46 protein-coding genes and 1 tRNA gene (1 of these 47 running past the window's edge) are annotated in these 57671 nt (G+C 62.3%); 21 read left to right on the top strand and 26 right to left on the bottom strand.

Annotation, left to right across the window (positions count from 1 at the left end):
• The 7 genes in view from ACTCHC_RS00330 to treY are tightly spaced (at most 2 nt apart) and all read left to right on the top strand, a layout consistent with a single transcriptional unit that may run on beyond the window.
• A protein-coding gene (locus tag ACTCHC_RS00330) for an alpha-1,4-glucan--maltose-1-phosphate maltosyltransferase (RefSeq protein WP_463020451.1) crosses the window boundary here: on the top strand, positions 1-445 show its 3' end. Its footprint begins 1565 nt before the window's first position; 445 of the gene's 2010 nt are visible here — the last part of the coding sequence; its start codon lies beyond the left edge, outside the window; its stop codon occupies positions 443-445.
• The gene (gene treS, locus ACTCHC_RS00325; RefSeq protein WP_463020450.1) at positions 442-3732 is read left to right on the top strand and encodes a maltose alpha-D-glucosyltransferase; all 3291 of its coding nucleotides are present in this window, start codon (positions 442-444) and stop codon (positions 3730-3732) included. Before ACTCHC_RS00330 ends, treS begins: the two co-directional genes overlap by 4 nt.
• On the top strand, positions 3729-5957 hold the full coding sequence (gene glgB / locus ACTCHC_RS00320; RefSeq protein WP_463020449.1) for a 1,4-alpha-glucan branching protein GlgB: 2229 nt from the start codon (positions 3729-3731) through the stop codon (positions 5955-5957). The genes treS and glgB overlap by 4 nt, the downstream gene beginning before the upstream one ends.
• Before the next feature lie 2 nt (positions 5958-5959).
• Positions 5960-8041 (top strand): glycogen debranching protein GlgX, encoded by a 2082-nt coding sequence (gene glgX / locus ACTCHC_RS00315; RefSeq protein ID WP_463020448.1) that lies wholly within the window; start codon positions 5960-5962, stop codon positions 8039-8041.
• Positions 8041-9807, top strand: coding sequence for a malto-oligosyltrehalose trehalohydrolase (treZ, locus tag ACTCHC_RS00310; protein ID WP_463020447.1), 1767 nt, complete (start codon positions 8041-8043; stop codon positions 9805-9807). Before glgX ends, treZ begins: the two co-directional genes overlap by 1 nt.
• Complete coding sequence (malQ, locus tag ACTCHC_RS00305; protein ID WP_463020446.1) at positions 9804-11603, top strand: 4-alpha-glucanotransferase; 1800 nt, start codon at positions 9804-9806, stop codon at positions 11601-11603. The genes treZ and malQ overlap by 4 nt, the downstream gene beginning before the upstream one ends.
• Positions 11600-14104 carry a malto-oligosyltrehalose synthase gene (gene treY / locus ACTCHC_RS00300; RefSeq protein WP_463020445.1) on the top strand — a complete coding sequence of 835 codons (2505 nt, stop codon included), beginning with the start codon at positions 11600-11602 and terminating at the stop codon, positions 14102-14104. Before malQ ends, treY begins: the two co-directional genes overlap by 4 nt.
• Before the next feature lie 88 nt (positions 14105-14192).
• On the opposite strand, the gene ACTCHC_RS00295 is transcribed toward treY, so the two are convergent.
• The 12 genes from ACTCHC_RS00295 to iscR all read right to left on the bottom strand — a co-directional run bounded on the left by ACTCHC_RS00295 (position 14193) and on the right by iscR (position 24005).
• Positions 14193-14269: transfer RNA gene (locus ACTCHC_RS00295), tRNA-Arg, on the bottom strand.
• A gap of 63 nt (positions 14270-14332) precedes the next feature.
• Complete coding sequence (locus tag ACTCHC_RS00290; RefSeq protein WP_463020444.1) at positions 14333-15829, bottom strand: CoA-acylating methylmalonate-semialdehyde dehydrogenase; 1497 nt, start codon at positions 15827-15829, stop codon at positions 14333-14335.
• A gap of 73 nt (positions 15830-15902) precedes the next feature.
• Positions 15903-17123: a cysteine desulfurase gene (locus ACTCHC_RS00285; protein ID WP_463020443.1), complete on the bottom strand. Its 1221-nt coding sequence runs from the start codon at positions 17121-17123 to the stop codon at positions 15903-15905.
• On the bottom strand, positions 17116-17718 hold the full coding sequence (locus tag ACTCHC_RS00280; protein WP_463020442.1) for a Yip1 family protein: 603 nt from the start codon (positions 17716-17718) through the stop codon (positions 17116-17118). Before ACTCHC_RS00280 ends, ACTCHC_RS00285 begins: the two co-directional genes overlap by 8 nt.
• On the bottom strand, positions 17715-18224 hold the full coding sequence (locus ACTCHC_RS00275; RefSeq protein WP_463020441.1) for a YIP1 family protein: 510 nt from the start codon (positions 18222-18224) through the stop codon (positions 17715-17717). Before ACTCHC_RS00275 ends, ACTCHC_RS00280 begins: the two co-directional genes overlap by 4 nt.
• Complete coding sequence (gene sufD / locus ACTCHC_RS00270; protein WP_463020440.1) at positions 18225-19511, bottom strand: Fe-S cluster assembly protein SufD; 1287 nt, start codon at positions 19509-19511, stop codon at positions 18225-18227.
• The gene (gene sufC, locus ACTCHC_RS00265; RefSeq protein WP_463020439.1) at positions 19511-20266 is read right to left on the bottom strand and encodes a Fe-S cluster assembly ATPase SufC; all 756 of its coding nucleotides are present in this window, start codon (positions 20264-20266) and stop codon (positions 19511-19513) included. Before sufC ends, sufD begins: the two co-directional genes overlap by 1 nt.
• A gap of 10 nt (positions 20267-20276) precedes the next feature.
• The gene (locus ACTCHC_RS00260) at positions 20277-20588 is read right to left on the bottom strand and encodes a heavy metal-binding domain-containing protein (protein WP_463020438.1); all 312 of its coding nucleotides are present in this window, start codon (positions 20586-20588) and stop codon (positions 20277-20279) included.
• A gap of 9 nt (positions 20589-20597) precedes the next feature.
• On the bottom strand, positions 20598-20750 hold the full coding sequence (locus ACTCHC_RS00255) for a hypothetical protein (protein ID WP_463020437.1): 153 nt from the start codon (positions 20748-20750) through the stop codon (positions 20598-20600).
• A 110-nt stretch (positions 20751-20860) separates the two neighbouring features.
• On the bottom strand, positions 20861-22378 hold the full coding sequence (gene sufB / locus ACTCHC_RS00250; RefSeq protein ID WP_463020436.1) for a Fe-S cluster assembly protein SufB: 1518 nt from the start codon (positions 22376-22378) through the stop codon (positions 20861-20863).
• A 16-nt stretch (positions 22379-22394) separates the two neighbouring features.
• Positions 22395-23438, bottom strand: a complete 1044-nt coding sequence (locus ACTCHC_RS00245) for a cysteine desulfurase family protein (RefSeq protein WP_463020435.1) — start codon at positions 23436-23438, stop codon at positions 22395-22397.
• Positions 23439-23537: 99 nt separating this feature from the next.
• Positions 23538-24005, bottom strand: a complete 468-nt coding sequence (gene iscR, locus ACTCHC_RS00240; protein WP_463020434.1) for a Fe-S cluster assembly transcriptional regulator IscR — start codon at positions 24003-24005, stop codon at positions 23538-23540.
• Positions 24006-24159: 154 nt separating this feature from the next.
• Here iscR and ACTCHC_RS00235 point away from each other — a divergent pair, with 154 nt between their 5' ends.
• From ACTCHC_RS00235 to typA, 7 genes are all read left to right on the top strand, one after another.
• Entirely contained in the window at positions 24160-24813 is a 654-nt protein-coding gene (locus ACTCHC_RS00235) for an alpha/beta hydrolase (RefSeq protein WP_463020433.1), read from the top strand.
• A gap of 10 nt (positions 24814-24823) precedes the next feature.
• The gene (locus ACTCHC_RS00230) at positions 24824-25057 is read left to right on the top strand and encodes a hypothetical protein (protein ID WP_463020432.1); all 234 of its coding nucleotides are present in this window, start codon (positions 24824-24826) and stop codon (positions 25055-25057) included.
• A 125-nt stretch (positions 25058-25182) separates the two neighbouring features.
• The gene (locus tag ACTCHC_RS00225; protein WP_463020431.1) at positions 25183-26397 is read left to right on the top strand and encodes an NADP-dependent isocitrate dehydrogenase; all 1215 of its coding nucleotides are present in this window, start codon (positions 25183-25185) and stop codon (positions 26395-26397) included.
• A 114-nt stretch (positions 26398-26511) separates the two neighbouring features.
• Positions 26512-26991 carry a VOC family protein gene (locus ACTCHC_RS00220; protein ID WP_463020430.1) on the top strand — a complete coding sequence of 160 codons (480 nt, stop codon included), beginning with the start codon at positions 26512-26514 and terminating at the stop codon, positions 26989-26991.
• Between the two features lie 156 nt (positions 26992-27147).
• On the top strand, positions 27148-27765 hold the full coding sequence (locus ACTCHC_RS00215; protein WP_463020429.1) for a YitT family protein: 618 nt from the start codon (positions 27148-27150) through the stop codon (positions 27763-27765).
• 9 nt (positions 27766-27774) lie between these two features.
• Complete coding sequence (locus ACTCHC_RS00210) at positions 27775-28110, top strand: DMT family transporter (RefSeq protein WP_463020428.1); 336 nt, start codon at positions 27775-27777, stop codon at positions 28108-28110.
• An 85-nt stretch (positions 28111-28195) separates the two neighbouring features.
• The gene (gene typA, locus ACTCHC_RS00205) at positions 28196-30013 is read left to right on the top strand and encodes a translational GTPase TypA (RefSeq protein ID WP_463020427.1); all 1818 of its coding nucleotides are present in this window, start codon (positions 28196-28198) and stop codon (positions 30011-30013) included.
• 74 nt (positions 30014-30087) lie between these two features.
• Here typA and alaS read toward each other — a convergent pair whose 3' ends face one another.
• The gene (gene alaS / locus ACTCHC_RS00200) at positions 30088-32748 is read right to left on the bottom strand and encodes an alanine--tRNA ligase (protein ID WP_463020426.1); all 2661 of its coding nucleotides are present in this window, start codon (positions 32746-32748) and stop codon (positions 30088-30090) included.
• Between the two features lie 79 nt (positions 32749-32827).
• A complete protein-coding gene (gene recA / locus ACTCHC_RS00195; RefSeq protein WP_463020425.1) occupies positions 32828-33904 on the bottom strand; it encodes a recombinase RecA in 1077 nt (358 codons plus the stop codon).
• 179 nt (positions 33905-34083) lie between these two features.
• On the opposite strand from recA, the gene ACTCHC_RS00190 reads away from it, so the two are divergent.
• Positions 34084-34701: a gamma-glutamyl kinase gene (locus ACTCHC_RS00190; protein WP_463020424.1), complete on the top strand. Its 618-nt coding sequence runs from the start codon at positions 34084-34086 to the stop codon at positions 34699-34701.
• Positions 34702-34703: 2 nt separating this feature from the next.
• On the opposite strand, the gene ACTCHC_RS00185 is transcribed toward ACTCHC_RS00190, so the two are convergent.
• From ACTCHC_RS00185 to ACTCHC_RS00140, 10 genes are all read right to left on the bottom strand, one after another.
• Positions 34704-37244 carry a hybrid sensor histidine kinase/response regulator gene (locus ACTCHC_RS00185; protein ID WP_463020423.1) on the bottom strand — a complete coding sequence of 847 codons (2541 nt, stop codon included), beginning with the start codon at positions 37242-37244 and terminating at the stop codon, positions 34704-34706.
• 87 nt (positions 37245-37331) lie between these two features.
• Positions 37332-38498, bottom strand: coding sequence for an RsmB/NOP family class I SAM-dependent RNA methyltransferase (locus tag ACTCHC_RS00180; RefSeq protein ID WP_463020422.1), 1167 nt, complete (start codon positions 38496-38498; stop codon positions 37332-37334).
• Between the two features lie 54 nt (positions 38499-38552).
• Positions 38553-40007 (bottom strand): IMP dehydrogenase, encoded by a 1455-nt coding sequence (gene guaB / locus ACTCHC_RS00175; protein WP_463020421.1) that lies wholly within the window; start codon positions 40005-40007, stop codon positions 38553-38555.
• A gap of 115 nt (positions 40008-40122) precedes the next feature.
• A complete protein-coding gene (locus tag ACTCHC_RS00170) occupies positions 40123-41091 on the bottom strand; it encodes an SLAC1 family transporter (protein ID WP_463020420.1) in 969 nt (322 codons plus the stop codon).
• Positions 41092-41228: 137 nt separating this feature from the next.
• Complete coding sequence (locus tag ACTCHC_RS00165; protein WP_463020419.1) at positions 41229-41924, bottom strand: ABC transporter ATP-binding protein; 696 nt, start codon at positions 41922-41924, stop codon at positions 41229-41231.
• Entirely contained in the window at positions 41911-42624 is a 714-nt protein-coding gene (locus ACTCHC_RS00160) for an ABC transporter ATP-binding protein (protein WP_463020418.1), read from the bottom strand. The genes ACTCHC_RS00165 and ACTCHC_RS00160 overlap by 14 nt, the downstream gene beginning before the upstream one ends.
• The gene (locus ACTCHC_RS00155; RefSeq protein ID WP_463020417.1) at positions 42621-43562 is read right to left on the bottom strand and encodes a branched-chain amino acid ABC transporter permease; all 942 of its coding nucleotides are present in this window, start codon (positions 43560-43562) and stop codon (positions 42621-42623) included. Before ACTCHC_RS00155 ends, ACTCHC_RS00160 begins: the two co-directional genes overlap by 4 nt.
• The gene (locus ACTCHC_RS00150; RefSeq protein WP_463020416.1) at positions 43559-44485 is read right to left on the bottom strand and encodes a branched-chain amino acid ABC transporter permease; all 927 of its coding nucleotides are present in this window, start codon (positions 44483-44485) and stop codon (positions 43559-43561) included. The genes ACTCHC_RS00155 and ACTCHC_RS00150 overlap by 4 nt, the downstream gene beginning before the upstream one ends.
• A 15-nt stretch (positions 44486-44500) precedes the next feature.
• Positions 44501-45796: an ABC transporter substrate-binding protein gene (locus tag ACTCHC_RS00145; protein WP_463020415.1), complete on the bottom strand. Its 1296-nt coding sequence runs from the start codon at positions 45794-45796 to the stop codon at positions 44501-44503.
• Between the two features lie 193 nt (positions 45797-45989).
• Positions 45990-47468 (bottom strand): NAD(P)/FAD-dependent oxidoreductase, encoded by a 1479-nt coding sequence (locus ACTCHC_RS00140; protein ID WP_463020414.1) that lies wholly within the window; start codon positions 47466-47468, stop codon positions 45990-45992.
• Positions 47469-47803: 335 nt separating this feature from the next.
• On the opposite strand from ACTCHC_RS00140, the gene ACTCHC_RS00135 reads away from it, so the two are divergent.
• Positions 47804-48718, top strand: coding sequence for a sulfotransferase family protein (locus ACTCHC_RS00135; RefSeq protein WP_463020413.1), 915 nt, complete (start codon positions 47804-47806; stop codon positions 48716-48718).
• A 32-nt stretch (positions 48719-48750) separates the two neighbouring features.
• Here the strand turns inward: ACTCHC_RS00135 and ACTCHC_RS00130 are convergent, their stop codons facing one another.
• Together ACTCHC_RS00130 and ACTCHC_RS00125 are read right to left on the bottom strand one after the other, a co-directional pair.
• The gene (locus tag ACTCHC_RS00130; RefSeq protein ID WP_463020412.1) at positions 48751-50097 is read right to left on the bottom strand and encodes a nucleotide sugar dehydrogenase; all 1347 of its coding nucleotides are present in this window, start codon (positions 50095-50097) and stop codon (positions 48751-48753) included.
• A 123-nt stretch (positions 50098-50220) separates the two neighbouring features.
• Positions 50221-51288 carry an NAD-dependent epimerase/dehydratase family protein gene (locus ACTCHC_RS00125; RefSeq protein WP_463020411.1) on the bottom strand — a complete coding sequence of 356 codons (1068 nt, stop codon included), beginning with the start codon at positions 51286-51288 and terminating at the stop codon, positions 50221-50223.
• 152 nt (positions 51289-51440) lie between these two features.
• On the opposite strand from ACTCHC_RS00125, the gene ACTCHC_RS00120 reads away from it, so the two are divergent.
• The 5 genes from ACTCHC_RS00120 (at position 51441) to ACTCHC_RS00100 (ending at position 57564) form a co-directional block, all read left to right on the top strand.
• Positions 51441-52412 (top strand): NAD-dependent epimerase/dehydratase family protein, encoded by a 972-nt coding sequence (locus ACTCHC_RS00120; protein WP_463020410.1) that lies wholly within the window; start codon positions 51441-51443, stop codon positions 52410-52412.
• 9 nt (positions 52413-52421) lie between these two features.
• Positions 52422-53201, top strand: a complete 780-nt coding sequence (locus tag ACTCHC_RS00115; protein WP_463020409.1) for a class I SAM-dependent methyltransferase — start codon at positions 52422-52424, stop codon at positions 53199-53201.
• Between the two features lies 1 nt (position 53202).
• On the top strand, positions 53203-54642 hold the full coding sequence (locus tag ACTCHC_RS00110) for a glycosyltransferase family 39 protein (RefSeq protein WP_463020408.1): 1440 nt from the start codon (positions 53203-53205) through the stop codon (positions 54640-54642).
• Positions 54635-56164, top strand: coding sequence for a GMC oxidoreductase (locus ACTCHC_RS00105; protein ID WP_463020407.1), 1530 nt, complete (start codon positions 54635-54637; stop codon positions 56162-56164). Before ACTCHC_RS00110 ends, ACTCHC_RS00105 begins: the two co-directional genes overlap by 8 nt.
• A gap of 185 nt (positions 56165-56349) precedes the next feature.
• Positions 56350-57564: a HupE/UreJ family protein gene (locus tag ACTCHC_RS00100; RefSeq protein WP_463020406.1), complete on the top strand. Its 1215-nt coding sequence runs from the start codon at positions 56350-56352 to the stop codon at positions 57562-57564.
• The last annotated feature ends 107 nt before the right edge of the window (positions 57565-57671 follow it).

The raw sequence follows: 57671 nt of genomic DNA, 5'->3' as shown, positions 1-57671 counted from the left end.
CGCCCCCGTGCCCGGCAAGGAAGAATATCTGGACAGCGAGAAATACGAGATCCGCGATTGGGATTTCGACCGCGCCGGACATATCAAGGATGATATCCGGCTGATCAACCGCCTGCGCGCCGACCATCCCGCGCTGCAACGTTTTGCCGCGCTGAAATTCTTCAACGCCTTCGATGATGCCATTCTTTATTATGGCAAGTTCGACCCCGGCACCGGCAGCTATCTGCTGTTCCACGTCTTGCTGGATCCGCATGGGCCGCATGATTTTGCCTTCGAGGTGCCGCTTTGGGAATTCGGCCTGCCGGACGATGCCGGTATCGCGGTCGAGGATCTGCTGAACGGCAACCGCTTTGTCTGGCAGGGCAAGACCCACCAACTGACGCTGGACCCGGACGACCGGCCCTATGCGATCTGGCGCCTGCATCCTGCCGGAGATCAGCCATGATACGACCCGACGCGCTTTCCCATCCTCAGCCCGTCCTTGCCGAGACCAGCCGCCAGAGCGCCGACTGGTATAAGGATGCCGTCATCTATCAGGCGCATGTGAAGGCGTTTCAGGACAGCGACGGCGATGGTGTGGGCGATTTCACAGGCCTGATGCAACGGCTGGACCATGTTCAAAGCCTGGGGGCAACCGCGATCTGGCTGCTGCCCTTCTATCCCTCGCCACTGCGCGACGACGGCTATGATATCGCCGAATACAAGGCCATCCACCGCCAATATGGCACAATGGCCGATTTTCAGGCCTTCGTGGACGAGGCGCATCGGCGCGGCCTGCGCGTTATCACCGAGCTTGTCATCAATCACACCTCTGACCAGCATCCCTGGTTTCAGCGCGCGCGCAACGCCCCGCCGGGCAGCCCCGAGCGGGATTTTTACGTCTGGTCCGACGATCCGCACAAGTTTCCCGAAACGCGGATCATCTTTACCGATACCGAGACCTCGAACTGGGCCTGGGACGAGGCGGCGCAGCAATATTACTGGCACCGGTTCTACAGCCACCAGCCCGACCTCAATTTCGACAATCCGCAAGTGCTGGCCGAGGTTCTGGATGTCATGCATTTCTGGCTGGACATGGGGGTGGACGGCTTGCGGCTGGACGCCATCCCCTATCTGGTCGAGCGCGACGGCACCAATAACGAAAACCTGCCCGAGACCCATCAGGTGCTCAAGGCCATCCGCGCCGAACTGGATATGCATTATCCCGACCGGATGCTGCTGGCCGAGGCCAATCAGTGGCCCGAAGATACCCGCCCCTATTTCGGCGAGGGCGACGAATGCCATATGGGGTTCCACTTTCCGCTGATGCCGCGGATGTACATGGCCGTCGCCCAGGAAGACCGGCACCCGATCACTGACATCATCCGCCAGACCCCCGACATTCCCGACACCTGCCAATGGGCGATCTTTTTGCGCAACCATGACGAGTTGACGCTGGAAATGGTCACGGACCGCGAGCGTGACTATCTGTGGCAGACCTATGCCGCGGACCGGCAGGCGCGCATCAATCTGGGCATCCGGCGGCGGCTGGCGCCCTTGATGCAGAACGATCGTCGCAAGATCGAATTGCTCAACAGTCTGCTGCTGACGATGCCGGGAACGCCGATCCTGTATTACGGCGACGAGATCGGCATGGGCGACAATATCTATCTGGGCGACCGCGACGGGGTGCGCACCCCGATGCAGTGGTCGCCCGACCGCAATGGCGGGTTTTCGCGCGCCGATCCGCAGCGGCTCTATCTGCCGCCCATCCAGGATTCCGTCTATGGCCATCAGGCGCTGAATGTCGAGGCCGAGGCCAGCGATCCCTCATCCTTGCTGAACTGGATGCGGCGCATGGTTGGCGTGCGCCAGAACACCGGCCTTTTCGGGCGCGGCGCGATGAAACTGCTTTATCCGGCCAATCGCAAGGTGCTGGCCTATATCCGCGAACATGACGGACAGGCGGCGCTTTGCGTGGCCAATCTCAGCCGCAGCGCGCAGGCGGTCGAGATCGACCTGAGCGACTATGCCGGGCGGGTTCCGGTCGAGATGATGGGGAATTCGGCCTTTCCGCCGGTGGGTGCGCTGCCCTATCTGATCACCCTGCCCGCCTATGGCTTTTTCTGGTTCAGGCTGGCGGACAAGGCCGAGGCCCCCGACTGGTATAGCCCGCCGCCGCAGGTGCTGCCGGAATTCCTGACGCTGACCACCCGAGACGGGCGCATCGCCACCGCCCTGGCCGGCCGCGAGGGTCGGCAGCTGGAACAAGAGGTCTTGCCGCGTTTTCTGGAGTTGCAGCGCTGGTTCACCGCCAAGGACCGCGAGATCACCGCCGTGACGCTGACCCCGATCGCCGAGTTTGAACAGGGGCGCGGGGCGCTGGCCATCCTGGGGGTCGACCTGCAGGACGAAACCCAGTCCTATCTTCTGCCGCTGGCCGCGCGCTGGGGCGAGGATAACATATCATTCGGCGCGCCCACGCTGGGCTATACCATCGCCAAGCTGCGGCAAGGCGCCAATGTTGGCGGCCTGATCGACGGTGTGGTGGACGAGGATCTGGCCACCGCGCTTTTGTCGGGTCTGGCGGACAAGACCCGCCTTTCGACCGGGCATGGCACGTTGGTGTTCGACAGCATCGCCCCGGCGGACATCCTGGAACAGGCCGGCCCGCCCCGCCCGCTGGGGGTCGATCAAACCAATGCCTCGATCCTGTTTGGCGATACGCTGATCCTGAAGCTTTATCGCCGCCTGCGCGAAGGCGTACAGCCCGATATCGAAGTGTCACGCTTTCTGACCGAAACGGCGGGCTTTGATGGCACGCCGGCCTTTCTGGGCGAAATTGCTTTGGAAACCGAAACAGGCGCGCGAACCTCGCTGGGGGTTGCGTTTCGGTTCCTGCCCAATCAGGGCGATGCCTGGACCGTTCTGACCGACGCGCTGGAGCGCCATCTGCAGGATGTGGCGCTGACCCCGACCGGTGAAAATCGGCCCTATTCCCAGACGCTTGAAATGGGGGGGGTGATCGGCAGGCGGACCGCGCAGATGCATGCCGCCCTTGCCACCCCGACCGACGATCCCGCCTTTTGTGCCGCGCCCTTGCAAGATGCGGATATACGCGGCCTCGTGCGGGATGTGCATGCGGAACTGGCCGCGATGTTTGACGAATTGGCCAGGGCCCGCACGCTGTCAGACGATGCGCGCGCCCGGATCGCGGCCCTTGATCGCTGCCGTCAGGTTCTGGAAACCCGTATTGATACGGTCGCCGACATGATGCCTTCGGGACTGCAGACGCGCATTCACGGCGATTACCATCTGGGTCAGGTTCTGGTGGTGCAGGATGACGTCGCCATCATCGACTTCGAGGGCGAACCGCGCCGCCCGATGGACGAGCGCCGACACAAGGCATCGCCCCTGCGCGATGTGGCCGGAATGCTGCGTTCCTTCGACTATGCGGCGCATTCGGCATTGCGGCGTATGGCGGCAACCGGGGCGGATGCCGGTCTGGTCACAATGGCGGCGCAAGAATGGCTGGCCAAGGTGCGCGCCGATTTCCTGGCGGCCTATCGCAGCGCCCTGACTGAAAGCGCCCAAAGCCCGTCGGACCCTGCATTCGCCGAGGCGCTGCTGGATCTCTTCCTGATCCAGAAGGCGGTCTATGAGGTCGGCTATGAACTGGCCAGCCGGCCCGACTGGATCGACATTCCGCTGGACGGGCTTCTGGCGCTTGCCGGTGCAAAGGCTACGTCATGACCCGCATTCCCGATCCCGACCAGACCCTGCCCGAAGGCGCGCCCGCCCAGGCGCTGATTGACGCGATCGTGACCGGGCGGCTTGGCGACCCGTTCGCGGTGCTGGGTCGGCAGACCGGCCCGGATGGTGCGCAGACCCTGACCGTCTTTGCCCCCGATGCCGATACAGTATCCGCGATCCGCAACAAGAGCGGGCGCAGCATCGTCGATCTTGATCGCATCCATCCCGCTGGCCTGTTCTGGGCGCGTCTGCCCGCCAAGCTGAAATCCGATGCGCCTTACCGGCTGCGCCTGTCGCGCGACGGGCACGGCTGGGAACGCGAAGACCCTTACCGCTTCGGGCCGGTTCTGGGCGATCTGGACGAATACCTGATCGCCGAGGGTCGGCATGACGATCTGTACCGGCGGCTGGGGGCCCATCCGATGACGCATGACGGCGTGGCGGGCGTGGCCTTTGCCGTCTGGGCGCCCAATGCGCGGCGGGTCAGCGTGGTGGGCCATTTCAACGCCTGGGACGGGCGGCGCCACCCCATGCGCCGCCGTCTGGGTGCCGGATTGTGGGAGATCTTCATTCCCGGCCTAGTGCCGGGGGATCTTTATAAATACGAGATCATCGGCGCCTATGGCGAGGTTCTGCCGCTGAAGGCCGACCCGGTTTCCTTCCGCCAGGAACCGCCGCCCGCCACCGGATCGGTCGTGTCCGGCCTGCCGGATCACGACTGGCAGGATGCCGGATGGATGGCCGAACGCGCAGCCACGCCCCTGCTGAACCGGCCCGTGTCGATCTATGAGGTTCATCTGGGCAGTTGGCGGCGCGGCGCGAATGGCGAGGTTCTGGATTACGCCACGCTGGCCGATCTGCTGGTCGATTATGTCCGCGAGATGGGGTTCACCCATGTCGAATTGATGCCGGTGTCCGAACATCCCTTTACCGGCTCCTGGGGCTATCAGCCGATCGGCTTGTTCGCCCCCACCGCGCGCCATGGCAGCCCGGCCGATTTCGCCGGTTTCGTCGACCGCCTGCACGGCGCCGGAATTGGCGTGATCGTCGATTGGGTGCCCGCGCATTTTCCGGCGGATGAGCATGGGCTGGCCCGTTTCGACGGCACCGCCCTTTATGAACATGAAGATCCCCGGCTGGGCTTTCACCGCGACTGGAACACGCTGATCTATAATTTCGGGCGCAACGAGGTGGCGAACTTCCTGCGCGCCTCCGGCCTGTTCTGGCTGGAAGTCTATCACGTCGACGGGCTGCGCGTGGATGCGGTGGCCTCGATGCTGTATCTCGACTATTCACGCCAGCCCGGCGAATGGATCCCGAACCGCCATGGCGGGCGGGAAAATCTGGATGCCATCGACTTTCTGCGCGCCACCAATGCGTTGATCGGCGCGCGGGCACCCGGCGCCGCCACCCTGGCCGAAGAAAGCACCGCCTGGCCCGGCGTCAGCCGCCCGGTGGATCAGGGTGGGCTGGGCTTCGATTTCAAGTGGAACATGGGCTGGATGCACGATTCCCTGCATTATATCGCCCATGACCCGATCCATCGCCGCCATCACCACAGCGAGATGACCTTTTCAATGCACTATGCCTTTACCGAGAATTTCGTGCTGCCGATCAGCCATGACGAGGTGGTGCATGGCAAGGGATCGCTTCTGAACAAGATGCCGGGCGACCGCTGGCAAAAATTCGCGAACCTGCGCGCCTATCTTGGGTTCATGTGGACCCATCCGGGCAAGAAGCTGTTGTTCATGGGCTGCGAATTCGCGCAGGAACGCGAATGGAACCACGATACATCGCTGGACTGGCATCTGCTGGACGATGCGTCCCATGCGGGCGTGCAGACCCTGGTGCGCGATCTGAACCGCGCCTATCGCGACCTGCCGGCGCTACATCAACTTGACTGCGATCCGACCGGGTTCGAATGGGTCATCCCCGATGACGCGGAAAACAGCGTCTTCGCCTTTCTGCGCAAGGGGGCCGAGGGCGCGCCGGTTCTGATCCTGTGCAACCTGACCCCGGTGGTGCGCGACGCCTATCGGGTGGGCGTGCCGCTGGGCGGGAAATGGACGCAATACCTGAATACCGACGCGGCGGCCTATGGCGGATCGAATGTCGGGAACGGCGACGCGGTTCATGCGTTGGACGATGAAAGTCACGGGCTGCCCTTCACGCTGTCCCTGACCCTGCCACCGCTTGCCACCCTCATTTTCATACCGGAAAGCTGACCATGCCCAACAGCGATAACCTTCCCCTTGCCGGTTCCGATGTTCCCCTGGGCGCGCATTGGGACGGATCGGGGGTAAACTTTGCCCTGTTTTCGGCGAATGCGACCAAGGTGGAACTCTGTCTGTTCGACGAGCGCGGCCGGCGCGAAATCGACCGGATCGAATTGCCCGAATATCGCCACGAAGTCTGGCACGGCTATTTTCCCCGCATTCGACCCGGCCAGCTTTATGGCTATCGCGTTCACGGCCCCTATGCACCAGAGGCGGGCCACCGCTTCAACCCCAACAAGCTGCTGCTGGATCCCTATGCGCTGGCCCTGAATGGCGATCTGCGCTGGCACGACGCGCTGTTTGGCTATCGCGTCGGTCATGGCAAGGAAGACCTTTCCTTCGACAAGCGCGATTCAGCCTTTGTGATGCCCAAATGCGTGGTGATCGACACGGCCCATACCTGGGGCGATGATATCCGGCCGCAGACCCCCTGGGGGCGCAGCATCATCTATGAGGCGCATGTAAAGGGCATGACGGCGCGCCATTCCGGCCTGCGCGAACCGATCCGCGGCACGTTCGAGGGGCTGGCCAACCCGCGCACCATCGACCATCTGGTGAAGCTGGGCGTGACGGCGATCGAGCTGATGCCGTTGCAGGCCTTCTACGACGATCACTATCTGGTCGAGCGCGGGCTGACGAATTTCTGGGGCTATAACACGCTGGGCTTCTTTGCGCCGGCCCCGCGCTATCTGTCACCGAACGGTGGCATAAACGAGTTCAAGCTGATGGTCCGCCGTCTGCATCAGGCGGGGATCGAGGTCATCATGGATGTGGTCTATAACCACACCGCCGAAGGCAGTCACCTTGGCCCCACGCTCAGCTTTCGGGGTATCGACAATGCCAGCTATTATATCCTTGGCGATGATCCGCGATATTACTATGACACCACCGGCTGCGGCAATTCGCTGAACCTGCGTCATACCCGCGTTTTGCAGATGGTGATGGACAGCCTGCGGTATTGGGTCGAGGAATGCCATGTCGACGGGTTCCGCTTCGATCTGGCCACCACGCTGGGCCGCGAACGCGATGCCTTCGACATGCATGCCGTGTTTCTGGAAACCATGCGCCAGGACCCGGTTCTGTCCGGGGTCAAGCTGATCGCCGAACCCTGGGATACCGGAAACGACGGCTATCAACTGGGCAATTTCCCGCCCGGCTGGGCCGAATGGAATGACCGCTATCGCGACACCGCGCGCGCCTATTGGAAGGGCGATCCCGGGCAGTTGCCGGTGCTGGCCGACGGGCTGCTGGGATCATCGCAGCTTTTCGACAAGCGCGGGCGGCGGCCCTGGGCATCGGTCAATTTCATCACCGCCCATGACGGGTTCACGCTGATGGATCTGGTCAGCTATAACGACAAGCATAACGAGGCCAATGGCGAGGACAATCGCGACGGCCATTCGCATAACCTGTCCTGGAATTGCGGGGTCGAAGGCCCGACCGATGATCCCGCCATCATCGAGTTGCGCGAACGCCAGCGGCGCAACCTGATGGCCACGCTGCTGCTCAGCCAGGGCACGCCGATGATCCTGATGGGCGATGAACGCGGGCGCAGCCTGCTGGGCAACAACAACGCCTATTGCCAGGACACTGACATAAACTGGCTGGACTGGGAAAACGAAAACCCGCCCGATGTGGCGTTCGAGGACTTCGTGCACGCCCTGATCGCCTTTCGCAAAAAGCGGGCGGCGCTGTGGGACATGCCGTTCCTGCATGCGGACCCCGCGCCCCGCAATCCCGGATTTGCCTATTGGATCCGGCCGGACGGTGAAAAGATGACCCCCGAAGACTGGCAAAACGCCGAGGCGCGCGCGATCGGCCTGATGCTGTGCAGCCCGGATCAATGCGTGCTGATCCTGCTGAATGCCGCGCATGAACCCATCCATATGGCCCTGCCGCAAACCGAACAGGGAACGTTCCGCTGTGTCATCGACACCGCCGAAGGAACGCTCAGCGACAAGGGCCTGGATATCATCAAGGACGGCGCGGTCGAGCTGCGTGACCGCGCGATGCTGGTGTTGGAGACGGAATAGTGAGCTGCCAGACGACTGAATGGGGCGCCGTGCTGCGCGCCGACGGAGTTGCCCGCTTTCGCATCTGGGCGCCGGGCGAGGATCGGCTGGACCTGCGCCTGGGCGGAACCGATCATCCCATGCGCCGCAACGGGGCGGGATGGTTCGAGCTTGAGTTGCCCGCCGCCGCCGGAAGCGCCTATGCCTTTGTGCTGCCAGAGGGCGCGGTCGTGCCCGACCCCGCCGCGCGCGCGCAGATGGGGGATGTCCACGGGCCCTCGCGGCTGACCGATCCGAATGGTTATCGCTGGAGGCATCGTGGCTGGCGTGGACGGCCCTGGGAAGAAACGGTTCTGTATGAATTGCATATCGGCACCTTCACCAGCGAAGGCACCTTCGCCGCCGCCGCCGCGCGCCTGCCTGATTTGGCCGAATTGGGAATAACCGCGATAGAGCTGATGCCCGTCGCGCAATTCGCGGGCGATCGCGGCTGGGGCTATGACGGCGTGCTGCTTTACGCGCCCCACCCCGCCTATGGCACCCCCGATGACATGAAGGCCCTTGTCGATGCCGCGCATGGGCACGGGATGTCGGTTTTGCTGGACGTGGTCTATAACCATTTCGGGCCCGAGGGGAATTATCTGCCGCGCTATGCGCCGGATTTCTTTCACCCCGAGATCCACACCCCCTGGGGCGGCGCAATCGCCTATGAAAAAACGCCGGTGCGGCAGTTCTTCATCGACAACGCGCTTTACTGGCTGCGTGAATTTCATCTGGACGGGCTGCGTCTGGATGCGATCGACCATATCCATGATCCTGCCGATCCCGATATCCTGACCGATATCGCCACCCGTATCCGGGCCGAGATCACCGACCGGCCGATCCATCTGACAACCGAGGATGCGCGCAACATCACCACCCTGCATGAACGCGGCGAAGATGGCGCCGTGCCGCTTTACACCGCCGAATGGAATGATGACCTGCACAACGTCGCCCATGTCATCGCCACCGCCGAGGATGACGGCTATTACATCGATTATACCACCGATCACTGGGCGCTGATGGCGCGCGCGCTGGCCGAAGGTTTTGCCTTTCAGGGGCAGCATTCACAGCGTTTGGGCAAAGACCGCGGCCAGCCCTGTGCGCATCTGCCGCCCGCTGCCTTCGTCGATTTTCTGCAGAACCATGACCAGATCGGCAACCGCGCCTTTGGCGAGCGTCTGACTACGCTGGCTAATCACGATCTGCTGCGCAGCCTGATGGCGGTGCTGCTGCTGTCGCCGCATATCCCGCTGCTGTTCATGGGCGAGGAATATGGTGAAACCCGGCCGTTCTGCTTTTTCTGCGACTTTCATGACGAACTGGCCGATCTTGTCCGCGACGGACGGCGGCAAGAGTTTTCGCATTTCGCCGCTTTCGCCAGCCTGACAGACCTCAGCATGATCCCCGATCCCAACGCGCTTTCCACGTTCGAGGCGTCGCGGCTCGACTGGTCCAGGCGGCAGATGCCCGAAGGCGCCGAGGCAATTGCCTTCATGCGGGATATTCTGGCGCTGCGCCAAAAGCATGTCGTGCCCCATCTTGCCGGGACCGGCGCAAATGCCGGATCCATCCTGACCTGTGCCGATGGCGGTATCGCGGTCGACTGGACGCTCAACGGCGCGCGCCTGTCCTTGCGGGCCGCATTGTCCGACCATGCGCCCGCCCTGCCGCAGGCAGGCGGTCAAGCCATCTATACGCTTGGCGGGCCGTTTCCTGTCACCTTTCATCTGGAAAAGACGACATGACCGATCTTCGCGCCCTGGCCCGGCACCATGGCCTGACGACCGACTATCCCGATCTGGCCGACGATTTCCGTCAGGTGCCCGACTATACGCTATGTCAGATTCTGGAACGTCTGGGCGTGGACCCCGAGGGGCCGATCACCGGCGAACCCGCCCGTCAGGACATGGCCGTTCCGGGCGACGCCTTGTGTTTTGTGCCGGACTGGCTGGAAAACGCGCCCGCCTGGGGGATTTTCTGTCAGCTTTACGAACTGCGCTCGGCGCGCAATCACGGGATCGGCGATTTCCGCGATCTGGCTGATCTTGCGCGGGTTGCGGGTGCCGCCGGTGCGGATTTTCTGGGCGTCAGCCCGCTGCACGCGCTGTTTTCCGCCAACCCGGCGCAGTGCAGCCCCTATTCGCCGTCAAGCCGGCTGTTCCTGAACCCGGTCTATATCGCGCTGGACGATGTGCCCGGCTTCGATCCCGCCGATATCGCGCCGCCCGATGACGGCGACCTTGTCGATTATGAAACGGTCGTGCCGGCCAAACTGGCGGCCCTGCGCAAAACCTTTGCGCGCCTGTCGGACCTTCCCGCGGAATTTGACCATTTCTGTGCAAAGGGTGGCGTTGCCCTTGATCGCCACGCCCTGTTTGAATCCCTGTCCGCGCATATGGTGGCCGAGGGCCACGCAGCCGGTTGGATGACCTGGCCGGAAGCATTTCGCGACCCCGAAGGCGCCGAAGTCGCGGCCTTTGCCAAAGTCCACGGCGACGATCTGCGCTTTCACAAATGGCTGCAATGGATCGCGGCGGCGCAACTGAAAGCCGCAATGCAGGCCTGCCGGTCTTCGGGAATGCGCATCGGTCTTTATCTTGATGTTGCCGTCGGCGAGGCCCCCGATGGGTCAACCGCATGGTCCAGCCGCGATGTTCAGATGCCGGGGCTGTCGATCGGCGCACCGCCCGACATGTTTGCGGTCGACGGGCAGAACTGGGGGCTGTCCGCGCCCTCGCCCGCTGCGCTCAGGGCGCTGGACTTTGCCCCCTATCGCCAACTGATCGCCGCGCAGATGCGCCATGTCGGCGCCTTGCGCATTGATCACGCGATGGCGCTTTGGCAGCTTTTTCTGATCCCTCATGGCGAGTTGGCGTCGGCCGGGGCGCATCTGCGCTATCCGATGGCCGATCTGATCCGCGTTTGGGCCGACGAAAGCCGCAGGCATCGCGTGTTGATCGTGGGCGAAGATCTGGGGTTTGTCCCGGACGGATTTCGCGAGGCGATGCAGGCGGCAAATATCCTTTCCTATCGGATCCTCTATTTCGAACAGCATGATGGCGCGTTTCTGCCGCCGGATGACTATCCCAAAGAAGCCCTGGCATGCCTGTCCACCCATGATCTGCCGGTCCTCGAACGTTGGTGGACAGGCGATGATATCGCGCTTCGGCGCAGCCATGCGCTGGTCGGGGCCGAAGCGTCCGACGCCCAGCTTGCCGCCAGGGATCACGAAAAGCTGGCGCTGGCCCAGGCGATGATCGCAGCACGAGTGCTGGATCACCTGCCGCAACTGGACGAACCGCTGTCAGATGCGCTGCTGGTGGCAGCCTATCGGTTTCTGGCGCGCAGCCCTGCATTTCTGGTGGGTGTCCGCTTGGCCGATCTGGTCGGCCCGAAGGATCCGACCAACCTGCCGGGCACGGTTAATACCTATCCGAACTGGCGTCACCGCAGCCCCGTGCGCATCGAAGACATCGCCGCCGATCCGTGTTTCGCCGCCGTGGCGCAGGCCATGCGGCACGAGCGTCCGCGCCAGCCATGATCCCCCGCATCGCCACCTATCGGCTGCAATTCCGCAATGGCATGACCTTTGATCGCGCCGCCGGCATCGTGCCCTATCTGGCCGACCTGGGCGTCAGCCATCTTTACGCCTCGCCGATATTCGCGGCCACGGAGGGGTCCACCCACGGCTATGACATCACCGATTACAACCGGATCGACCCGGCGCTGGGCGGTCAGGCGGGCTTTCTGCGCCTGTCGGCGGCGTTGAAACAGGCCGGGCTTGGCCTGATGCTGGATATCGTGCCCAACCACATGTCGGCCTCGATGCAGAATCCGTGGTGGCGCGAGGTTGTGGAATGGGGCGCTGCGGCCCCTCATGCCCGGCATTTCGATATCGACTGGTCCGAGCGGCTGACGCTGCCCATGCTGGATTCCGATTTCGCAACCGTGCAGGAGACGGGAACCCTTGCCCTTGCCATCGACACCGAACACCGCGGTCTGGTGCTTTGCTGCGGCGACGTGCCTATCCCGCTGGCCCCCCCCAGCTATGACATGCTGGACGATCCCGCATTTGCGGCCCTGCGCGCGGCGGCGGCGGATGCCGATCCCGCAAGGCCGGATCGTTTCCACAAGGATATCGCGCCGCTTCTGACCGATGAAATCACTCCGGCACTGACAAGACTGTCGCAGGACCGCGATCATGTCGCCCGGTTGCACGATGCGCAGCCCTGGGTGCTGACGGACTGGCGCACCGCCAAACACCATCTCAGCTATCGCCGCTTTTTCGAGGTCACCGGCCTTGTGGGGACAAGGGTCGAAGACCCGCAGGTTTTTGACGATATCCATCGGCTGACGCTTGATCTGGTGCGCCAGGGCCATGTCGATGCCTTGCGGGTGGATCATGTCGACGGGTTGGCCGACCCCACCGCCTATCTGCACCGGCTGCGCGGTGCCGTCGGCGCGGATGTCTGGATCATCGTCGAAAAGATCACCGAAGGCGCGGAAACATTGCCTTCCGGCTGGCCGGTCGAAGGCACGACGGGATATGAATTCATCGCCGCGATGACCGACCTGTTCACCGACAATGCCGGTGCCGCGCGTCTGCAGACGGCCTATGCCAACCGCACCGGATCGGACCCGGCAGACCGACAGCGCGCCCGGATCAAGCGCGTCATAGTCACCCGCAATTTCGAAGGAGAACTGAACCGGCTTACCGATCTGCTGTGCCGGCATTCCGATGGTCATCCGGGCACGCTGCGCGATGCGTTGACCGCGCTGATCGTGGGGTTGCCGGTCTATCGGACCTATGGCGATGCGGCGGGATTCTGCGCCTCCGATGCCGCCCTGCTGCGCCAGACCGCCGAAACTGTCAGCGCCGATCCGCGCGCAATGGCCGAGGTGCTGCGCGTACTGTCCGATCCCGAAGCGGCGGAACTGCGCAGCCGGTTTCAGCAGTTGACCGGCCCGGCGATGGCCAAGGCCGTGGAAGACACCCTGTTCTATCGCCACAACGCGATGATGGCCCGAAACGAGGTCGGGGCCGATCCGGCCAGCCCGCCCGCCCATACCGATCAGGTGCATGCCGCCCTTGCCCGCCGCGGCCGGCAGGAGCCTTTCGGCCTGCTGGCCTCGGCCACGCATGACACCAAACGGGGCGAGGATGCCCGCGCCCGCCTTTGCGCCCTGTCGCATCTGCCCGAGAACTGGCTTGGCGGCATTGATGCGCTGGCCGCGATGGCCGCCAGCCCCGCGCCCGACGCCGATGTCGAATGGTTGATCCTGCAATCGCTCTGCGCGATCTGGCCCCTTGATGATGCGCTTGACGACGGCGCGCTTGGCGCCCTCAAGCAGCGGTTCAGCGCCTATCTGACCAAGGCCCTGCGCGAGGCGAACCGGCAGACGGACTGGGCCGAACAGGACGAATTATATGAACAGGCCGCAATGAACCACGCCATGTCGCTGTTGGACAATCCAGCATTTCGCAGCGGGTTCAGCGTGCTATTGTCGCCCATTGCCGCGTTGGGCAATCACATCAGCCTGGCGCAGACGCTGATAAAACTGACCGCGCCGGGTATCCCGGATATCTATCAGGGCAGTGAATTCGCCGATTTCAGCCTTGTCGACCCTGACAACCGCCGCCCGGTGGATTTCGAGAACCTGGCCAGACAGTCAAGGATTGCCCATCCCGACCGACGCGCCATGCCCGAGAGAAAGATTGAATTGATTCAAAAGGTTCTTGCTGACAGGCGCAGCAATCCGGCCCTTTATGCCCTTGGCAACTACACCGCCGTTCCCATCTCGGGCGGGGACAGCAACCTGTTCGCCTTTCTGCGCAGCTATCATGACATATACCTGCTGGTCGTCCTGCGTCTTGCCCCAACGCCGACATATGGCGCACAAAACGCGATATTGCACCCTCCCGCCCATTTGCCGCTGCTCGTCGAGATGATGACGGGCAAACCGCTGACAGGAACCGCCGTGCCGGTTGACCGCCTTCTGGGCGCCGATGAAATGGCAATTTTCCACAGCCCGCGCCACTGAACATGTGCCTCGCGCGACAGCCGTCACTTTGGGCTTGCCGCGTATCCATGACGCCAGGCGAAACATACACCAAGATCGACCGTTGAAATGGCGCACCCGAGAGGATTCGAACCTCTGGCCTCTGCCTTCGGAGGGCAGCGCTCTATCCAGCTGAGCTACGGGTGCGTGCGCCGCTGCTATAGGGCATATGCCGCTGTCCCGCAACGCCATATTCTTCGTCCGCGCACGCTAGCCCATCGTGGGGATAACAAAAGCCTGATCGCCGATATCGCCATCGGGCCAGCGTTCGGTCACGGTCTTGATTCTGGTCCAGAACCGCACACCGTCGGGACCGTGCTGATTGGTATCGCCAAAGGCAGAGCGTTTCCAGCCGCCAAAACTGTGATAGGACACCGGCACAGGGATCGGCACATTGATCCCCACCATGCCGACATCGACACGGGCGGCGAATTCACGCGCCGCGCGCCCCGAGCGGGTAAAGATTGCAACGCCGTTGCCATATTGATGCGCAGTGGCCAGATGGGTCGCCTGTGCCAGGGTTTCGGCCCGCACGACCTGCAGGACAGGGCCGAAAATTTCATCGCGGTATGATTGCATGTCGGGGGTGACATGATCGAACAGGCTGGGCCCGATGAAGAACCCGTTCTCGTGGCCCTGCAATTCCAGGCCACGCCCGTCCACCACCAGTTCAGCACCCTCGTCAACGCCCATCTGGACATAGCGTGCGATCCGGTCGCGATGCGCGGCCGACACGACCGGGCCGAACTGGGCCTGCGCATCGGTCGATATCCCGACCTTGAGCCCGGCGATTGCATCCTGCATCCGCGCGACGAATTCATCGGCGGTGTTCTTGCCGACCGGCACCGCCACCGGCAGCGCCATGCAGCGTTCGCCCGCCGATCCGAAGGCCGCGCCGACGATATCGCGCACCACCTGATCCATATCCGCATCGGGCAGGATGATGCCGTGGTTCTTGGCCCCGCCCATCGCCTGCACGCGCTTTCCATGCGCGGCCCCGGTGGCATAGACATATTGCGCGATATCGGATGAACCCACGAAAGACACCGCCTTGATATCGGGGTGATGCAGGATCGCATCCACCGCCACCTTGTCGCCGTTCACCACATTGAACACCCCCGCCGGTGCGCCGGCCTGCAGCATCAGTTCGGCCAGCCGCAATGGCACCGAGGGCGTCTTTTCGGAAGGTTTCAGAATGAACGTATTGCCACAGGCAATGGCCACAGCCGCCATCCAGCACGGGATCATCGCCGGAAAGTTGAACGGCGTGATCCCGGCGCATACCCCCAGCGGCTGGCGCATCGAATAGACATCTATGCCGGGGCCGGCGTTTTCGGTGAATTCACCTTTTTGCAGATGCGGGATTCCGGCGGCAAATTCCACGACATCAAGGCCGCGCTGGATGTCACCACGTGAATCGGCGATCACCTTGCCATGTTCAGATGATAAGAGCGCGGCCAGATCGTCCATGTTCGCCTCGACCAGGCGCTTGAATTCGAACATCACCCGCGCCCGCCGCTGGGGGTTCTGGGCGGCCCAGGCGGGAAAGGCGGCACGCGCCGCAGCTACGGCGGTGGCAATCTCGGATATATCGGCCAGCGGCACCTGCCCCTGAACGGCGCCGGTATTAGGGTCGAACAGATCGCCAAAACGGCCCGATGTGCCGGAAACATTCTGCCCGTCAATGAAATGGTTCAGCCTGCGCATGACGCCCCCCTATGCCGATCTGATTTCCTTATCGGGCGAAAGACCATTGCGCGCAACGCTGATGGCCGGGCCGTCAGGCGAACAGATCGTGGCACAGCTCCAGCGCGTCGATCAAGGCATCCACCTCGGCCTGCGTATTATACAGGCCGAATGATGCGCGACAGGTGGCGTTCACCCCCAGAAAATCCATCAACGGCCCCGTGCAATGCTGGCCGGCCCGCACCGCAATGCCGCGCTTGTCCAGCACGGTGGACAGATCATGCGGATGCGCTCCGCCCTGCATGGTGAACGAGAATATCCCGCCCCGCCCCGGCGCGTTTCCCTGCACATTCAACCAGTTCAGCCCGGCCAGGCGGTCGCTGGCATAGCTGGTCAGAGCGGCCTCATGTGCCGCGATATTGTCCATTCCCAGCGCAGTGATGAACTCCAGCGCCACGCCCAACCCGATCTGCTGCACGATGCCTGGCGTGCCAGCCTCGAACTTCATCGGCGGATCGTTATAGAGGATATGATCGCGATGAACCTCGCGGATCATGTCGCCGCCGCCGTGGAAGGGGCGCATCTGGGCCATTCGGTCCTTGCGGATATGAATCGCGCCCGATCCCGAGGGGCCATACAGCTTGTGCCCGGTCACCACATAGAAATCGGCGCCGATCGCATCGACATTGACCGGCATATGCACTGCCGCCTGACTGCCATCCAGCAACACGGCAATACCACGCGCCCGCGCGGCATCCACAATCGGTTGCACATCCACGATCGTGCCCATCACGTTCGACATATGCGTCAGAGCCACCAGTTTTGTGTGCGGCCCCATCGCATCAATCACCGCCTGCGGGTCAAGACTGCCATCCGCGGCCAGATCGACCCATTTGAGAACGGCCCCCTGCCGTTCGCGCAGGAAATGCCATGGAACGATGTTCGCGTGATGCTCCATCACGCTCAGAACCACCTCGTCGCCGGGGGCAAACAGCGGCATGGCCCAGCCATAGGCGACAAGGTTGATGCCTTCGGTGGCACCGCTGGTAAACACGATCTCATCCTCATCGGCCGCCCCCAGAAAGCGGGCAATGGTGCCGCGCACGGCTTCGTATTTTTCGGTGGCCAGGTTGGAAAGGTAGTGCAGGCCTCTGTGAACATTCGCGTATTCCTGCGAATAGGCCCGCGTGATCGCATCAATCACCACCTGCGGCTTTTGCGGCGATGACGCATTGTCCAGATAGACCAGCGGGCGGTCGTTCACCTGCCGCGACAGGATCGGAAAGGCTGATCGAACGGCGTTCACATCATACATCGGACACCCCCGCGGGCAGGCCAACTCCGATCAGCGCCAACACGACGAACATCGCGAAGGCCAGCACAAAGGCCATGACAATGATCACCAGAAATACCGGCAACAGCGATTTGAACCCGTGCAGCGCCGCCACGAAATTGGTCAGCAACCAGGTTGACGCGATCACCGCAACGATACCCAACAGTTCGGCAAAAGGCGGGGACAGCACCAGTGCGACAACCTGAACGGCCTGAAACATCAGCATCAGGATCTGCAGCCAGATCGTGATCTTCAGCGCGCCATCCAGATCGCCCGACCCGCCCATCGCCCGCCCGACCCGATAGACGATGAACACCATCGCGACGGTCAGCGCCCCCACGATCAGCGCCAGAACGATCGGCCCCGTCTGCATGACCGGCATGTCCTGTCCTTCGGGCAGGGGCGCCAGCGCGTTGGTCAGATAGGTCAACAGCAAGGACGCAATGACCACCAGCCCCAGCATCTGCCACAGCGCGTTGCGCGGCGCGTCAATCGCCAGAATGGCCTTCGCGCCCTGCCTTGGGCTGCGCAGGGTCAGACCCGCCAGGGATAGAATGGATGCCAGCGCGGTGTTCATTCGCCAACCTTTCGTGCGGCCTGCGCCCCAAAACCTTCGGCCTCGGCCAATCCGGCCAGCCAGACATACATAAAGGCCAGCACAGCCAGAAGCGCCACCAGAAATTGTCCGCCGCCCTGCCCCGCGAAACCCGCAACCAGGCCATTCAGCAGCCATAGCGGCCCCGCCGCCACCACCGCCCAGAACAGGGCCATACGTGCGCCGAAATACCGCCCCTGCCCGCCGAAAAGCCGGGCCACCAGATGCGACACCGCCGCCAGCCCATACATCAGCAACGGCATAAGCATCAACAGCGCCACGGCCGCCCCCGTGATACGCGCGCCCAGCGGGATGTCGGGCTGAAGATATGCCGCCCTGGCATGAATCGGCCATTGCGAAACGAACAACAGGCCACAGCCCAGCATCACCGTGCCGATGGCCTGCACCTCATCGCCACCAGCGATGCGCGCGCGCAGAACCGCGCGCGGGGCCACATAACTGCGGGCGATATCTGCGATCAGCCCCATTCAGCGCCGCCGATCCAGCCAGGCCTTCAGGCGGTCGCGAATCTCGTCGGCGATCTTGTCATCGGTCACTTCCTCGATGGCTTCGGCCAGAAACGCCTGAACCAGCATATCCGTGGCTTCCCGCCGGGGCACGCCGCGCGCGCGCAGATAGAACAGCGCCTCGTCATCAATCGCGCCCGTTGTCGACCCGTGCGAACATAAAACGTCATCGGCATAGATTTCCAGTTCGGGCTTGGCCAGGAACTGCGCATCGTCATCCAGCAACAGCGCCTGGGCGATCTGGAAACCGTCGGTTTTCTGGGCGGCCTGCTGAACCAGGATCTTGCCCTGAAACACACCCGTGGCCCCGTTGCGCAGCACCTTCTTGAACACCTGGCGGCTTTCGCAATCGGGGGCCGAATGGGTGATGAACACCGTATCGTCCTGATGAAAATCGCCATCCCCCAGCGCCGCCCCGGCGATATGTGCCGAGGCATCGGGACCATCCAGGTCGATCACCGCCTCGTTGCGGGTCAACGCGCCATTCGCCGTCAGTGTGAACGACCGCAGATGGCTGCCCGTTCCCAGCCGCGCGAACAGATGCGTCACCGCGCGACGCTGGCGATCGCGCCCCTGCATCCGAATGTGATGCAGCGTTGCACCGTCACCTATTTCGACCTCGGTGACCTTGTTCAGACGTGCCGCAGCGGGACCATTTTCAAGAAGGGTCAGCTCTGCACCGGGTTCCAACTTTATGCAATGTCTTAGAATTACATCCGAACTAACTGATTTTCTTTTATAAATAATGCTGATTGGCCTGGAGACCGGCCGTGTCACCCGGATCAGGATACCGTCGGTTGCACAGGCGGTGTTCAGTGCCGCCAAGGGGCGCGCCACTGGTTTGTGACCGCGCCCTTCCAGCACGCCGTAGATATCGCGCGCCCAGTGGATATCGGTCTGGCGCACATCATCCAGGCGGTCGATCTCGACCCCTTCAAGCGTCAGATCGTCGGAACTTTGCGCATCGAAAACCCCATCGACAAAGACGATCTTAAGCCGCTCGATCGGGGTGAAGACCGGCACCTCGTCAGCAGGCCCCAGATCTGCGTCAGGCGCCTGAGCGGCATTCAGCGTTGCCGGATCCGTATAGCGCCAGTATTCATCACGACGATGCGGAATTCCCATGGCGCGCAGCCGGTCCAGCGCATCACGCTGCGCGGCATCCAGCCACAGCCCGGACGTTGGCACCGCCATGGACGCGATGCGATCCGCGGTCGCGTCAGCCTTGTGCGAAGCAGCAACCGCCATCACGCCACCTCGGCCAGAATATCGCCATAGCCATTCTGCTCGACCTCAAGCGCCAGTTCCGGCCCGCCTGTCTTGACGATGCGCCCATCGGCCATGATATGCACGACATCAGGTTTGATATGATCCAGAAGCCTTTGATAATGCGTGATAACCAGAAATCCGCGCCCGGCATCGCGCAGCGCGTTAACGCCCTCGGACACCAGTTTCATCGCATCAACATCCAGCCCGCTGTCGGTTTCGTCCAGAATGCACATGCTGGGTTCCAGCATGGCCATCTGCAAGATCTCATTGCGCTTCTTCTCGCCGCCGGAAAAGCCGGTATTGACGGGGCGTTTCAGCATCTCGGCGTCGATCTTCAGCGATTTCGCCTTTTCCCGCACGGTTTTCAAAAATTCGGCCGCCGACATTTCATCCTGCCCGCGCGCCTTGCGCTGCGCGTTCACGGCGGTGCGCAGAAAGGTCATGTTGCCCACGCCCGGAATTTCCACCGGATATTGAAACGCCAGAAACAGCCCCGCCGCGGCGCGTTCTTCGGGTTCCATCGCCAACAGGTCTTCGCCGTCCAGTGTGGCCGATCCTTCGGTCACCTCATAGCCGCCCTTGCCCGCAAGAACATAGGACAGCGTCGATTTGCCAGACCCGTTCGGGCCCATGATCGCATGCACCTTGCCCGGCTCGACCGTCAGCGTCAGACCCTTGAGGATAACCTTGTCCTCTTCTTCAAGCTTGACGTGCAGATTATTGATTTCCAGCATTATTTTTCCTTCAGGATATGGTGACGGCCGTGCCCGAGGCAGACACCATCAGCATATTGTTGATCACTTCATAATCCAGATCGACGCCGACCACGGCATTGCCGCCCAGGGCACGCGCCCGCTGTTCCAGCTCGCGCAGCGCCGTTTCTCGCGCCTCGCCCAGCGATTTTTCATAGGCGCCGGACCGCCCGCCGATGATATCGGTGATGCCCGCGAACAGGTCACGAAAGACGTTGGCGCCCAGAATGGCCTCACCTACCACAACGCCGTGATAGGCGGTGATGGCGTGGCCTTCGATGGATGGTGTGGTGGTGACGATCATGACAGTCTCCTAGTCTTCATCGCCCCAACGCCAGTTGGCGTCGGTCCTGCGATACACAACGATTAAAAAAGTACCGGTCAAAGCTGCGACTGATACAAAGAAAACAGTGATTTGCGCACCAATGCTGAACCCGGCTTTTTCGCCAATTTCGAATACTGCCATCCCCAACCCCGACACCAACAGGCAAAAGCCCAGTGTCAGCGTCCAGCCCTGCCAAGTTACCGGGGTTGGGCCGGTGCCATGGCGTTTGGGGGCGAACCAGAACCTAGCCATCACCCCACACTTCCTTCCAGACTGATGGCAACCAGTTGCTGCGCCTCCATGGCAAACTCCATCGGCAGGGCCTGCAGCACCTCTTTGCAGAACCCGTTGACGACCAGCGCCACGGCCTCTTCCTCATCCATGCCGCGTGATCGGCAGTAAAACAGCTGATCGTCGTCAACCTTGGATGTGGTCGCCTCGTGCTCGACGCGGCTGCTGTTATTCTTGACCTCGATATAGGGCACCGTATGGGCCCCGCATCTGTCGCCGATCAGCAGGCTGTCGCATTGGGTATAGTTGCGGCTGCCGGTCGCCTTCTTGTGCATCGACACCAGCCCGCGATAGGTGTTCTGGGCCTTTCCGGCAGAAATTCCTTTGGAAACAATGCGTGACCGGGTGTTCTTGCCAAGATGGATCATCTTGGTGCCGGTATCGGCCTGCTGCATGTTATTGGTGATGGCGATGGAATAGAACTCGCCCTGGCTGGCCTCGCCGCGCAGGATGCAACTGGGATATTTCCACGTCACCGCCGACCCGGTTTCCACCTGCGTCCACATCACCTTGGCCCGGTCGCCGCGGCAATCGGCCCGCTTGGTGACGAAGTTATAGATACCGCCGCGCCCCTCTTCATCGCCCGGATACCAGTTCTGGACGGTAGAATATTTCACCTCGGCATCGTCCAGAATGACAATCTCGACCACCGCGGCATGCAACTGGGCTGTATCGCGCTTGGGCGCGGTGCAGCCTTCCAGATAGCTGACATAAGACCCCTTGTCGGCAATGATCAGCGTGCGTTCGAACTGGCCGGTATTTTCGGCATTGATCCGGAAATAGGTCGACAGCTCCATCGGGCAGCGCACACCTTCGGGGATGTAAACGAATGACCCGTCGGAAAACACCGCCGAATTCAGCGTGGCATAAAAATTATCCGATTGCGGCACGACCGACCCCAGATATTTCTGGACCAGTTCAGGATATTTCTGAACCGCCTCGGAGATCGGGCAAAAGATCACGCCGGCCTTGGCCAGTTCCTTCTGAAAGGTGGTGCCTACGGATACGGAATCAAATACCGCATCCACCGCAACCTTGCCGCGCGCGGGCGCGTCTTCGGCGCCTTCGACACCGGCCAGAATCATCTGTTCACGCAGCGGAATGCCCAGCTTTTCATAGGTCGCAAGCAGCTTCGGATCAACCTCGTCCAGCGATTTTGGCTTGTCGGCCATGCTTTTGGGGCGGGCATAGTAATACTGATCCTGAAAGTCGATCTCGGGATAATGCACCATCGCCCATTTCGGCTCGACCATCTGCTGCCAGCGCGCAAAGGCCGCCAGCCGCCAGTCGGTCATCCATTGCGGCTCATTATTCTTGGATGAAATCAGCCGCACGATATCTTCGGACAGGCCCTTGGGGGCATAATCCATCTCGATCTCGGTATTCCAGCCATGCTTGTATTTGCCAGCCATGGCACGCACGGTATCGACCGTTTCACGGTCAACGCCTTCGCGGATATCTGTGTCCAGTCTGGTCATCGTCGGCCTTCCCTTCTCACGCCGCGCGGGCGCGGAATTTGGCATGTTGCGCGGTCCAGGCCCGCGCGAATGCGTCAATGTTGTCTTGTGTCGTTTGCGGGCCCAGCGATACGCGTATGGCGCTGGCCGCCGCAATTTCATCGAATCCCATGGCGCGCAACACCGGGCTGGCACGCAGCTTGCCGCTGGAACAGGCCGATCCGGCGGATATCGCGAACCCGGCCAGATCCATCTGCATCACCTGCGTTTCACCCTTCCAGCCCGGCGTCAGGATGCACGATGTGTTGGGCAGGCGCGGCGCGTCCTTGCCTATGAAAATAGTGTCTTTGCCCGCATCTGCAATGGTGCCTTCCAGCCGATCGCGCAAGGCCGCTACCCGCTCCCACACACCCTCCGACAGATCGCGCGCCGCCGACTTCGCCGCCGCGCCAAACCCGGCAATGCCGATCACGTTCTCGGTGCCGGCGCGCCGGCCCATTTCCTGCCCGCCGCCCCGGATCTGCGCCGCCAGATCGGTGCCGCGCCGCAGGATCAGCGCGCCAACCCCCTTGGGCCCGCCGATCTTATGCGCCGAGGCCAGCGCCATCCGCGCCCCCGACCAGTTGAACGCGACCGGCAGCTTGCCAAAGCCCTGCACCATATCCGATACCGCCAGCCCTTCAGGCAAATCCTGCACCACGCCGGTTTCGGAATTGGCCAGTTGCAGCACGCTGCCCGCCGGATCCGTCACCGTCACCCGGCCTTGCGCATCCACCGCCAGATCACCGCTTACCCAGGCGCGCACCGCGTCATGCTCGATCAACGCGCCGCGCAGCCCCCGCCCGGCCAGCGCCAGCGCCGCCGCCTCGGTCGCACCCGATGTGAACACCACATCCGCACCCTCTGCACCGAAGGCCGCCGCCACCTGACCGCGCGCGCGCTCAATAATCGCCCGGGCCGCGCGCCCTTCGGCATGCACGCTGGACGGATTACCCAGAACGTCCATCGCCGCACCCATCGCCGCCCGCGCCTCGGGGCGCAGCGGGGCCGTCGCGTTCCAGTCCAGATAGACCCGGTTCACAGCCCGCCCTCATCTTCTTGGCACAAATACTCGCGCCGCAGGCCCGGCGCGCCATCAGGCGCGCCCAACCCGATTTTTGCCATTTGCGGCATCATGACATCACGCCGGATCTTCATCGACCACCTCGAACAGGTTTGGCACCGCCGGGCATGGGGTCAACTCATTGCCGACGATATCCGACAGCCGGGTCTGATGCAGAAACACATAGACATGCGCCGACAGACCTTCCCACAACCGGTTGGTCAGCGATTGCGCCCGTGTGCCCGACAACCCGCCCGACGCCCCGGCCCCGGTATGCATGGCGCTGACGGTTTCATCGACCGCGGCCAGAATATCGACAACCCGGATATCTGACGTCGCCCGCGCCAGCCGGTATCCGCCGCCCGGCCCGCGCACCGATTCCACCAGCCCGCCCCGGCGCAGCTTGACGAACAACTGCTCCAGATAGGGCAGCGATACGTTCTGCCGCTTCGCGATTTCGGCCAGCGTTGTCAGCCCATCCCCCGGCTGCAACGCCATATCGGCCAGCGCAACCATCGCATAACGTCCTTTGGTGCTCAGTTTCATGGGCGAACCCCGGCAAATGGTTGACTGCAAGCGGAAGGGTGACTAACTCCTATCCACCTGAACGGGAACAGATCCCGGATTTAGAATTGTTCTAGGTTGGTTGATGGAATTCGTCAAGAATTCAATCTGCCGCCCGCAAAGTGAAGAGACATATATGCCCGAGGTCATCTTTCCCGGCCCCGAAGGACGGCTCGAGGGCCGCTATCATCCGCAAAAGCAAAAAGACGCCCCCATCGCGATCATCCTGCACCCGCATCCGCAATTTGGCGGCACGATGAACAACAAGGTCGTCTATAACCTGCATTACACGTTCTACAACATGGGCTTTACCGTGCTGCGGTTCAATTTCCGCGGCGTCGGGCGCAGCCAGGGCGAATATGATCAGGGCATCGGCGAATTGTCCGATGCGGCCTCGGCGCTGGATTATCTGCAATCCATGAACCAGAACGCCAAGCATTGCTGGGTGGCGGGGTTCAGCTTTGGCGCCTGGATCGGCATGCAGCTTCTGATGCGGCGACCGGAAATCTCGGGCTTCATCTCGGTCAGCCCGCCCGCCAACATGTATGACTTTTCCTTCCTTGCCCCCTGCCCGTCTTCGGGCCTGGTGATCAACGGCACCGCCGATCGCGTGGCCCCACCCGCCGATACCCGCAGCCTGGTCAGCAAGCTGCATGAACAAAAGGGCATCACCATCACCCATCAAGAGGTCGAAGGCGCAGGGCATTTCTTCGAGGATCATCACATGGAAACCCTGGTGGACAGCGTCGATGCCTATGTCCGTCGACGGTTGACCGAAACGTCGCGTTAAGGGGGGCGGCATGGGCGTTGTCGAAGATCTGGCCGACAAACTGGCCTTTGATACCATCGCCGCGGCCAAGGAACTGGGCGATGATCGTTTGATCGACGATGTGTCAAAGGTTCTTGAGGCCACGTCGTCGACCACGCAAGAGGCCTTCATGACCGCCATTCGCGTGCGCCTGGCCGAAGAACGCGGCCGCAAATTCCTGGAAGACCGCCTGGCCCGGGGCCGCGCCGCCCGCGACAAGGGGTAACTGCGCCACCGTGCGGGCGGTAATCTGTCGCGCGGCTATGTATACCTTTGCATACCACTTTCACAGCGCGCCAGATTGCGCTATGACGCGGCAAGACGATTCAATCACATCAAAGGGCGCGCCGCATGACCAAGATCAAAGTCGAAAACCCCGTTGTCGAACTGGACGGCGATGAAATGACCCGGATCATCTGGGATTTCATCAAGAAAAAGCTGATCCTGCCCTATCTGGATATCGACCTGAAATATTACGATCTGGCCGTCGAGGTGCGCGACGAAACCGATGACCAGATCACCATCGATGCCGCCCATGCCATCCAGAAATACGGCGTCGGCGTCAAATGCGCCACCATAACCCCCGACGAGCAGCGCGTCGAGGAATTTGGCCTGAAACAGATGTGGCGCAGCCCCAACGGCACGATCCGCAACATTCTGGGCGGCGTGATCTTCCGCGAACCGATTATCTGTTCCAACGTGCCGCGCCTGGTGCCCGGCTGGACCCAGCCGATCGTCGTTGGCCGCCACGCCTTTGGTGATCAGTATCGCGCCACCGATTTCCGTTTCCCCGGCAAGGGCAAGCTGACGATCAAATTCGTCGGCGAAGACGGTGCGGTGATCGAAAAAGAGGTGTTCGACGCGCCCAGTTCCGGCGTCACCATGGCGATGTACAACCTGGACGATTCCATCCGCGATTTTGCCCGCGCCAGCATGAATTACGGCCTGGTCAAGGGCTGGCCGGTATATCTTTCGACCAAGAACACGATCCTGAAAGCCTATGACGGTCGGTTCAAGGACCTGTTCCAGGAGGTGTTCGACGCCGAATTCGCCGACAAGTTCAAGAAGGCCGGCATCACCTATGAACACCGCCTGATCGACGACATGGTGGCCTGCGCGATGAAATGGTCGGGCGGCTATGTCTGGGCCTGCAAGAACTATGACGGCGACGTTCAGTCCGATACCGTGGCGCAGGGCTTCGGCTCGCTTGGCCTGATGACATCGGTCCTGATGACACCGGACGGAAAAACGGTCGAGGCCGAGGCCGCCCATGGCACCGTCACCCGCCATTATCGCCAGCATCAGGCGGGCAAGGAAACCTCGACCAACTCGATCGCGTCGATCTTTGCCTGGACCGGCGGGCTGAAACATCGCGCCAAGCTGGACGATAACGCGCCCCTGCTGAAATTTGCGCAGACGCTGGAAAAGGTCACCGTTGATGCCGTCGAAGACGGGTTCATGACCAAGGATCTGGCGCTGCTGGTCGGCCCCGATCAGAAATGGCTGTCAACCATGGGCTATCTGGAAAAGGTCGATGAATATCTGAACAAGGCGCTGGCTGGCTGATACGACCAGGCCGAGAACAGGAAAAGCCGGGCCCGTCGCCCGGCTTTTTCCGTTTTGTGGTTGCGTCCGGCCCACGCGCCGCCAATCATGGCCCGCGATAACGGAGGAGCAACCATGACCATCACCCTGTCACCACTGGTGCATATCGAAATCGTCGTGCATGACGCCGATGCCGCCTATGAATTTCTGGCCCGCGTCTTTGGTGCCGAACGGGTCGAGAAAGAATTTTCCGACCATCTGGAAGGCTTTGGCACGATGAAAAAGATCGTCCATGTCAATCTGGGCGGCACGATCCTGCAATTCATCGAACCGGGCGATTACAAGACCTGGGGCAAGCAGTTGAAAGACTGCGGACCCAGCGTGCACAACATCACCTTTCAGGTGCCAAATGTGCAGCAGGCGCTGGATGCCTGCCTGGCCGAAGGGGCCAAGCCGCATACCCTGATCCCGATTGATCTGAAAAAACTGCTGGGCCCCGATACGCCCACGCCCACCGAACCCAATGTCTGTATCGTCGACACGATGGACAAGCTGGGGTTCCGCCTGGAACTGTTCCACCGGCCCGGCGATGCGCCCGCTGCGGCCCTGGGTTAGCTGCGGCCAAAAAGACACTTGTCTGCCGGGCAAATGCTGTGCGGGCGCGGGCCTGTCGCCCATCAAACAGACAAACCGCGCGCCGCCACATGTGCTGGCCGCGCCCCCGCATCAAAAGGGTTGGACGAATCCCATCCACCCGCGCGATCGTGAAACATGCAGTTTCTTGGCACCCCACCCGCAGGCCAGCATTCGCGCTTCGAGGATGCGCAGGGCCTGTTGGTGGGCACGGCCCTGACGGCGCTGGGGGTGCATCTTTTGCGCAGCGCCGATCTGATGACGGGGCAGATCGCGGGTCTGTCACTGGTGCTGGCGCAGGCCAGCGGGCTTGGCTTCGGGATGTGGTTCTTTGCACTGAACCTGCCCTTCTATTGGCTGGCCTGGCAGCGAATGGGGCCAGTCTTTGCCGTGAAAAGCTTTGTCTGCGTGGCCATGCTGTCGCTTCTGGTCGAGGCGCTGCAGGTGCTTGCCCCCTTTGGCGCGCTCAATACGCCGGTCGCGGCCCTTCTGGCCGGTGCCTGCGCCGGCACCGGGTTGCTGGTGCTGTTTCGCCACGGTGCCAGTCTGGGCGGAGTCGGCATTGTGGGGCTGTATCTGCAGGACCGCTATGGGTTCAAGGCGGGCTGGTCGCAGCTGATCTTTGATTTCGTCGTCTTCGGAATGGCCTTTTTTCTGTTTCCGCCGCTCAATGTCGTTTATTCCCTGCTGGGCGCAGTGGTTCTGAACGTGGTAATTGCCACGAACCATCGCCGCGATCGCTATATCGCCCAGTAGAGAGTTCCCATGCCGTTGCATTATATTTACCTCATCGTCGCGGTCGTCGCCGAAACCATCGGCACAACCGCCCTGCCCGCCACCCAGCAATTCACCCGTTTCTGGCCTTCGGCCATCGTGGTGGTGGGGTATGGCCTTGCCTTCTATTTCCTGACGCTGGTGCTGAAATTCATGCAGGTCGGTGTGGTCTATGCCCTGTGGTCGGGGCTCGGGATCGTGCTGATAACCCTTATGGGCTGGTTGATCTATGACCAGCGCATCAATCTGGCCACGGCGCTTGGCATGGGGCTTATCGTGGCGGGCATCGCGGTGATCCACCTGTTTGGCGAGGCATCAACGCAATAGCGGGAAATGCCGCGTTTCCCTCTGGCCTTTTGCGGTCGCAGCATGTATCGGGTCGCCAACTTCCTTTTCTCAGTCAGGCAGACCTATGGACCTTCGCAATATTGCGATCATCGCCCACGTTGACCACGGCAAGACCACTTTGGTGGACGAGCTGCTGAAACAATCGGGCACCTACCGCGAAAATCAGGCCACCACCGAACGCGCGATGGACAGCAATGATCTGGAGCGCGAGCGCGGCATCACGATTCTGGCCAAGGCGACCTCGGTCGAATGGCGCGGCATGCGCATCAATATCGTCGACACCCCCGGCCATGCCGATTTCGGCGGCGAGGTCGAGCGCATCCTGTCGATGGTCGATGGCGTGGTGCTGCTGGTCGATGCCGCCGAAGGCCCGATGCCGCAGACCAAATTCGTCACCGCCAAGGCGCTGCGCCTGGGCCTGCGTCCCATCGTGGTGCTGAACAAGGTCGACAAGCCCGATGCCGAGCCCGACCGCGCCCTGGATGAGGTGTTCGACCTGTTCGCCAATCTGGGCGCCGATGACGAACAGCTTGATTTCCCGCATCTTTATGCCTCGGGCCGGTCCGGCTGGGCCGACGAGACGCTGGACGGGCCGCGCAAGAACCTGGATGCGCTGTTTGAAATGGTCGTACGCCATGTGCCCGCGCCCAAGCAATTGGCCGACCGCGACCAGCCCTTTCGGATGCTGGCCACAACCCTTGGCGCCGATCCGTTCATCGGCCGCATCCTGACCGGCCGCGTCGAAAGCGGCACGCTGAAGGTCGGCGAAACCGTCAAGGCGCTGTCGCGTGACGGATCGCTGGTTGAAAATTTCCGGGTCACGAAGATTCTGGCCTTCCGCGGGTTGTCGCAACAACCGATCGACTTGGCCGAGGCGGGCGATATCGTGTCGCTGGCCGGCATGGTCAAGGCGACCGTCGCCGATACGATCTGCGCGCCCTCGGTGAGCGAGGCGATTCCGGCCCAGCCGATTGATCCGCCCACCATCACCGTGACCTTTGGCATCAATGACAGCCCGCTGGCGGGCCGGGACGGCAAGAAGGTGCAAAGCCGCGTCATCCGTGACCGGCTGATGAAAGAGGCCGAATCGAACGTGGCGATCAAGGTCACCGACGCCCCCAGCGGCGATGCGTTCGAGGTTGCGGGCCGCGGCGAATTGCAGATGGGCGTTCTGATCGAGAACATGCGCCGCGAAGGGTTCGAGTTGTCGATCTCACGCCCGCAAGTCCTGTTTCGCGAAGAAAACGGCGTGAAGCTGGAGCCGATCGAGGAAGTGACGATCGACGTCGATGACGACTATTCCGGCGTGGTGATTGAAAAGATCACCGGTGCACGCAAGGGTGAACTGGTCGAGATGAAACCGGCCGGCGCAGGTAAGACCCGCATCATCGCCCACGTGCCGTCGCGCGGGCTGATCGGCTATCATGGCGAGTTTCTGACCGATACGCGCGGCACGGGTGTTCTGAACCGGGTGTTCCATGAATGGGCCCCGCATAAGGGCCCGATTCCGGGCCGTCGTGCGGGGGTTCTGATCTCGATGGAAACCGGCACCTCGGTCGGCTATGCGATCTGGAAACTGGAAGATCGCGGCCGGTTCTTCATCGGTGTGCAGGAACCGGTCTATACCGGAATGATCATCGGCGAACACAATCGCGACAACGATCTGGAAGTGAACCCGTTGCGGGCCAAGCAGTTGACCAACGTGCGCGCCAGCGGCACGGACGAGGCCGTGCGTCTGACCACCCCGATCACGATGTCGCTGGAGGCCGCCATCGCCTATATCGACGATGATGAACTGGTCGAGGTCACGCCGAACGCGATCCGTCTGCGCAAGCGCTATCTGGATCCGCATGAGCGCAAGCGGATGGCCAAGGCCGGCTGACCACACGCCGCGCGCATGACGCGCGGCGGGCCTGCGGCGCGAGTATTTTTACCAAGAAGATGACAGGTTGCGGATCAATCCGCCGCCGCAAGAATCGCTTCGGCGGCGCGGATCGCGGCATCGGCATTTGCCGTGTCGCGCGCCCCGCCCTGGGCCATGTCGGCACGCCCGCCGCCGCCCTTGCCGCCCAGTTCCGATACCGCGGCGCGCACCAGATCGACCGCCGATATACGTGCTGTCAGGTCGTCGGTCACACCGGCGGCCACGGCGGCCTTGCCATCAGCCTCGGCGATCAGCAGCACCGCGCCGGACCCGATGCGGGCCTTGTGCGCGTCGATCAGGGCGGGCAGATCCTTACCGGAAACACCCGACAAGACCTGAGCAATCAGATCCATGCCATTGATATTGCGTGGTTCCGGTGCATCGGCCTTGCCCCCTGACATCGCCAGGTCGCGGCGCAGCTGGGCCAGTTCGGCCTGCATCGCCTTGCGCTCGTCCAGAAGGGCGCGCAGGCGATCGGGCAATTCGGCGGCAGGGCTTTTCAGCAGGGCGGCGGCCTGATCCAGACGGTGTTGCATCGCTGTCAGATGGTCCAGCGCTGCCTGCCCGGTCAACGCCTCGATCCGGCGCACACCGGCCGATGAGGCGCTGTCGCCCAGCACGACGCACAGGCCGATATCGCCGGTCTGGCGCACATGGGTGCCGCCGCACAGTTCGATCGACCAGGTCTGCCCGCCCGCACCCTTGCCGGTTGGGGCGCGGCCCATCGAGACCACGCGCACCTCGTCGCCGTATTTCTCGCCGAACAGCGCCTGCGCCCCGATGGCACGGGCATCGTCGGGGGTCATGATGCGGGTATCGACCGGGGTGTTCTGGCGGATATAGTTGTTGATCTCGGTTTCGACGGTGGCGATTTCATCCGGGGTCAGCGCCTTGTTGTGGCTGAAGTCAAAACGCAGCCGGTCTGGGGCATTCAACGAGCCGCGCTGCGCTACATGGGTGCCCAGCGTTTCGCGCAGCGCCTCGTGCAGCAGGTGGGTGGCCGAATGATTGGCGCGGATCGCACTGCGGCGTGTATGATCGACCTGCAGAACGGCGGCTGTACCGGGCGTGATCCGGCCCTCGGTCACCTCGACGAAATGGATGAAGACGCCGGCCGACTTGCGGGTATCGGTTATGCGCGCGCTGCCGGTTTCGGTTTTCAGCCTGCCGGTATCGCCCACCTGCCCGCCGGATTCGGCATAGAACGGCGTCTGGTTCACGACGATCTGCACGGTTTCGCCGGTCTCGGCGGCATTCAGCCGCGCGCCATCGCGCACCAGCGCCACGATCTGGCCTTCGGCCTGTTCCGTGTCATAACCCAGAAATTCGGTGGCGCCATGCGTTTCGGCCAGTTCGAACCAGAGCGCCGAATCCTGCGCCTCGCCCGATCCGGCCCAGCTGGCGCGGGCACGGGCCTTTTGTTCGGCCATCGCCGCCTCGAACCCGGCGACATCAACGCCACGGCCCTGTTCGCGCAGCGCATCCTGGGTCAGGTCCAGCGGGAATCCGAATGTATCATACAGCCGGAAAGCCGCGGCCCCCGGCAATGGTGCGCCATCGGGAATGCGGGCAAGTTCATCCTCAAGCAGGCGCAGGCCGCGTTCCAGTGTCTGCTTGAACCGGGTTTCCTCGGTCTTCAGGGCCTCTTCGATCATCGACTGCGCCCGCCCCAGTTCGGGATAGGCGGCCCCCATCTGGCGCACCAGCGACGGCACCAGCCGATACATCACCGGATCTGGCGCGCCCAGCAGATGTGCATGGCGCATGGCGCGGCGCATGATGCGGCGCAGCACATAGCCGCGGCCTTCGTTGCTGGGCATCACGCCATCGGCGATCAGAAACGCGGTCGAGCGCAGGTGGTCGGCGATCACGCGGTGATGCACGTTGCCCGGCCCGTCAGGATCGGTCGATGTCGCATGGGCGCTGGCCTCGATCAGGGCGCGCATCAGGTCGGTATCGTAATTGTCATGCTTGCCTTGCAGCAACGCGCCGATCCGCTCCAGCCCCATGCCGGTGTCGATCGACTGCAGGTCGAGCGCGCGCATGGTGCCATCCTCGAACTGCTCGTTCTGCATGAAGACCAGGTTCCAGATTTCGATGAAACGATCGCCATCCTGTTCGGCTGACCCCGGCGGGCCACCCCAGATCTCGGGGCCATGGTCAAAGAAAATCTCGGTGCAGGGGCCACAGGGGCCGGTCGGACCCATCTGCCAGAAATTGTCATTCGTCGGAATGCGGATGATGCGATCATCGGGCAGACCGGCCACTTTCTTCCAGATATTCGCCGCCTCGTCATCAGTGTGATAGACGGTGACCAGCAGCTTGTCCTTGGGAATCCCGAATTCGCGGGTCAGCAATTCCCAGGCAAAGGGAATGGCACCTTCCTTGAAATAGTCGCCAAAGCTGAAATTTCCCAGCATTTCGAAAAAGGTATGATGGCGGGCGGTATAGCCGACATTGTCGAGATCGTTATGCTTGCCGCCGGCGCGCACGCATTTCTGGGCGCTGGTGGCGCGGTTGTAATCGCGATGTTCAACACCGGTAAAGCAGTTCTTGAACTGCACCATGCCCGAATTGGTGAACATCAACGTGGGATCGTTGCGCGGCACCAAGGGCGAGCTTTCGACGACCCGATGATCGTTCTTTTCAAAGAAATTCAGAAAGGTAGAACGGATTTCGTTCAGGCTGGGCATCGGGGCGGCTTTCGTGGCTATGCTGGTCTGACCTGCACGTTTATCCCCGACGCCCGCCCCTGTCCACTGTCGTCAGGCCCTAGCTTTCGACCACGTCCTCGTCTGAACCGTCATCGCTGCTCATCCCGAAATCCAGCCCATGCGCGGCGCGGATCTTGTCTTCGATATCCAGCGCGATCGCGGTGTTTTCCTTCAGAAAGGTCTTGGCATTTTCGCGGCCCTGACCGATCCGCTCATCGCCATAGGAATACCAGGAGCCGGATTTTTCGACCACACCGGCCTTGACGCCAAGATCAATCAGCTCGCCGGTCTTGGAAATGCCTTCCCCATACATGATGTCGAATTCAACCTGACGGAAGGGCGGCGCCACCTTGTTTTTAACCACCTTGACGCGGGTCTGGTTGCCGACCACCTCGTCACGATCCTTGACCGAGCCGAAGCGCCGGATATCCAGCCGCACCGAGGCATAGAATTTCAGCGCATTGCCGCCGGTCGTGGTTTCAGGGCTGCCGAACATCACGCCGATCTTCATCCGGATCTGGTTGATGAAGATCACCGTACACTTCGAGCGCGAGATCGACCCGGTCAGCTTGCGCATGGCCTGACTCATCAGGCGCGCATGCACACCAACCGAGCTGTCGCCCATATCGCCCTCGAGTTCCGATCGGGGGATAAGTGCTGCAACGGAATCGACGACAACCATGCTGACCGCGCCCGAGCGCACCAGCGTATCGACGATTTCAAGTGCCTGTTCACCCGTGTCGGGCTGTGAAATCAACAGCTCATCCAGGTTAACGCCCAGTTTGCGGGCGTAAAGCGGGTCCAGCGCATGTTCGGCATCGACAAAGGCGCAAACGCCGCCTTTTTTCTGTTCCTCGGCAATACAATGCAGCGTCAGCGTGGTCTTGCCCGAACTTTCCGGCCCGTAGATCTCGATAATCCGGCCATTGGGAATGCCGCCAATGCCCAGCGCGATATCCAAACCCAATGACCCGGTCGAGGTCGCCTCGATCTCGGCCACCGGGTTGTCGGCGCCCAGCCGCATGATCGACCCCTTGCCGAACTGCCGCTCGATCTGTGCCAGCGCGCTGTCCAGCGCCTTGGTTTTCTCGGAACTACGCTTGTCGCTCATTTTCAGGATATCCGCGGTGCCCATGATTCAAATCCTTATTTCACAGCCGCGCATTGGCGGCAACGCTTGCTCTTGTTCGCCTCTTGTTCTTATATGTATGAGAATAAAACCAGAACATTGCAAGAAATTTCTCTAAAATCATGTTCAACCACGACGGGTTAAGGAATAGTTTATGAAAACGAGAATGGCGGGGATTGCGGGCAATGATGGTGTTCTGGAACGCGCGGCTGGTGTTTCTGGCGGTGCCCAAGACCGGCACCCAAGCCTATAGCGCGGCCCTGGGCGCAGGGGCTGACATTGTCATACGGCATCCGCCCGAGATGAAGCACATGACCGCGCAGAAATTTCGGCGCCGTTTCATGCCCTTGATGCCCTCGGGCAAGGCAAGGCTCGAAACCTGCGCGGTGATTCGCGATCCGGTCGACTGGCTGGGAAGCTGGTATCGCTATCGCGGGCGGGCGGCCCTTGACGGGCATCCCAATTCAACGGCCGGGATCAGTTTCGACCAGTTCGTTGCCGCCTATCTGTCTGACCACCAGCCCGCCTATGCCAGCATCGGGTCGCAGGCCCGGTTCGTTTCCGATCGCGAGGGGCACGTGATCGTCGATCACCTGTTCGCCTATGAGACGCCGCAGGCGCTGAACGACTTTTTGTCGGCGCGGCTGGGGCAGGTTTTTGTGCAGCCCGAACAGCGCAATGTCTCGCCGCGGGCGGCCACGGTGCTGTCAGAAGAACTCGCCCGGCATCTGCAGATACAGCATGCCGCAGATTTCGCCCTGCATCACGCCGTATCGGCGGGCCAAAGACCCACCCCCGGCTGAGGTCAGGCCAGCTGGTCGCGGATTGTCGTGGTCAGTTCGGTCAGCGAAAAGGGCTTTGGCAAGAACACCGAGTTGGGAATTTGCATCTGCGTATCGGCGAAACTGTCCTGGGCATAACCCGAGACGAAGACCACCTTGGTTTGCGGCCGGTCGCGAAGGGCACGGCGCACCCACTCGGGGCCATCCATGCCCGGCATGACCACATCCGTCACGAAGACATCGACCATTATGTTGCGATCGCGCAGTGTTTCCAGCGCCTGTTCTGCACTGTCGGCCTCAAGCACGGTATAGCCTCGCATGCGCAGCGCCCGCGAGGCAAAGGCGCGAACGGGCGCTTCGTCTTCGACCAGAAGAATGACGCCCTCACTCGGATCGTTGCCAGGCGACATCTGCCTTGGCCCGCCCGCCCTGGGGCGCGCGGGGATCACGGGCGCCTGCCCCGCCGGTGCCTGAAACGTGATACGTGATTCGACGGGCAGCGGCCCCCCGGTACGGGGTGCGCCCGCCACCACGGCCTCATCCTGGCGCAAGACCCGCGGGGAAGACCCATCCGCAGCGCGCCGAAAGACCGCCGCGCTGGCCGGAACGGAGGCGGGCAGCATCTGGAATTCATCGGCTTCGGGCTGCAGATGGATCGGCACCGCGACCTCTGGTTGAACCGGCAGTTCCACACGGTGCTCGGGGAAATACAGGGTAAAACAACTGCCCTCGCCCGGTATACTGTCGACAAAGATGAAGCCGCCGCTTTGCTTGACGATTCCATAGGCCGTCGACAGGCCCAGCCCGGTGCCCTCGCCAACGCGCTTGGTGGTGAAGAACGGCTCGAATATCTTGGTCAGCTTGTCGGGGGCGATCCCTGCCCCTTCATCAATGACGCGCACCAGCACATAACTGCCGGGCGGCACGATGGCCCGGTCGCGACGCAGCTCGCTTGTCAGCCGATGCGTGGCGGTTTCAATGCGGATCTCTCCGCCTGCGGGCATGGCATCACGCGCGTTCACCACCAGGTTCATGATGACTTGCTCCAGTTGCCGTTTATCGGCACGGATATGCGGCAGGTCGGGGTCATGTGACACGGTCAGGGTAACACGCTCGCCCACCAGGCGGTTGAGCAAATGTGTCAGGTCGGCAAGCGCATCGCGCAGATCGACCACTTCGGGGCGCAATGTCTGTTTGCGCGAAAAGGCCAGCAATTGCCCGACCAGGCTGGCCGCGCGGTTGGCATTCTGGTTGATCTGCATCAGATCACCGAAATCCGGATCGCTTTGATCATGTCGCAACAACAGCAGGTCGCAATGCCCGGTGATCGCGGTCAGCAGATTGTTGAAATCATGGGCGACGCCGCCAGCCAGCTGGCCGATGGCCTGCATTTTCTGGCTTTGCACGAATTGCGCTTCCAGCGTTTTCAACTCGGTCGCGTCATGCAGAACCGCGACCAGTGCGGGCTGGTCGTTTTCCATAACCCGGCTCAGCGTGATCTGCAGGAACACCTCCTTGTCATCGCGCCGCACACGCATGACCTCGGCCCGTTGCAGAATGCGGCCATCCGCCACCTCTCGCAGCCAGTCAAGCACCGACCTGCCCAGCCCTTCCACCAGATCGCCCAGTTGGGCCGCATCGGTCGGGCTGCCAAGCAGATCACGCGCCAGCCTGTTGGCCATGGCCACCCGCCCGGTCGGCGTCAGTTTCAGCAAGGCCACGGGCAGCGCGTCAAAAAAGCCTTCGTTAAAGCCGGCCGTATCCGGCACCGCTCCTGCAGGCAAAAGATATACATCGCATCCACCGCCGGGGCGGTCGATCTGCGCCAGGCGCAGGTTCAGCGGCCCTTGCACCCCCGAAAGCGAGACCACCGTGCCATTGCGCACCGGTCCACCGGGAATGATATCGTCCAGCGCGGCAATCGACGACCCCAGCAAACCCCGTGCCGCCACATTCATCGACAGCAGGTTGCCATGTGGCCCGAAGGAAAGATGTGGCACCGTCGCGCTGCCGAGAAGATCGCCGGGCGCATTTCCAAGCTCGTCCAGCCGCCAGTATATATGCTGTGGCGAAAGCCGGTGCGCGCTGATCCGCAGCGGGCCGCGCGTAGAGATCACATCTTCCTGCGCGGCGCCCTGGGCCTGTGTCATCGACCACAGACGGCGCACGACCGGTGCGGGATCGGCAAAAAGCGCCGACAGCGCCACCACCAATGTTTCGCCCGGCGCGCCTTCGTGCAAGCGGGCGGCGGCCGGATTGCGCCACACGACCGCCCCATCGGGATCGGTGGCAAAGCCCGCCGCATGGTCGAAGCGCGCAAAATTATCGGCCAGGGTTGCGATTTCCTGCGCAGATGCGCCTGCGCCGCCGAACAGGCGCACCAGCACCACCAGGGCGGTCAGCGTTCCTGCGGCGGCTGTCAGCAAGGTGGCCGGCAGCATCGCCGGAATCACCAGCGCGGCCGCCATAAGGACGACCGCCAGCGCCAGCAAAGGCCAGCCAGCCCGGCCAAATACAGCCACCGTATGCCGGAACTGCTGCAGTTCAAGCGTCAGAAAAGACACCTGCGATCTCCGTCCTGATTCGTCTGGGTATACTCTCTGCGCTATTAGGTTAAGCGCATGTTAACAATTCGAAGATTTTCAACGCCTTCAGGCGCGCGAAAGGATGCCGACAAAGAAGCCGTCGCCGCCATCAAGCGGCGTCAATTCACGCATCCTGTCGATGCTCCAACCTTTGTTGCGGGCAAGAAAGGCAGTCAACTGATCGCGATTCTCGCCCCGCAACAGCGAACAGGTCACATAGGCCAGCCGCCCCCCGGTCCGCACCAGCGGCGCGGCCTGGTCGAGTATACCGGCCTGAACTGCCATCAGCGCCTTCAGCGTCGCGGGCGTGAGACGCCATTTTGCCTCGGGGCTGCGCCGCCAGGCACCGCTGCCGGAACAGGGCACATCACATATCACCACATCATGGGGGGCGCCCTGCGCCGAATCCACCACCAGCGCGACATCCACCCCCGCCCGTTCGGCGCGCGCGGGCAGATCGCACAAGCGCTGCGGGTTTTCATCATGGGCATGGAACCGGGCCCGCGCCCGGCCCGCCAGCGCCAGTGTCTTGCCGCCGCCGCCGGCGCAGAAATCCAGCACCGATTGGCCGTCCTCGACCGGAATCATGTCGCTGACCGCCTGCGACCCGGCATCCTGCAACTCGACCAGCCCCTGTTGATACGCGCCCGAGGCCTGAACCTTGCGCGCATTTGCCTGCACCATCAGCGCCGTTGGCGACAGCGGATGCGGCACAGTCGTGATTCCATCGGCGGCCAGCGCCGCTTGCGCCTGATCACGCGACACCTTGCGCAGGTTGGCGCGCAGAAATACCGGCGCCCGCTGGCGCAGCGCCTGCATGACCGTGCGAAAATCGTCGCCCAGGCTGTCTTGCAACAGCGGCATCAGCCAGTCGGGGCAATCCAGCGCCACCGCGGGCGGCAAGTCATCAGGGGTCAGGCTCAGGGCCAGTTCGGTATCGCTCAGAGGTGCGGGGGCATATCCTTGGCCCGTAAACACGCTGCGCGGGTCGATGCCCGCCTCGCGCAGACCGCCCAGAATGACGCCCCGGCCGGTATCGCCGCCGCCCAAGGCAGCATGCGAGCGCAAGGCACGCAGGCCATCGAACACGATATCGCGTATCGCGCCCCGGTCGCCCGATCCGGCAAAGCGGTTCTGCCGCCCCCAGGTGGTCAACAGCTTTTCAGCGGGCTGACCGGCCAGAACACCATCCAGAATCTGGATCGCTGCGGCATATCTGGCCGCCGGAGTCATGGCGTCACAATCTTGACGTGATACATGTGGTATGACCAACAAGCCATTACGATATCAACCAATTCTGTAATTTGGGCTTTCGCGCGTGATCTGAACGTCATGCACATGGCTTTCCTTCAGCCCCGCCCCGGTGATGCGCACGAACTGGGTATTGTTGCGCATCTGCTCGATCGTGGCGGCACCGGTATAGCCCATGGCCGCGCGCAACCCGCCGACCAGTTGATGAATCACCGCCCCCGCCGACCCCTTATAGGGCACCTGGCCTTCAATCCCTTCGGGCACCAGCTTGTCGCTGGCGGCGTCCTTCTGGAAATAGCGATCGGCCGAGCCGCGCGCCATCGCGCCAAGACTGCCCATGCCGCGATAGCCCTTGAAGCTGCGGCCCTGATACAGGATCACCTCGCCCGGGCTTTCGTCGGTTCCGGCGATCATGCTGCCCACCATCGCGCAATGGGCACCCGCCGCGATGGCCTTGGCGAAATCGCCCGAAAACTTGATGCCGCCATCCGCGATCACAGGCACGCCGGTGTCACGCGCGGCGGCGGCGCAATCCATCACCGCGGTCAATTGCGGTACGCCGACACCGGCAACCATGCGCGTGGTGCAGATCGACCCTGGCCCGATGCCAACCTTGACCGCATCCGCCCCGGCCCCGATCAAAGCACGGGTCGCCTCGCCCGTGGCCACATTGCCAGCCATGACCTGAACCGCGTTCGACAACTTCTTGATCCGCTCGACAGCCATGGCCACGCCTGCGGAATGGCCATGCGCGGTGTCGATCACGATCAGATCGCAGCCCGCGTCGATCAGCGCCTCGGACCGTTCAAACCCCACATCGCCCACCGTCGTGGCGGCGGCAACCCGCAACCGGCCCAGCTCGTCCTTGGTGGCCTGGGGATTCAGCACCGATTGTTCGGCGTCTTTCAGCGTCAGCAGCCCGGTCAGCTTGCCCTGCCCATCCGTGACCAGCAGCTTTTCGATCCGGCGGGCCTTCATCAGGTTCAGCGCCTCGGCGCGGTCGGCCGGTTCGTTCAGGATGGCCAGGTTGTCGGATGTCATCATCACGCTGACCGGCGTGGAATCGTCACTGGCAAAGCGCATGTCGCGATTGGTGACGATGCCCATGACCCGGCCCGCATCATCGACAACGGGAAAACCGGTAATGTTGTATTCCGCCTGCAACGCCTTGGCATCGGCGAGCGTCTGGTCTGGGCGCAGCGTGATCGGGCGATAGACGATCCCGCTTTCAAAGCGCTTGACCTTGCGCACCTCTTCCCACTGTTCGCGGATTTCAAGGTTTCGATGGATGACACCCATCCCGCCGGCCTGGGCCATGGCAATGGCCATGCGCGCCTCGGTTACCGTATCCATCGCCGAGCTGAGCAGCGGAATGTTCAGGCGGATGGCCTGCGTGACGAAGGTGGATGTATTCGCCATGGATGGCAGCACCGAACTGGCAGCCGGAACAAGCAGAACATCATCGAAGGTCAGGGCCTCGCGAATCTCCATGGGGGTGCTCCTTGGGAGTTTTCGTTTGGCGCTTCCCTATTTCATGGTGCGGCAGGAAAGGAAAGACCCAAAGCGCGAGCGGCAGGCCTTAATCCGCCCCATGGCTTCGATCACATCAAACCCGCGCCGCATTGGTCTTGACCGCCAGTTGCCCCTTGGCCCATCCCTGCAAGACCTTGAAGGCGACCCACGGAATCAACAGCGTGCAGGCGACCAGAACCGCACCCCCCGCGATGCGGAACACATCGCCCTGCCCAGCCGCCGCCAAGGCCAGCATCAGCGAGCCATAGGCGGCCAGCGGAAAGGTGAACGCCCCCCAAAGCGGGCTGAACCCTGCGGCGGTGATCCAGCGCGCCCAAAACAGCAACAGCACCACGATGACACTTGCCAGCGCCGCGAACCCCACCGCCATTTGCCCATGCCCCAACATCAGTGCCACAGTGCCCAACAGTGCCGCAGGTGACAGATGGATGGCCAGCAGCGGGCGCAACGGCGAAGGCGGCATGCTGCGCGCAAGCTGGCCAAGGCTGATACCCCAGATGGCAACCGCGAAAACCGCCGTTACATAGAATATGATCTGGGCGGCCTGAACGAAGCCCAAGGGTATCATCGCCACGGGCGCGATGATGAAACCGACATAGCTCAGATGCCAGATCGGCGTGACCTGCCGCTGTTCGGGCGGCCCCTGCACCAGCAGGCGCAACAGCAGGATCACCAGCACAGCATGCAGCGCCAGCCCCAACCCAAGCGCGATCAGCGCGAGACTGCGACTGACCGGGATCACCCCCGCCGACACAAGGTAAAAGGACAGAACCATCGTGACCAGCCCCGCGCGGCCCGGCAGCACCCGCAGGTCTTCGCCCACCACACCCGGCCTGCGTGAGACCTTCAGACCATAGGCCATGGCCGCGAACACGAATAACAAGGTCACCGCGCCCAGTATCATCTCGCTGATCCCGGCGGGCAGGGCAAAAACCGCAGCGGCCCGCCGCCAGGCCAGGCCAAGCCCCAGCAAACCGAAGATCGAAGGGAATATGGCGGGGGGCACATGGGTGCCGAATTTTGCCTTGCTCAGCGGTTGCATTAATGGCTGCTCCTCTTTTTCTGCGGCATTCTCATGCGGGCAGATATACAGCCTCTGGCCGCTGCGCCCTATCATTTTGCGGCCTCTGTGCCCGGCGCCAAAATGTCTCAGCCCCGCCTGACGCACCCACCGATCCGTCACACCCCGATGTAACGCTGCAAAGGGGCCGGATCCTTGCGCAAGCTTTGCCCCGTAACGCATTGTCCAATATGACCGTTTTCAATAAACACAACCTGATCAGCCACGGACAGCACCGCCTCTGGCCGTTGCTCGACCAGAACGATGGCGACGCCGCGATCGCGCAATTGCACCATGACGTCACGGATCAGGGCAGTCATCGACGGCTGCAATCCCTCGGTCGGTTCGTCCAGCAGCAGGATTTCTGGCCGCAGGCACAGCGCCCGCGCCACAGCCAGCATCTGCTGTTCGCCGCCCGACAGGGTGTCGGCCTGTTGATCCAGCCGTTCGCGCAGACGCGGAAACAGCGCCAGCGCCTGTTCCCGTGCCAGGGCGGGGCTGTTGCGCGTCCAAAGGCCGATCTCAAGGTTCTGAGCCACGCTCAGCTCGCCGAACAGGCGGCGGCCCTGCGGGACATAGCCGACACCCTGGCGCGCAACGCGATGCGGGGGCAACCGGGTCAGGTCGATATCGTTCAGCCATATCTGGCCTCCCGTCGGGCGCACGAGCCCCATGATCGTCTTCAGGATGGTGGTCTTGCCCGCCCCGTTGCGCCCCATCAGGCAGGTGATCTGGCCCGGCGATGCGGTAAATGAAATGTCGCCCAGCACAGGCGCAGCACCATAGGCGGCGCTGATACGATCAATCTTCAGCATGGGATGTCCCCAGATAGACCGCCTGAACGACCGGATTGGCATGTATTTCGGCCGGACTGCCTTCGGCCAGAATACAGCCACGATCCATAACCGTTATGAAGTCAGCAGATTGCATAACGATATTCATGTTGTGCTCGATCAAAAGCACGGTCGTCTTTCCGGCCATGTCACGCAACAGCGCTTGAAAGACAGCGATCTCGGCATCGGCCAGGCCCTGTGTCGGTTCGTCCAGGATCAGCAGGCGCGGCGCCTGTGCCAGCCCCATGGCCAGTTCCAGCAACCGCTGGTGGCCATAACTCAGGTCACCCGCCAACGTCGCCTGTCGATCAGACAGCCCTACCTGCGCCAATGCCTGCCGGGTTCGCTGGATCGCCCCGGCTGGCTGGCGTCGCGCTGCCAGCGCCACGTTCTCGTGCACGCTGAGCGCGCCAAAAACCGATGTAATCTGAAACGTATAGCCCATTCCAGCAGCCACACGCCGATGCGCGGGCCAACCGGTGATATCTTGCCCGTCGAACAGAATCTGCCCAGCATCGGGTGCAATCCGCCCGATCAACATGCCCACAAAGGTGGTCTTGCCCGCGCCATTCGGCCCGATAAGGGCGCGTATCTGCCCCTGCGGCAGATCGAAATCAACATTATCAACGGCGCGCAAGCCGCTGAATGATCGTGATAATCCACGCACTTTCAGCAGAGTCACGGCAGCCCCCGCCAGATATGGCGCCGCACCGCGCCAGCGATGCCCCTGGGGGCAAACAATGTCAACGCCAGCAGCACGACGCCCGCGATCAGCATATAGGCGCTGGTCACACCGCTGGACAGGTCGACAAGGTAGAACATGAACAGCGTTCCAATAAACGGGCCGATCACTGTTCCGGCCCCGCCCAGCAACACCCAAAGCAGCGGGAAGATCGAATATTGCACCGTGGCGAAACTGGCCCCGACATATCCGAACAGGATGCCGTAAACCGCACCGGCCGCCCCTGACAAGGCGGCCGAGATGACCACCGCCACCAGCTTGTGCCGGAACACGTCATAGCCCAGCAATGCAGTGCGATCCTCGTTCTCGCGGATCGCCACCAGCACCCGCCCGGCGGCGCTGCGCACCAACCACAGACAGGCCATCAGGCAAAGCGTGAACAGCGCCAGTGCCGCCAAATAGCGATTGCCGGGCTGGCTCAGATCAATCCCCCACAGGCTGCGCTGGGCCGCCTGAACCACGAACCCCTCATCGCCGCCAGTATAGCCACCGAACAGCAGGATCGTCAGATAGACCGCCTGTGCAAACATCAGCGACACGATCATGAACCCAACCCCGCGTGTGCGCAGCGCCAGCAGCCCGACGACCAGCCCCAGCACTGCGGCACAGCCCAGCCCCATCGCCAGCGCCGCGACCGGGTCCAGCGCCATATACCGCCCCCCCAGCCCCGCGCCATACATGCCCGCCGCAAAGAACATCGCATGCCCCAGGCTCAGCAATCCGGCATAACCGAACATGATGTTATAGCCGATCGCATAGCTGGCCAGCACCATGACCCGCGCCAGATTGCCGTGATGATAGGCGGGCAATACAAAGTTCAGCGCCAGCAATAACGCCAGCAGACCGCCATGCAGGGCAAGGCTTCGCAAACCGGTCATCGTGCAGGCCGCCCCAACAGGCCCTGCGGCCGGAACACCAGAACCATGGCCACCAGCAGCGTCGCAATGATCTTGGCCAATGTGGGCGAAAAGAACACCGATATCACCCCATCCGACAGGCCGATCAGCAAGGCCGCGATCACCGTGCCCGGCAGGCTGCCCAATCCACCGATGATCACCACGATGAAAGACAGCAACAGCGCGTCGCCCCCCATCAGGTAATGCGCCTGCTGAATGGGCACGATCAGTACCCCGGCCAGCGCCGCCAAACCGGCCCCGATGCCAAAGACCAGCGCATAGACCCGTTCAACCGGGATGCCAAAGGCCAGCGCCGTTTCGCGGTCGATCTGGGTGGCGCGCATCAGCAACCCGGCCCGGCTGCGCAACATCAGCGCGCGGATGGCCAGCAGCACCGCCGCCGCCGCCGCGATCACGAACAGCTTGTAGGATGTGACCGACAGCCCCCAGGGCCAATAAAGCTGCGGCCGCCCGTTTACAAATTCGACCCATGGCAGGGCGATGCGTGCGTTGAACGGGGCGATGACCGGCCTTGCCTCGGGACCATAGGTCATCAACGTAAGTTGTTGTATGATATACAGAATACCGATTGTCGCCACGATGGTGCGTTCGGCATCATAGTCGATATGGCGCAGCACCGTGATATCGGCCAGCATCGCCACCGCCCCCACGATCAACGGCGCCAGCACCACAGCCGCGACGAACCCCATGACCGGCCCGCCCCCCACCAGCGTGCTGACGAACCAGGCCACCACCGCGCCCAGCATGTAGAACTCGCCATGGGCCACATTGACCACACGCATCACGCCGAAGACCAGCGACAGGCCAGATGCCATCAATGCCAGAACCGCCGCCGTAACCGCGCCTTCCAGCAAGGCCAGCATCAGATGGGGGCCAAACTCCACCGCCCTGCGCGCCCGTCAGAAGGGCTGCCGGGTATAGTCCACCTCGTCGGGATAAAAGGTGTCTTCGATCGGGGCGATGTGGATGGTGTTCAGCTTCCCGCCCGCCATCTGCGAGATATATTGCGGGCCGAACACTTGATGGGTCTTGCCGTTGAACACCTTGGCACCCTGTGGATGTTGCGGCGAATGCGGCATGATCGTCATGGCTTCCACGGCCTCGACCAGTGCCTGACGGTCCTGCGGACCCCGATAGCCGGCGTATTCCATGCCATCCTTGATCGTGAACAGCGTTTCCCAGCAGCCGAACATATGCCCATAGGTCGCCACATCGCGCGGATCGCCAAGTGCGGTTCCATCCGGCCCGACCCCGACAGCCGCGCGGTAATCGGCATCGAACCGGTTCACGTCAGGCTGGGCATATCGCGGCATGCCTTCCCAGAAATAGGACCCTTCCAGAAATTCCAACCCCGGGCTGGTCATGTCTACGGCCTCAAGGCTGTCGATGAACCCAAAGATCTGCGGCCCGTTCGCCCCGAAGAATTCGCCCATTTCCTTGACGAATGTCAGCACGGCCGGCCCGACCATGACGTGATATACCACTTCCGTATCGCGGGGAATCTGGGCGAAATACTTGGTAAAGGACGTTTCGGTTGGCGGAATCGCGATCTTGGCAAGCACCTGCCCGCCTTGTTCAACAATTGCCGGCTCCAGATTGTCGCGATGGTCATAGCCAAAGCCGTAATCGGGATAGATCATCGTGACCCGCCGGCCCAGGCGTGCGGTAATGAAGGGTGCCATCGCGCGAACCTGGCTTTTCACATCGGTGATACCGGGTTGCAGCACCCAGCGGTTCAGCATGCCGCTGGCCACGTGATGCCCTTCGGACACCACGAAATAGGGCAGCTTCAATTCGGCCGCGCGCGGGGCCGATCCGACCACCACATGGCTGAACAAGGTGCCATAGGCGATGTCGCAATTCAGCTGGGTGGCGAATTTTTCGACCACCTCGGCGCCGCGCTTGGGGTCGGTGCCGTCATCCTCGGTCACGATCTCGACCGGGCGCCCGTTGATGCCGCCCTGTTCGTTGATCAGTTTGACGGCGGCCTGTGTCGTGCGATCATACCAGCGGCCATAGGCCGCACCGATGCCGGTGGCATGTTTCTGAAACCCGATCCGGATGGGGGCGGATGATTGGGCCTGCGCGAAACGGGCCCACATGGGCAGTGCCGCCACAGCCCCTGCCCCAACGGCCAGCGTCTTCAACGCATCGCGCCGCGTTGGCGATACAGTTTTCGGTTCGGTATCGGACATATGACACACCCTTTATGCGCGTTACTTGGCAATCAGCTTAGGGGCAGACATTCCCCCTCACAAACAGATTGTTCATATTCCCGGGCCAAATTCAAACTCCGATCGACGACGGTTTACTTGAAAAGGAATGCGCATGAAAAAACCGCCCGGCACATGACCGGGCGGCTTGAATTACCGTTTGATTGACCGCAGCTTATTCAGCGGCGATCGGCGACACATGTGCCGGGGGCTTTTTTGAGATTTCGAACTCTTCGTGATACGAGCGTTCGACATTCACTTCCCACACGTTATGGTCTTCGCCCAGAACATTGCGTGCAGCCAGCATGGCCGACAGCATCGAATGGTCCTGGTTGTTATAGCGGTGCAGACCGTTGCGCCCGACCGTCTGGAAATTTTCCAGCGTCATGATCCATTCCTGAATCGTATCCAGCGCCTCTTTGTATTCACCGTCATAAACCGGATAGGCCTTGGGCTGACGAATGACCCAGGCGTCGATCACATCCGATGCCTTGGCCAACGACAATTCTTCCAGTTCCTTGGCGGCAAGCGCACGCAGATCGGCATCGGACATCGTCCACAACCCGTCGCCCTTCTGGCAGAAATATTCCATGCCGATCGAGGCCGTGTCGGGATTGGGCAGCATTTCCGGCGACCATGCGCGGAAGTTCTGGATGCGGCCGACCTTCACCTTGGGACTGTGGATATAGATCCAGTTGTCGGGGAACGGGTCAGCATGATCCAGCACCAGCGTCACGATCAGGAAGTCGCGATATTTCAATCGGTTGGCGGCATCAATTACATGCTGCGGCGGCGGGGGATCAAATGCGTGGATCAGATCCTTGATCGCCATAGAATTGATGAAATGCTCACCGCCCACGGTTTCACGAACCGCCGGCTTGCCATCATCCGACCAACGCTTGATCTCGATTGATGTCACGCGGTTGCCATCGCGGTTCACCTTGACCACTTCGGACCGCATGTTCACTTCGCCGCCACGGGCGCGAATATCGTCGCGGCACTTTTCCCACATCATGCCGGGGCCAAGGCGGGGATACTGGAATTCCTCGATCAGGCTGGCGGTGTCATTGGCGCCCGAAATCGCGTTCCAGACCGCCTTGAACAGCGACAGGTTCTTGATTCGCTGCGCGGCCCAGTCGGCGCGGATTTCCTTGGGATTGATGCCCCAGACCTTTTCCGTATAGCTGCGGAAAAAGTGCATGTACAAACGGCCACCAAAGCGGTTGATCACCCAGTCTTCAAAGCTGTCTTCGGTCTTCGAGGGGCGGACCTGCCACTTGATATAGCTGACAACGATGCGCGCGGCCTCATAGGGGCCGATATTGGACAGCGCGTTGAACAGCTTCAGCGGATAGTCAAAGAATTTTTCTTTGTAATAGATGCGGCTTTGACGCGGGACAGTGATGAAATCATCACCCATCACCTCGTGCCACATGTCCTCGACCTCTTTCACCTTGGTGAAGAAGCGATGGCCACCGATATCGAACCGGTAACCGTTATTGCTTTCGGTGCGGGAGATGCCCCCCACCATGTCAGAGCCTTCAAAAACCACCGGACGATGAGAGCCGCTGCGTTTCTGCAACTCGTAAGCTGCCGTCAGACCTGCTGGCCCACCACCAATGATGACGACCGGGATGCTGTAATTTTGTTCCATGTAAACCGCAAACGTCCTCGAATAAATCCACCAACTGCCAGCCTCGTTAAGACCATACCCCAAACCGGGGGGTGCTCAAAAGCAACTTAACGTTTTTCCCCGAATAACCTCATTTTAGTATCCAATTTGGAACCAATCCTAGATGATTCCCGCGTTTCTTCGCAAGTTTACACCTAACTCTGCGTCAAGCGCATGTCATTCGGTGAAATTCCGACACGAATCATTTTCTGCATGGCAGCATGACCATCGCCAAGCCCGACTTATTTGGTCGGCGGGGTTTGGCCGACGGGCATTTCGCCCTATACACAGACGCAATGAATCGAAGGGCCCCCGCGATGACCAAGATGCCGGATTTTCTGATTATCGGCGCCGCGCGCGCCGGCACGACGGCGCTGTATTCCTATCTGTCGCAGCATCCGCAGATTTTCATGCCGTCGATCAAGGAGCCGAATTTCTTTGCTTTCGAAGGCCAGACCCTGCGTTGCCAGGGCCCCGGGGCGGACTTCATCAACAACTCTGTCACGACCCTGCCCGCGTATCAGGCGCTGTTTGCCCGTGCACCCGCCGGCGCGTTGCTTGGCGAGGCCTCGCCGCTCTATCTGTTCGCGCAACAGGCCCCAGAGCGCATATATCACCACGCCCCAAAGGCGCGGCTGGTGGCCATCCTGCGCAACCCTGTCGAACAGGCCTTTTCGCATTTCCAATATGCCACAAAGCTGCGGATCGAGCCGCTGAGCGATTTCACCGAGGCCTTGCACCGCGAGCAAGAGCGTCTGGCCGCAGGCTGGCAACCGCTGTTCGGGTATTCTGGTTTCCCCCGCTATGGCGAACAGATCGCGCGCTATCTGGCGCTGTTCCCGCGCGACCAGATCCTGATCCGCACCTATGAGGACTATCAGACCGACCCCGCCACCCTGATCGCCGAAATATTCGATCACATCGGCGCCGATGCCGGGTTCAGCCCGGATATGTCGGTCAAGCATAATGCCGGGGGCACACCCAAGAACCGCGCCTTCCAGGATTTTCTGATGAAGCCCAATCCGATCACCGGCGCGGTCGGCCTGATCCTGCCCGTCAGGCAACGCCGCCGTATCCGCGACTGGCTGGCCGGGTTCAACCTGACCCGCGAAGACCGCATGCCCGACGCGGCGCGCACCATTCTACATCAGCGCCTGGATGACGACACCCGCCGCCTGCAAGGGCTGATCGGGCGCGACCTGTCGCATTGGCTGGCACCGGCGGGCACCTGAACAGATGCCCGCAACCAGTTGTAACAGAAATATTAAATCTTAATCAGCTTCTCGCCGGGAACCTTGATACCCCGACTGTCGAACGTATTGCGCGAATCAAAGATCACCTGCGCCGACTGCGCCACCAGCGGATAATCCACATCCGTGTGGTCGGTCGTGACCACCACCGCATCATATCCGGCCAGCGTTTCGGCCGTCAGCGGTGCGGATTTGCGATTGGCCAGTTCGGGATTGTCGCGCGTCATCGGCATCACCGGGAAATAGGGGTCATGATAATCACACCGCGCGCCCATTTCCTCCAGCCGGTTCAGCAGCGCCAGCGCCGGGCTGACGCGAGTATCTTCGATGTCCTTCTTGTAGGACACACCCAGGATCAGGATATCGGCCCCCTTCACGGCTGCCCCGCGTTTGGACAGGTCCAGCGCGATGCGATCGGCCAGCATTTCAGGCGCGCGTTCGTTATTGCCGCGCGCCAGGTCGATGATCGGCGTTTGCGACCCGACATCGCGCGCGCGCCACGACAGATAGACCGGCGAGACCGGGATGCAATCGCCGCCAATTCCGGGGCCGGGGTAAAAGGGCATATAGCCAAAGGGCTTGGTCGCGGCGGCCTTGACGACCTCCCATACATCGACGCCCATGGCATCCATCGCCACTTTCATTTCATTGACCAGCGCGATGTTCACCGTGCGAAAGCTGTTTTCGGCCAGTTTCACCGCCTCGGCCGTGGCCGAAGAACTGACCGGCACCGCCTTTGACACGATCTGCGAATAGAACGCTTCCAGCAGGTCGCGCGAATGCTGGTCGTCCGCGCCCACAATCTTCGGGATCGACCGGGTGGTATGGGTTTCGTTGCCGGGGTCTTCGCGCTCGGGCGAAAAGCCCAGGAAGAAATCGCTGCCGGCCTTCAGCCCGCTGCGTTCCAGAATCGGTTTGACCACCGTCGATGTGGCGCCGGGCCACACGGTGCTTTCCAGAACGACCATCTGACCCGGGCGCAGATGCCGGGCGATCACCTCGACCGCGCTGACCACATATTTCAGATCAGGCTCGCGCTCGGGCGACAGCGGCGTGGGCACACAGATCAGGATAATATCCTGATCGGCGATACGTTCAGCATCCGACGTGGCGCGGAACCGTGCACCTTCGATCGCCTTGCTGATCCGGTCGGGCGGGAAATAGGAAATCACCTGTTCGCCCGAATTGATACGCGCCACACGTTCGGCATTTATATCAAACCCGGTGGCGTTGAACCCTGTTTCATTGATCGTCAGGATCAGCGGCAGCCCGACATAGCCCAGCCCGACGGTCATCACATTCGCCTGCTTGGTGGCGATCCGGTCTTTCAGTGTTCCGAAATGTGAAAATGCAGAATTCATCAATCATACCTCACAGAAATCTGTCGTGTTGCGACTCGAGTAACATGAAACCGGCGGGAATCGGCAGCGCGATTTACAAATCACCCCGATGTTTTGCCGAACCGGCCGGGATTTGTCACCAATCTAGCCGCGCCGCAGCAATTGCGCCCGGATCGCGTCCAATCCCTTGTTGAAATCATGGGCAGGCGCATAGCCCAGACGCCGGCGCGCCCGAGTCAGATCAATCTGCGGAGTGGCGGCATAAAGGGCCAGCGCCCCGCGGTCGGGCCAGACCGGCCCCTGCGCGGGGCGCAGCCTGCGTGCCTTGGCCACCCATGTCTCGAACCGGCGCCGCCCCAGAATCCGGCGCAGCGCAGCGCTGATCCGCGCGGCGGATGACGGGCCTTTGGGCGTGGTGGGGGCCGGGCCCAGCCGGGCCGCCAGTTCGGCCGCCGGGCGCAATTCCACGGCCCCTTGCCCGATCAAGCCGGCATAGCCATCAAAGAAGGCATCCCAGCCCGGCTGATCCGGCCCGGAAATCAGAAACCTTTCGCGCCCCAGATCGGGCAGCCCCGCCGCCAGAACCGCCGCCTGGGCCAGATCATCGACAAACAACGCAGGGCAATGCCCCACCGGATCGGGCAAGATCACCGGCCCTTGTCGCAGCGCCGATATCGGGCCATCGGTCCACAGCGCGCTGCCGGGGCCATAAACAATGGTGGGTTGCAGGATCGCAGCGTCAAGATAGCCCTGCAACAACCTGTTTTCCATTTCTATCTTGGCGCGCCGGTATTCACCTCCCCCCGGCGTGATCGGGCTGTTTTCATCCAGCGCCCCACCGGGCCAGTTGTCATAGACCACGGCCGAGCTTGCATGCACTATCCGCGCCACGCCCGCAGCGCGCGCTGCAGCGATCAGCGCATCGAAAGCCTCCAGATTGGACGCCGCCCCGGCCCGCATGTCATAGGCGAAATGGAACAGCACCGCCTTGCCCCGCAGTGCGGTGGCAAGACGCGGCCCCGCTGCAAGCGGCGCCACGGCCACAGCCGCCCCCATCGCCAGCAGCGATCCGGCCTCATGGCCGCTGCGCAAGATCGCGGTGACATCGGCCCCCGCCTCGATCAGCGCCGCCACCACGCGCCGCCCGATGAACCCGCCAGCGCCCGTCACGGCGACGGGCAGGCCCTGCACTGCATCGGATGGTCTGCTCAATCCTGCCTCCTGTTTCCGGCTGCGGAACAATTTGCGGCCTGCGGCCCTATTGCCCGCCCGTGAAATCGTTTCACACCAAGCGTATAGTCGCCCTGCCATGGCCATGTTATACGGTTTGCATTCGCAGCGAAACGCATTCGACAAGAGGCACCATGCATATTCTGATTACCGGCGGCGCGGGGTTCATCGGCTCGCATCTGGCCGAACGGCTGATTGCCGAAGGCCACAGCGTCACCGCATTGGACGATCTTTCCACCGGGCGGGTATCGAACCTCAAGGCCATCGCCGACAATCAGGCCTTCCGCTTTGTCGAAGGCAATATCCTCGATCTGCCGCTGGTGCAGGAGCATGTCGATCAGGCCGATGTGATCTTTCATCTGGCAGCCGCCGTCGGCGTCAAGCTGATCATGGACGAACCCAGCCGCTCGATCCTGACCAATGTCACCGGCACCGAAAACGTGCTGAAGGCGGCGCTGAAGGACAAGAAGCTGACCTTCATCGCCTCCACCTCCGAGGTTTACGGCAAGGCGACGAAATTCCCGTTTTCCGAAGACGATGACCTGACCATCGGCGCCACCAAGAACCTGCGCTGGTCCTATGCCTGCGCCAAGACGCTGGATGAGTTTCTGACGCTGGCCTATGTGCGCGAGGTTGGCCTGCCCGCCATCGTGCTGCGGTTCTTCAACACCACCGGGCCGCGCCAGACCGGGCGCTATGGCATGGTGCTGCCGAATTTCGTGCAGAACGCGCTCGAGGGCAAGCCGCTGATGGTGCATGGCACCGGCGATCAGTCACGCTGTTTCGGTCATGTGTTCGATGTGGTCGAATCGCTGATCCGGCTGATGGACACGCCCGCAGCCCAGGGCGAGGTCTTCAACATCGGCACCGATCAAGAGGTATCGATCCGCAAACTGGCCGAAACCGTGATCGCCATGACCGGCTCGAAATCCGAAATTCAACTGATCCCCTATTCGGATGTCTATCCGGTCGGGTTCGAGGATATGAACCGCCGCCTGCCCGATGTTTCCAAGCTGCAACGCACGATCAACTTCCGCCCGATGCGGACGCTGGCCACGATCATCGACGATATCATCGCCGAAAAACGCGCCACCGGCCTGCATTAAGGATTTGACATGACCCCTGCCGCCCGTCTGGAAAAACTGATCCGCGACACTGCCACCGTGCTGCTGCCCGAAAGCGCGCGCAAATGGATCCGCAAACAACAGCGGATCTATAAACTGCAATCGGTGCCGGTGGGGTCGGTCAATTTCGGCGGGCTACGCCGGCTGTCGCCGATCAGCACCGTGTTCGGGCAGGACCGCGACCTGCTGACGATCGAGCGCTATTATATAGAGCAGTTTCTGGAAAACCATTCGGCCGACATCAAGGGCCGCTGTCTGGAAATGGGCGATCCGGCCTATATCCGCAAATTTGGCGGCGATAAGGTGACGAAGGCCGACGTTCTGAACTATGTCGAGGGCAACCCCCAGGCCACCATCGTCGCCGATCTGACCGATTCGCCCCATATTCCCGATAACAGCTTTGACTGCATCATCATCACCCAGACCCTGCAGATGATATTCGAGGTCGACAAGGCCATCGCCACCCTGCACCGCATCCTGAAACCGGGCGGCACCGTGCTGTGCACCAGCCACGGCATGACCCGCGTGGCCCGGCGCGAGGGCGTGGATGACTGGGGCGAATACTGGCATTTCACCACCCAGTCCAAACGCCGCCTGTTCGGCGATGTCTTCGGGCGCGAAAATATCGAGGTTTCGACCGTCGGCAATATCTTTACCTGCATCTGCAACCTGCACGGCCTTGGCGCATCCGAGGTCGATCAGGCCGAGCTTGATGTGCACGACCCGAATTTTGAAATGCTGGTGCTGGTGCGCGCGGTGAAAAAGGTCTGACATGACGAACAGGCGTGATTATCTGTGGCTTGGCGCGATCCTGCTGATCGCGCTGGCGCTGCGCATTCCGGGGCTGAACGATCCGCTGTGGTATGACGAGATCATCACCGTCACCACCCATCTGCGCCTGCCCTGGGGCCAGATGTTCGACGGCTATTCGATGAACCACCACTATTTCTTCGATCTGCAATCCAAGCTGGGCGTGGCCATCCTGGGCGAAAGCGCCTGGGCCGTGCGCCTGCCCGCGCTGATCTTCGGGCTGGCCGCGATCGGGGCGATGTGGTGGCTGGCGCGCGATATCGCGGGGGCAGCCATCGCGCATCTGACGGCGCTGCTGCTGGCGCTGTCGTTCCACCACATCTGGTTTTCGCAAAACGCGCGCGGCTATACCGAACTGGCGTTTTACAGCGCGCTTGGCATGATCCTGTTCCTGAACGGGCTGCGCCGCCCGCGCCCCGGCATCTGGATCGCCTATGGCGTCGTGCTGGCGCTGGCGGTGTTCACCCATCTGACGGGGGCGTTTTTCTTTGCCGCGCAGGGGCTGGTCTGGCTGGCCTATCTGATCGGTCAGGGCGCGCGGGGGGGGCTGGCCAAGGAGCAGATCGCCCTGCCGCTGCTGGGTTTCGTCATCGGCGCGGTGCTGACGCTGGGGCTTTATGCGCCCTTGCTGCCCAGTCTTTTGAATACGGTCGGCGGTGTCGCGGAAGGCTCTGCCGTCGATGTGATGCAGGAATATCAAAACCCGCTCTGGACCATATACGAGGCCGTGCGCACCACCATCGGCAGCGCCGGGCCGCTGGTCGCCATCGTGGCACTGGGGGTGATCGTGCTCTGCGTTCTGGGCGGGCTGGTGGCGGGACGCACCGCGCCGCTCTTTGCGCCCACCGTGCTGGTCCATATCGGGCTGACCATGGTGCTGCTTCTGGCGCTGGGCATGCGGATCTGGCCGCGCTTTTTCTTTGCCGATATCGGCTTTCTGATGCTGCTGATCGTGCTGGGGGTGCGGGCGGTAACCGATGCCATCGCGCGCATCACGGGCGGCAAGACCGCGCTGTTCGCGGCGGCCATCACGCTGATGCTGATCGCGTCAGGCGGGCTGGCGGCGCGCAACTATATGGCGCCGAAACAGAATCTGGCCGGCGCCCATGATCTGGTCCAGGCCACGCGCACGCCCCAAACCCGCGTCTATGCCGTGGGCGTCGTCGGCGCGGCCTTTCAAGGCTATTATCAGGTCGACTGGCAGATGCTGCCCGACAATGCCGCCTTTGCCGCAGCTTTGGCCCAGCCTGGCCCGTTGCTGCTGGTCGTGGCCTTTCCGGGCCGCAGTTTCCGCGCCTTTCCGGACATGAACCGGATGGAGCAGGCGGGCGAAATCACGGTCACCCATGTCTTTCCCGGCACGCTGGGCGACGGGAACGTGCTGGTCCTGCGACGTGACTGACAGCGCCGATATCGTCGTCGGATCGGGCCCCGCCGGGGTATCTGCGGCGATGGCATTGCTGGCGCGCGGTCGACCCGTGGTGATGGTCGATGGCGGCAGGATGCTGGACGCCGCCGCCGAAAGCCGCCGCGCCGCACTGGCCCGGTTGCAGCCGGGGCAATGGACCACCCGCCAGCGCGCCGACTGGCAGGCGCCGCAATTCAGCCCCGTCCCCGGCCAGGTCCGCCGATACGGCTCCGACTTCGCGCAGGAACAGGGGACCGACACCCTGTCCGATGCGCCCTGGTTCGGCCTGCGCGCCTCGCGCGCCATGGGCGGGCTGTCGAATGTCTGGGGCGCGGCGGTGCTGCCGCACCGGGCCAGCGACATCGCCGACTGGCCGGTGACCGAGGCCGAGATGGACCGCCATTACCGCGCCGTGGCCGCATTTCTGCCGATCTCGGGCACCAAAGACACGCTGGCCAATCTTCTGCCAACCTATCTGACCCCGGACGCCCCGCACATCCCCCCAAGCCCCCAGGCCGCCGAGGTTCTGCGCCGCCTGTCCGGCCAAGGGCAGCCCGGCTTTCACATCGGCGCCGCCCGTCAGGCCGTCAGCCCCGGCTGCACCCGCTGCGGCATGTGCCTGCATGGCTGCCCCTGGGGGCTGATCTGGTCGGCACGCCAGACGCTGGACCGGCTGCGAACTGACCCCAATTTCACCTATCTGCCGGGCCGCATCGTCACCCGCTTTGCCGAATCCGCCGATGGCGTCACGCTGACCTTGACGGGGGGCGACACCCTGACCGGCGCGCGCGCGTATATCGGGGCCGGCGTGCTGGAAACCGCGCGGATCGTGCTGAACTCTGCACCCGAACCGGGGCGCGAGCTGATCCTGCGCGACAGCCAGCACGCCTTTTTGCCGATGCTGCACCGGTGGCGCGCGCCTGCCCGCCCCGACCGCGCCGCCAGCCACACCCTGCCCCAGCTTTTCGCCGAACTCGATCGCCCCGATATCAGCCCGCATCTGATCCACGCCCAGATCTATACTTGGAACGAGTTTTACGCCCGCGACCTGATCGCCAGCTATGGGCGCAAACTGCCCGGGCTGACGCCGCTGTGGCATGCGCTGGCCCGCCGCCTGATCGTGGCGCAACTGTTCTTGCATTCGGACCATTCGCACCGGATCGGTCTGCGCCTGACCGCCGATGGCCGGCTGGCCGCACGGCTGGACGAAAACCCCGCCGCCGCCGCCACGCTGCGCGCGGCGCAAAGGGCGCTGGCGCGTGGCTTTGCCCGCGCGGGCCTGACGGCCCTGACCCCCGCCGCCCGCCCCGGCGCACCGGGATCGAGTTTTCATACCGGCGGCACGGTGCCGATGTCCCGCACCCCCGGCCCCGGCCAGTCCGATCCGCTGGGCCGTCCGCAAGGCCTGTCGCGCATTCATCTGATCGATGCGTCCACCCTGCCCTCTATCCCGGCCACGACCATTACCTTTGGCGTCATGGCCAATGCCCATAGAATCGGCGAAAAAGCCATCTGAAGCCCCCCTACCCTGTTCCCGAAAGTCAGACAAACGATGGGTTTTCAGGCGATTGTGCATGACTCAGCACAGGCTGCTGCGCCAGAACGCCGCAGAATTCCTATCACGCTTGCCCCATACCCTATGGCGGCCCTAGGCTGCGTTAGTGGCAACAGGTGGGCTGGGCCGCGTCGTCGGGTATCATCATGTTTCATACCGGCATTGAATCCTCGGAAACAGGCTGCCCGCGCGACTTTCACCCGCGCATATGGCTGCGCCGACGCATCAGCATTGGCTCACCGATGCTTTTGCTCATGCTTGTCGCATTCTTCAGCCTGATCGACCACGGCGCGGATGCGCATGTGTTCAAATCCTCTGATGCGGTCGTCACCTTCAACCGGGATGCCACTGATTTCTATATTCGCCTTCAGCTTAATCTCGAGGCCGTGGTGGCCGGCATAGACCCCGATCTGGCCGATACGGCCGACAGTCCGAATGCAACGGAATACGACCGCCTGCGCGCCCTGCCCCCCGACCAGCTGGAAAAGCTCTATGACGAATTCGAACCCCGGCTGGCCGCAGGGCTGCGCATTCTGCTGGATGGCAGACCGGCCGAGTTCACGATCAAACCGCTGATCTTTCGCGAGGTCGGCGATCTGTCCACAGCGCGCAGCACCGCGCTGGAAATCTCTGGCCACCTGCCCGCGGATGCGCAGACCTTCAGCATCGGCTGGCCCGCACAATTCGGCAAACTGACCCTGCGCACCGAGGCCGTCCGGGCCCGAACTTCAGCAATCCAGATCGTCGACAAGGGTGAAACGAGCACGCCGCTGACGATCGACGACCTCAAGGCCCGCTCCGTCTGGAACATGATCGCCGATTTCATCGTGATCGGGTTCCAGCATATCGTGCCAAAGGGGCTGGATCACATCCTGTTCGTTCTGGGCATCTTCCTGTTGTCGACGAAGTTGCGCCCGATCCTGATGCAGGTCTCGGCATTCACGATCGCACATACCATCACCTTGGGGCTGGGCACGGCCGGGGTCGTCAACCTGCCATCCTCCATCGTTGAACCCCTGATCGCAGCCTCGATCGTCTATGTCGCGGTGGAAAACATCCTGCGCCCCACGCTCAGCCCCTGGCGACCGGTCGTTGTCTTTCTGTTCGGACTGCTGCACGGGCTGGGCTTTGCGGGTATCCTGCGCGAATTCGGTATTCCGCAAGGCGAATTCCTGACCGCCTTGCTGTCCTTCAATATCGGGGTCGAACTGGGCCAGCTCACCGTGATCGGCTGCGCCTTCCTGCTGGTTGGCCTGTGGTTCGGCAACAAGCCCTGGTATCGCAGCCGCATTGTCATTCCCGGTTCGCTGATCATTACCCTGGTCGGAGCCTTCTGGTTCGTTCAGCGGGTTTTCTTCTGAAGCCACTGCGCAATCCTTGGCCTCGCGCCGGGGTATTTTGACCAAGGATAAACACCATGGTCTTATTCTTGGAACAAGTACCCTCGGGGGGTGCGGGGGGCAGACAG

This window comes from Actibacterium sp. (assembly GCF_055134745.1).
This window is presented reverse-complemented; position numbering and strand designations above follow the sequence as displayed.

Coding starts and splice junctions, on each gene's coding strand:
- ACTCHC_RS00210 (WP_463020428.1), top strand. CDS start 27,775: ATGCCGTTGCATTATATTTACCTCATCGTCGCGGTCGTCGCCGAAACC.
- ACTCHC_RS00215 (WP_463020429.1), top strand. CDS start 27,148: ATGCAGTTTCTTGGCACCCCACCCGCAGGCCAGCATTCGCGCTTCGAG.
- typA (WP_463020427.1), top strand. CDS start 28,196: ATGGACCTTCGCAATATTGCGATCATCGCCCACGTTGACCACGGCAAG.
- ACTCHC_RS00170 (WP_463020420.1), bottom strand. CDS start 41,091: ATGCAACCGCTGAGCAAGGCAAAATTCGGCACCCATGTGCCCCCCGCC.
- glgX (WP_463020448.1), top strand. CDS start 5,960: ATGCCCAACAGCGATAACCTTCCCCTTGCCGGTTCCGATGTTCCCCTG.
- ACTCHC_RS00165 (WP_463020419.1), bottom strand. CDS start 41,924: ATGCTGAAGATTGATCGTATCAGCGCCGCCTATGGTGCTGCGCCTGTG.
- alaS (WP_463020426.1), bottom strand. CDS start 32,748: ATGCCCAGCCTGAACGAAATCCGTTCTACCTTTCTGAATTTCTTTGAA.
- treS (WP_463020450.1), top strand. CDS start 442: ATGATACGACCCGACGCGCTTTCCCATCCTCAGCCCGTCCTTGCCGAG.
- glgB (WP_463020449.1), top strand. CDS start 3,729: ATGACCCGCATTCCCGATCCCGACCAGACCCTGCCCGAAGGCGCGCCC.
- ACTCHC_RS00130 (WP_463020412.1), bottom strand. CDS start 50,097: ATGAATTCTGCATTTTCACATTTCGGAACACTGAAAGACCGGATCGCC.
- ACTCHC_RS00140 (WP_463020414.1), bottom strand. CDS start 47,468: ATGGAACAAAATTACAGCATCCCGGTCGTCATCATTGGTGGTGGGCCA.
- ACTCHC_RS00280 (WP_463020442.1), bottom strand. CDS start 17,718: ATGAACACCGCGCTGGCATCCATTCTATCCCTGGCGGGTCTGACCCTG.
- ACTCHC_RS00260 (WP_463020438.1), bottom strand. CDS start 20,588: ATGATCGTCACCACCACACCATCCATCGAAGGCCACGCCATCACCGCC.
- ACTCHC_RS00155 (WP_463020417.1), bottom strand. CDS start 43,562: ATGACCGGTTTGCGAAGCCTTGCCCTGCATGGCGGTCTGCTGGCGTTA.
- treY (WP_463020445.1), top strand. CDS start 11,600: ATGATCCCCCGCATCGCCACCTATCGGCTGCAATTCCGCAATGGCATG.
- guaB (WP_463020421.1), bottom strand. CDS start 40,007: ATGGAGATTCGCGAGGCCCTGACCTTCGATGATGTTCTGCTTGTTCCG.
- ACTCHC_RS00290 (WP_463020444.1), bottom strand. CDS start 15,829: ATGCGCAGGCTGAACCATTTCATTGACGGGCAGAATGTTTCCGGCACA.
- ACTCHC_RS00255 (WP_463020437.1), bottom strand. CDS start 20,750: ATGGCAGTATTCGAAATTGGCGAAAAAGCCGGGTTCAGCATTGGTGCG.
- ACTCHC_RS00135 (WP_463020413.1), top strand. CDS start 47,804: ATGACCAAGATGCCGGATTTTCTGATTATCGGCGCCGCGCGCGCCGGC.
- ACTCHC_RS00110 (WP_463020408.1), top strand. CDS start 53,203: ATGACGAACAGGCGTGATTATCTGTGGCTTGGCGCGATCCTGCTGATC.
- ACTCHC_RS00180 (WP_463020422.1), bottom strand. CDS start 38,498: ATGACTCCGGCGGCCAGATATGCCGCAGCGATCCAGATTCTGGATGGT.
- ACTCHC_RS00285 (WP_463020443.1), bottom strand. CDS start 17,123: ATGTATGATGTGAACGCCGTTCGATCAGCCTTTCCGATCCTGTCGCGG.
- malQ (WP_463020446.1), top strand. CDS start 9,804: ATGACCGATCTTCGCGCCCTGGCCCGGCACCATGGCCTGACGACCGAC.
- sufD (WP_463020440.1), bottom strand. CDS start 19,511: ATGGCGGTTGCTGCTTCGCACAAGGCTGACGCGACCGCGGATCGCATC.
- ACTCHC_RS00115 (WP_463020409.1), top strand. CDS start 52,422: ATGACCCCTGCCGCCCGTCTGGAAAAACTGATCCGCGACACTGCCACC.
- sufC (WP_463020439.1), bottom strand. CDS start 20,266: ATGCTGGAAATCAATAATCTGCACGTCAAGCTTGAAGAAGAGGACAAG.
- ACTCHC_RS00230 (WP_463020432.1), top strand. CDS start 24,824: ATGGGCGTTGTCGAAGATCTGGCCGACAAACTGGCCTTTGATACCATC.
- ACTCHC_RS00235 (WP_463020433.1), top strand. CDS start 24,160: ATGCCCGAGGTCATCTTTCCCGGCCCCGAAGGACGGCTCGAGGGCCGC.
- ACTCHC_RS00145 (WP_463020415.1), bottom strand. CDS start 45,796: ATGTCCGATACCGAACCGAAAACTGTATCGCCAACGCGGCGCGATGCG.
- recA (WP_463020425.1), bottom strand. CDS start 33,904: ATGGGCACCGCGGATATCCTGAAAATGAGCGACAAGCGTAGTTCCGAG.
- ACTCHC_RS00275 (WP_463020441.1), bottom strand. CDS start 18,224: ATGGGGCTGATCGCAGATATCGCCCGCAGTTATGTGGCCCCGCGCGCG.
- ACTCHC_RS00225 (WP_463020431.1), top strand. CDS start 25,183: ATGACCAAGATCAAAGTCGAAAACCCCGTTGTCGAACTGGACGGCGAT.
- sufB (WP_463020436.1), bottom strand. CDS start 22,378: ATGACCAGACTGGACACAGATATCCGCGAAGGCGTTGACCGTGAAACG.
- ACTCHC_RS00190 (WP_463020424.1), top strand. CDS start 34,084: ATGATGGTGTTCTGGAACGCGCGGCTGGTGTTTCTGGCGGTGCCCAAG.
- ACTCHC_RS00120 (WP_463020410.1), top strand. CDS start 51,441: ATGCATATTCTGATTACCGGCGGCGCGGGGTTCATCGGCTCGCATCTG.
- ACTCHC_RS00100 (WP_463020406.1), top strand. CDS start 56,350: ATGTTTCATACCGGCATTGAATCCTCGGAAACAGGCTGCCCGCGCGAC.
- iscR (WP_463020434.1), bottom strand. CDS start 24,005: ATGAAACTGAGCACCAAAGGACGTTATGCGATGGTTGCGCTGGCCGAT.
- ACTCHC_RS00220 (WP_463020430.1), top strand. CDS start 26,512: ATGACCATCACCCTGTCACCACTGGTGCATATCGAAATCGTCGTGCAT.